31 protein-coding genes are annotated in these 42,475 nt (G+C 47.3%); 10 read left to right on the plus strand and 21 right to left on the minus strand.

Annotated features, from left to right (window positions below; genetic code table 11):
- Positions 1-459: 459 nt before the first annotated feature.
- The 8 genes from B5F25_RS13460 to B5F25_RS13495 form a co-directional block, all read right to left on the minus strand.
- Positions 460-1,083, minus strand: a complete 624-nt coding sequence (locus B5F25_RS13460) for a lysine exporter LysO family protein (protein ID WP_022038608.1) — start codon at positions 1,081-1,083, stop codon at positions 460-462.
- Entirely contained in the window at positions 1,073-1,360 is a 288-nt protein-coding gene (locus B5F25_RS13465; RefSeq protein WP_022038609.1) for a LysO family transporter, read from the minus strand. Before B5F25_RS13465 ends, B5F25_RS13460 begins: the two co-directional genes overlap by 11 nt.
- A 392-nt stretch (positions 1,361-1,752) precedes the next feature.
- Positions 1,753-2,658: an AraC family transcriptional regulator gene (locus B5F25_RS13470; RefSeq protein ID WP_087250127.1), complete on the minus strand. Its 906-nt coding sequence runs from the start codon at positions 2,656-2,658 to the stop codon at positions 1,753-1,755.
- 94 nt (positions 2,659-2,752) lie between these two features.
- Positions 2,753-3,907, minus strand: a complete 1,155-nt coding sequence (fucO, locus tag B5F25_RS13475) for a lactaldehyde reductase (RefSeq protein ID WP_013618545.1) — start codon at positions 3,905-3,907, stop codon at positions 2,753-2,755.
- Positions 3,908-4,004: 97 nt separating this feature from the next.
- Positions 4,005-4,814, minus strand: a complete 810-nt coding sequence (gene rhaD, locus B5F25_RS13480) for a rhamnulose-1-phosphate aldolase (RefSeq protein ID WP_013618544.1) — start codon at positions 4,812-4,814, stop codon at positions 4,005-4,007.
- A gap of 115 nt (positions 4,815-4,929) precedes the next feature.
- Positions 4,930-5,964, minus strand: a complete 1,035-nt coding sequence (gene rhaT, locus B5F25_RS13485; RefSeq protein WP_013618543.1) for an L-rhamnose/proton symporter RhaT — start codon at positions 5,962-5,964, stop codon at positions 4,930-4,932.
- A 207-nt stretch (positions 5,965-6,171) separates the two neighbouring features.
- Positions 6,172-7,431, minus strand: a complete 1,260-nt coding sequence (locus B5F25_RS13490) for an L-rhamnose isomerase (RefSeq protein ID WP_204429965.1) — start codon at positions 7,429-7,431, stop codon at positions 6,172-6,174.
- 198 nt (positions 7,432-7,629) lie between these two features.
- Entirely contained in the window at positions 7,630-9,090 is a 1,461-nt protein-coding gene (locus B5F25_RS13495) for a rhamnulokinase family protein (protein WP_087250151.1), read from the minus strand.
- A 130-nt stretch (positions 9,091-9,220) separates the two neighbouring features.
- Here B5F25_RS13495 and B5F25_RS13500 point away from each other — a divergent pair, with 130 nt between their 5' ends.
- Entirely contained in the window at positions 9,221-9,898 is a 678-nt protein-coding gene (locus tag B5F25_RS13500) for a hypothetical protein (RefSeq protein WP_241148412.1), read from the plus strand.
- 208 nt (positions 9,899-10,106) lie between these two features.
- Here B5F25_RS13500 and B5F25_RS13505 read toward each other — a convergent pair whose 3' ends face one another.
- Both B5F25_RS13505 and B5F25_RS13510 read right to left on the minus strand, forming a co-directional pair.
- Positions 10,107-10,475, minus strand: coding sequence for a thioesterase family protein (locus B5F25_RS13505; RefSeq protein ID WP_022040096.1), 369 nt, complete (start codon positions 10,473-10,475; stop codon positions 10,107-10,109).
- A 286-nt stretch (positions 10,476-10,761) separates the two neighbouring features.
- Entirely contained in the window at positions 10,762-11,964 is a 1,203-nt protein-coding gene (locus B5F25_RS13510) for a mechanosensitive ion channel domain-containing protein (RefSeq protein ID WP_022040097.1), read from the minus strand.
- Between the two features lie 226 nt (positions 11,965-12,190).
- Here B5F25_RS13510 and B5F25_RS13515 point away from each other — a divergent pair, with 226 nt between their 5' ends.
- The 5 genes from B5F25_RS13515 (at position 12,191) to B5F25_RS13535 (ending at position 17,016) form a co-directional block, all read left to right on the plus strand.
- The gene (locus B5F25_RS13515; protein ID WP_087210280.1) at positions 12,191-12,721 is read left to right on the plus strand and encodes a TlpA disulfide reductase family protein; all 531 of its coding nucleotides are present in this window, start codon (positions 12,191-12,193) and stop codon (positions 12,719-12,721) included.
- 151 nt (positions 12,722-12,872) lie between these two features.
- Positions 12,873-13,760: an electron transfer flavoprotein subunit beta/FixA family protein gene (locus tag B5F25_RS13520; RefSeq protein WP_087250130.1), complete on the plus strand. Its 888-nt coding sequence runs from the start codon at positions 12,873-12,875 to the stop codon at positions 13,758-13,760.
- A gap of 4 nt (positions 13,761-13,764) precedes the next feature.
- Positions 13,765-14,784, plus strand: a complete 1,020-nt coding sequence (locus B5F25_RS13525; protein WP_087250132.1) for an electron transfer flavoprotein subunit alpha/FixB family protein — start codon at positions 13,765-13,767, stop codon at positions 14,782-14,784.
- A gap of 62 nt (positions 14,785-14,846) precedes the next feature.
- Positions 14,847-15,218 (plus strand): four helix bundle protein, encoded by a 372-nt coding sequence (locus B5F25_RS13530; protein ID WP_022040101.1) that lies wholly within the window; start codon positions 14,847-14,849, stop codon positions 15,216-15,218.
- 88 nt (positions 15,219-15,306) lie between these two features.
- Entirely contained in the window at positions 15,307-17,016 is a 1,710-nt protein-coding gene (locus B5F25_RS13535) for an acyl-CoA dehydrogenase family protein (RefSeq protein WP_087250134.1), read from the plus strand.
- Positions 17,017-17,155: 139 nt separating this feature from the next.
- Here the strand turns inward: B5F25_RS13535 and B5F25_RS13540 are convergent, their stop codons facing one another.
- The 8 genes from B5F25_RS13540 to B5F25_RS13575 all read right to left on the minus strand — a co-directional run bounded on the left by B5F25_RS13540 (position 17,156) and on the right by B5F25_RS13575 (position 35,274).
- Positions 17,156-19,723, minus strand: a complete 2,568-nt coding sequence (locus B5F25_RS13540; protein ID WP_087250136.1) for a glycosyl hydrolase 115 family protein — start codon at positions 19,721-19,723, stop codon at positions 17,156-17,158.
- Positions 19,724-19,993: 270 nt separating this feature from the next.
- A complete protein-coding gene (locus B5F25_RS13545; protein ID WP_087210294.1) occupies positions 19,994-21,322 on the minus strand; it encodes an AAA family ATPase in 1,329 nt (442 codons plus the stop codon).
- A gap of 621 nt (positions 21,323-21,943) precedes the next feature.
- Complete coding sequence (locus B5F25_RS13550; RefSeq protein ID WP_087250137.1) at positions 21,944-24,229, minus strand: endo-1,4-beta-xylanase; 2,286 nt, start codon at positions 24,227-24,229, stop codon at positions 21,944-21,946.
- Between the two features lie 27 nt (positions 24,230-24,256).
- A complete protein-coding gene (locus B5F25_RS13555) occupies positions 24,257-25,288 on the minus strand; it encodes a DUF5627 domain-containing protein (protein ID WP_087250139.1) in 1,032 nt (343 codons plus the stop codon).
- Positions 25,289-25,454: 166 nt separating this feature from the next.
- Positions 25,455-27,230, minus strand: a complete 1,776-nt coding sequence (locus B5F25_RS13560) for a RagB/SusD family nutrient uptake outer membrane protein (protein WP_087250141.1) — start codon at positions 27,228-27,230, stop codon at positions 25,455-25,457.
- 21 nt (positions 27,231-27,251) lie between these two features.
- Positions 27,252-30,131 carry a SusC/RagA family TonB-linked outer membrane protein gene (locus tag B5F25_RS13565; protein ID WP_087250142.1) on the minus strand — a complete coding sequence of 960 codons (2,880 nt, stop codon included), beginning with the start codon at positions 30,129-30,131 and terminating at the stop codon, positions 27,252-27,254.
- Positions 30,132-30,174: 43 nt separating this feature from the next.
- Entirely contained in the window at positions 30,175-32,115 is a 1,941-nt protein-coding gene (locus B5F25_RS13570) for a RagB/SusD family nutrient uptake outer membrane protein (protein ID WP_087250144.1), read from the minus strand.
- 12 nt (positions 32,116-32,127) lie between these two features.
- Positions 32,128-35,274: a TonB-dependent receptor gene (locus tag B5F25_RS13575; protein ID WP_241148413.1), complete on the minus strand. Its 3,147-nt coding sequence runs from the start codon at positions 35,272-35,274 to the stop codon at positions 32,128-32,130.
- Between the two features lie 397 nt (positions 35,275-35,671).
- Between B5F25_RS13575 and B5F25_RS21835 the strand changes: the two genes are divergently transcribed.
- The gene (locus tag B5F25_RS21835) at positions 35,672-35,989 is read left to right on the plus strand and encodes a hypothetical protein (protein WP_162614420.1); all 318 of its coding nucleotides are present in this window, start codon (positions 35,672-35,674) and stop codon (positions 35,987-35,989) included.
- A gap of 144 nt (positions 35,990-36,133) precedes the next feature.
- A complete protein-coding gene (locus tag B5F25_RS13585; protein ID WP_162608599.1) occupies positions 36,134-36,355 on the plus strand; it encodes a hypothetical protein in 222 nt (73 codons plus the stop codon).
- Positions 36,356-36,627: 272 nt separating this feature from the next.
- Here B5F25_RS13585 and B5F25_RS13590 read toward each other — a convergent pair whose 3' ends face one another.
- From B5F25_RS13590 to B5F25_RS22500, 3 genes are read right to left on the minus strand one after another with little or no spacing between them, the layout of a single operon-like run.
- Positions 36,628-37,737: an alpha/beta hydrolase-fold protein gene (locus tag B5F25_RS13590; protein WP_087250149.1), complete on the minus strand. Its 1,110-nt coding sequence runs from the start codon at positions 37,735-37,737 to the stop codon at positions 36,628-36,630.
- Complete coding sequence (locus B5F25_RS22495; RefSeq protein WP_022038614.1) at positions 37,734-38,891, minus strand: alpha/beta hydrolase-fold protein; 1,158 nt, start codon at positions 38,889-38,891, stop codon at positions 37,734-37,736. The genes B5F25_RS13590 and B5F25_RS22495 overlap by 4 nt, the downstream gene beginning before the upstream one ends.
- A 9-nt stretch (positions 38,892-38,900) precedes the next feature.
- Complete coding sequence (locus B5F25_RS22500; RefSeq protein WP_087407168.1) at positions 38,901-39,917, minus strand: glycoside hydrolase family 43 protein; 1,017 nt, start codon at positions 39,915-39,917, stop codon at positions 38,901-38,903.
- Between the two features lie 361 nt (positions 39,918-40,278).
- On the opposite strand from B5F25_RS22500, the gene B5F25_RS13605 reads away from it, so the two are divergent.
- Both B5F25_RS13605 and B5F25_RS13610 read left to right on the plus strand, forming a co-directional pair.
- A complete protein-coding gene (locus B5F25_RS13605) occupies positions 40,279-41,502 on the plus strand; it encodes an S-adenosylmethionine:tRNA ribosyltransferase-isomerase (protein ID WP_087213215.1) in 1,224 nt (407 codons plus the stop codon).
- A gap of 580 nt (positions 41,503-42,082) precedes the next feature.
- A complete protein-coding gene (locus B5F25_RS13610; RefSeq protein WP_022038618.1) occupies positions 42,083-42,373 on the plus strand; it encodes a hypothetical protein in 291 nt (96 codons plus the stop codon).
- Positions 42,374-42,475: the final 102 nt, after the last annotated feature.

The following is a 42,475-nucleotide window of genomic DNA, read 5'->3' on the forward strand; positions in this document are numbered from 1 at the left end:
CAAAGGTACGCCTTTTTACCGAAACTGCAAGAAACTGGAGAACTTTTTTTGAAACTTTTTTCATGTGAAATATGCAAAATGCTGATATTCACAGATATACAGGAAAATATTTACACCTAAAAAGAACTTCGTAAGAATAACAATACTCCTTATTATATATAACAACAGAAAACCGAAGGCAAGGATACAAAAAAGCACCTATATGAACGGGGGCATGGAAGATATATCCGTTGACCCGTACATATAAGTGCGTATAAAAAGAGAACGATACTTCTCGCAGTATTTATTTGCACATTTCGCATATGTCACCGTATATAAAGACAATGTGCACATCATCTTTTTTACGAAAATGACGCATAAATTCCAGAAACAAAAAACAAGAGCTATGTCTGTCTATGCCTATCTATGCCCCATAAAGATGCACAAATCCATACCGTGCCTGGTATAAAATCCTTTACTTTATCGACAAAAGAAAGATATGAGTAAAGGAACACTCATTTCCAGAATTATTCCATGCAAAATAGCTAATGGCACTAAATTTTTCCCCGAGTACCGATACACCAACGGCAACATTACATCCATTGAATTGATGCCTGCAGCCGAAATAGGTGCCAACCTACCAAAAACCCGTGTAAAGAAGGGGGCTCCCAACAACGAAATCATTTCCCGAATGATATTTGCCAATAAAGCCAATGTACCTAATTCCGCTGCAACCTGCACTCCCACCGATGCACTCTTAATTTCGGTTATCAGTACCGATGAGAGAGAATAATAGGCAAAGCCGCTTCCCACCGCCATGCAATCGGCAGTACCCCAATGCGTCAGAAAAAAACTGGCAAAAAAAGAAAAAAGCAAAGTCCCTGCAATAGTAGACAAAGGGACAAGCAACATCTTGAAATTCAATGCATGAAGCATCTCTTTCAAATTCTTATTAGAACCAATACCAATGCCAACTTGAAGAATCAGGGCATAAAGAATCAACATCGTGGTATTCCCTTTCACCCATTCTGAAGGAACCCAATGATGAGCCCCTAACATACCACCCAGCGTAAAGACACAAATAATAAGCAAACTATTCTTCATCGTTCCTCCTTTCTTTCTTAAATAGAAAACGGTATGCGAAATACCCTCCTACCAGACTACCCATCGTTCCCAATACAGCGAGAAAAGCCGCCTGATAACCAAACTTATCCAAATTTGAAACCAACTCATCGTTCGACCCGATGGAGATGCCGAATACAAATAACATCAATAACACGGTATAGGAAACGGTCTTCTCTACTTGATGCAAAAAAGTCACCCGACGAAACACATAACCGATTCCTATCCCTATAAACAACAGGAACAAAACCGTAAACATAACTAACACATTAAGCTTTAGAAATAAAACAGAGCAATACATTCCCTTATATCACCCCAAGAGCCTGTTTAGAAACGTTTTTGAATCTCTACAAAAAGTATTCTTGACTTGATGTATGAAGGATGTATTGGCTGAAAAAAGGATATTCATTGTTATAAAAACAACCGGAATGGAAAGTACAGAACGTACCTTCCCTACTTGTCGACCATTTAGATAAAGCCCGTAAACCAATGCACAACAAACCTCCTGTGCGTCTTCTCTTGCAGACACGCACACATACATGGAGTAATATGTTGTAATAAAACCTTCATAGCCTTTCTATCATTTAACGGGCTGCAAAGATAAGCATTTTTACCGAAATGCAGAATATATATACAGGAAATATTCCGATACTATTTTAAATCTCTACCGAATGCCCTGTATTTCAATGGTGTAATCCCTGCATGTTTCTTAAACAAATTCGAAAAATGCTCGGTAGATGTATATCCCAACATAAAGCAGATTTCCTTCACCGAATGCGTACTTCCGACCAACAATTGCTTGGCTTTCCGCATTTTCAGTTCCTGAAAATATTTTGCCGGAGCATATCCCGTATAATCTTTAAACGCCTTGCGAAACCACGAATAGCTGAGATTCAACCGTGCCGCCAACTGTTCCGGATCTATCTCCCGACAAAGATTTTCGTTCATGATAATTTTGGCCTGTTCCATCTTCTCGGACACATTATCTTTTTCAAACACATTATTCCGGGATACGGAAAGCACCAACCCAATCATATGCAATACAATCCCTGCCAAATATTGTTGTGACGCCGTCTTATCCTCCTCAGCTACCTCCAATGCACGCGAAAACAACATGGCCAGCTCCTCATTCAGTCCGATGTCGAGCACCTGGTTATCTTTTGTCAAAAAAGAATTCCTGACAAGCTGGTCGGCCATTGTCCCTTCAAATCCAATGTAATATTCATTCCATCCCGTTGCCGTATCCGGCTTGTATGTATGCCATTGTCCGGGAAAAAGAACAATCAGATGCCCTTTTCCCACCTGCCGGTCAGGAGTATCATCGGATGCAAAAGAACCTTGCCCTTTCGTAATGTAAAGCAACTGATATTCACGCAGGACACGTCCTTTTTGCGCATTAAAGAAATAGCCGGAAGGATGATTCCGCACCGGATAAGGAGAATTAGGACGAATCGATTGATAACCTACCGTATTGATTGAAAGCCCGAAGCTCCGGTCTTTATCATTTACGATAAGATATTTCAGTTCCATGCCTGTATCATTGTATAATTTTGCCATACGTGTGGATTTTACGGATTATGGCAAATATACAAATTAAAAAGGAGACCACAACGGGCCTCCTCCATTTTATACAAATTATACAAAAAAGACATCAATATGCCTTGCGATACAGGGCTTCGATGTCTTCTATCGAAGTGGGACGCGGATTGCCTCCGGTGCAGACATCGTTGAAGGCATCGATTGCCAACTGGTGCAGGTCTTCCTCGCGCACACCGATTTCGTGCAGCTTCTGCGGGATGTTGATGCTGAGCGAGAGGGCACGCACCGCCTCGATGGCTGCTTTCACCCCTTCTGCCTCGGTCATGCCTTCCGTATCCACTCCCATTGCCTTGGCGATATGGATATACTTGGGAGCCGCCGGCGATTCGGCATTATACTCCATCACATAAGGCAAGAGCAATGCGTTTGCCACGCCGTGAGGTGTGTCATAATGCGCACCCAGCGGATGAGCCATCGAGTGTACGATGCCCAGCCCTACGTTGCTGAACCCCATACCGGCGATATATTGTGCCTGCGACATTGCTTCACGCGCCACCGGGTCGTTGCCATTATCTACCGCAGCCTTCAGGTTCCCGGCAATCATTTCGATAGCCTTCAGTTCGAACATATCCGACATCAGCCACGCACCCGGCGTAATGTAGCTTTCGATGGCGTGGGTCAGGGCATCCATACCCGTAGCGGCGGTCAAGCCTTTGGGCATGGAATACATCAATTCGGGGTCGACAATCGCTACACACGGGATGTCATTCGGGTCGACACATACCATTTTCTTTTGAGCCTGCTCGTCGATGATGACATAGTTGATGGTCACTTCGGCTCCCGTACCTGCCGTAGTAGGCAATGCAAAAGTCGGAACCGCTTTATGGCGGGTATCGGCAACCCCTTCCAACGAACGCACATCGGCAAATTCGGGATTATTCACCACGATACCGATGCCTTTGGCGGTATCAATCGCCGAGCCTCCGCCCAATGCTACGATGAAATCGGCTCCCGAAGCTTTATAAGCCTCCACGCCGTGCTGCACGTTGGCGATGGTGGGATTTGCCTTCACGTCGCTATACACTTCGTAAGGGATGTTGTTCTTGTCGAACACTTCAATCACTTTATCTGCTACGTGAAAACGAATCAAATCGTTGTCGGTCACGAAAAACGCTTTCTTGAAACCTCTGCGCTGCGCTTCCGTGCCAATGCTTTCGCGGCATCCCGCACCGAAATACGAGGTTTCGTTCAAAATCATTCTGTACATAGTTCTGTTTTGTTTAAAGGTTATTTTTATCTCACCACAGATTACACAGATTAGAAAATTAATTATTTAATCTGCGTAATCTGTGGTGAAAAACTCATCATTTCGGCAAATTGAAAGCCACTGACATTTCCTTCATCTGCTCCTGGCTCATGCCTTCGGGTTCGAAGCCCATGTTCTTCGCCGCGATGTAAATCAATGCCGATTTGTTGAGCACATCCACCTGGTCGAATGCCGCCATGATGTCGGTATCTACGGCAAACACGCCGTGCTTTTCCCACATCACCACATCGTAGTCATCCAGTTCCTTGATGGTCGCCTCAGCCAGTTCTACCGAGCTGGGCAATTTGTAGGGAACCATTCCCAAGCCGCGCGGACAAAATGCCTTCGTCTCCGGGATCATGCTCCACAAGAGGTTGGAAGCGACATCCTTCTGCATAAACTTCTGGTTATGGGTCAACGCCACCAGTTCGATGGGGTGAGTGTGGAGCGATGCCTTGTAGTTCATACCCTTCGAAAGCAGGTAGTTGTGCACACTCAGGTGCGAAGGCAACTCAGAAGTAGGCATCACCGGCTGGTCGGCGATGATGACATAGCTGGCACAATCGTCCAGAATGCGGATAACCGAGCCGTTTGCCATCGGGTCGCGTGCCAGGTCGCGCATCCGTTTCTGCGTGCCTTTGCAATAGAAATAACATCCCTTCAATTGGGGAAGTACCGCACCGATTTGTTTCACTTCGCTGATAGCGGGCATCGTGCGGATGGCATCGTCCACGTATTCGGTGATGTTGATGGTGATGTTTCCGCCGTTGCGTTCAGCCCAGCCTTTCTGCCACAGATAGCCTGCGACTTCTGCTACTTTACCAATCTCGGCAGCCAGTGCCGGACGGTTGTTCAATATTGATTCCATATCGTTTTAAGTTTATAAGTTCTTTCGTTTTTAAGTTTATGAGTTCTTCACCACAGATTACACAGATTAAATAATTAATTTTCTAATCCGTGTAATCTGTGGTGAAAAAAGAAGCTTACCCCAGCAACTGAGGCAGGAACGATGACACGATGAGCACCGCCAGACCGATGACCAATACCGTAATGGTTTTCGGCGAGCAGCCTTTCCATTCCTTCAGGATGATGCCCCACACGTTCGAGAACACCACGTTGAGCGCCATCAGGATGCAGAAGGCGAAAGTCATCAGCACGGGCGACGAAGTGAGGAAGCCCTTGCCGAGTGCCAGCCCGAAGAACTGGCTATACCACAACACGCCAGCCAGGGCACAGAAGACGAGGTTATTCGTCCATACATTGCCTTTACGATAGTCTCCCCACGTGCGGTTCTTCCCGTTCTGGAAGAAACAATACACGGCATTCGTCACAAAACCGCCCAGCGTGACGAGGAACGTTGCCGGAAGCGTCTTGAACATATCCGCCGACTCCTCGAAGTGGATAGACGAGCCGAACTCCAGCCCCACATTGAAGCAACCGCTCATAAACCCTGCCAGCAGGGCGATGGCGATGCCTTTCGGGAAATTGAAGTCCTTCACCGCCGCCTTTTTCTCCTCTTCGCTCAGGCTCTGCGACTTCATGTTGCCCGCCACGCCGATGATGGCAATGCCCACAAGCGTCACCACTACACCGATAATGACCGAAGCCGTCAGCTTCTCCAGATGATGCGCCTCGGGATAGAAAACGTTCAGTATCACCGGAGCCAGAATGGTGCCCAGACCGGCGCACGTGCCCAGCGAGATGCTTTGTCCCAGCGCCACGCCAAGGTAGCGCATCGAAAGCCCGAAAGTCAGTCCGCCCACGCCCCACAGCACACCGAAAAGGATGGTCATTGCCACATCCAGCCCGCTTGCACCGGCAAACAACTCAAAAAGGCTGTGTCCCGCAGGAACAGCCAGCAACGCACCCAGCAGCGGGAAAACCAGCCAGGCAAACACGCCCTGAACCAGCCAGTACGACTCCCAGCTCCAGTCTTTTATCCGATTAATCGGCACGTAACAGCTCGACTGGCAGAACGCACCGATAGCAATAATCAATAGTCCGATTACTATATCCATTATCTGAATCGTTTTTTAGAATAATATATGAATATCCGCATTTTCCCCAAACCGGCGGATATTCATAAATAATATCAATCAGGAGTTAAAAGGAAGTTATCGCTTCGCTCAGGGAGTTAGAAGCCAATACCTTTGTATCGCTTTCATCCACAAAGCTATTGGCATTTAACTCCTTTTTACCTTCTTCTAACTTCTCCCGGGCAAGGATTAACCGCGTTTCGATGTCACGTCTGCCTCGTATTTTTCTACCTCGGCAATGAATTCTTCGCCTACCGGCACGTTGTTCTTCAGGCAGAACATGTCCCATACGGCGTTCCAAGGCAACGCTTTGGCTTCTTCCAGCAGGGCGAGGCGTTCGAACAGCTGGCCGTTTGCTTCGTACTGGCGGAGCTGCGCAAGCGGTTCGAGAAGCGCGCGGAGCATGCATTTCTGTGCCGCACGGCTACCCACAACGTACGCGCCGATGCGGTTGATGCTGGCATCGAAGTAATCGAGGCCGTAGTGCACGCGGTCGAGCGCGCCGCAACGCACGATTTCCTGGAAGAGTTCCAGTGTCGGGTCGTCCATAATGGTCACGTGGTCCGAGTCCCAACGGATAGGACGGCTCACGTGCAACATCAGTTCGGGCACGTAGAGCAGGAGCGACGAAACCTTGTCGGCAACGCTCTCGGTCGGGTGGAAGTGACCGGTATCCAACGTAATCATCTTGTTGTGCGATACGCCATAGCCGATGTAGAAGTCGTTCGAGCCTACGGTATAGCTTTCCAGCCCGATACCGAACACTTTCGATTCGATGCAGTCTTTCATGTTCTTGTATTCGGTAGCGAAAATCTGGTCGAGCGAATCCTTCAGCAGTTCGCGGTATTTCATGCGGTTCACGGTGATGTCCTTACTTCCGTCGTGCACCCATACGTTCATGATACAGGGGTCGCCCTGTGCCTCGCCCATGGCTTCCGCCACGGCACGGCAACGCTTGGTGTGCTCAATCCAGAACTGGCGGATGCTTTCGTCGGGATTAGCCAATGTCAGGCTTCCGCTTTTCGGGTGCGAGAAAGAAGTAGAGTTGAAGTCGAGCTTCATGTTGTGTTCTTTTCCCCAGTCCATCCAGCTTTGGAAATGACGTGGCTCTACCTGGTCGCGGTCTACGGGTTCACCCTGGAAGTCACCGTAGATTTCGTGCAGGTTCAAGCGGTGAGTACCGGGAATGTACGAAGCGGCTTTCAGGATATCCTGGCGCAGCTCGTCGATGTTGCGTGCACGTCCGGGATAATTTCCGGTGGTCTGGATACCTCCGGTCAGCGAGCCTGCTCCGGTTTCGAATCCGATGACATCGTCTGCCTGCCAGCAGTGCAGCGACAGGTGGAAGTCCTGCATGGTTTCCATTACTTTTTCCACGTCTACGCCTACAGCCGCATAGCGTTCTTTCGCGATTTCATACGCTTTGTTTACGAGTTCTTCTTTCATAATAGTATTGTTTTTTATGTTAATGAATAAGTTTTATTGAATAGAAGGAATTATTTGGGGAAGTTAAAGGGAGTAAAAAGGAGTTATGCCTTCGGCAGGAGTTAAATGCCAATAGTTCTGCTATGGCTTCCATTAGTAAAAGTATTGGCTTCTAACTCCTTTTAACTCCCTGAAATAACTCCCCTTTAACTCCTATTTATATTATTGTGTCACCGTCTTAAACTGCAAATAAGCGGCGTCCCATACCTCTTTGTGCTGGGGCTGGAAGGTCTTGAGCGGAATCGCCTGGCTCACGAAGCGGCGCATCAGCTGGATGTCGGTAGCTTTTCCGGCAGCCAGCGCCTGAATCATGATATTGCCCACGGCAGTAGCTTCCGACGGGCCCGCAACCACGGGGATGCCGATGGCATTTGCCGTCCACTGGTTGAGCAGCTCGTTGCGGCTTCCTCCGCCGATGACGTGCAACACTTCTATCGGATTGGGCGAAAGCGTCTGAAGGTTTTCCAGCACCTGGCGGTAGCGCAAGGCAAGGCTCTCGAAGATGCAGCGCACGATTTGCCCGCGCGTCTCGATGGCAGGCTGCTTGTGTGCCGTGCAATACGCCTTGATGGCTTCTTCCATATCCGCAGGGTTGGCGAAGACAGGGTCATCGGGCGCAATCAGGTTGCGGAACGGTTCGCTGGCATTCGCCTCGGCTATCAGTTCGGGATACGAAGTCTCGCCCCATCCGGCACGGCAACGCTCCAAGAGCCACATGCCGCAGATATTCTTCAGCAGACGGATGGTACCGTTCACTCCGCCTTCGTTCGTAAAGTTCAAAGCTTCGGTATCGGCGTTGATGACCGGCGCATCGGTCTCCACCCCCATCAGCGACCACGTGCCGCTGCTCAGGTAAGCGAAGTTCTTGTTTTGCGCAGGAACCGCAGCCACCGCCGATGCCGTATCGTGTCCGGCTACGGCAATCACGGGCACGGCTCCCAGCCCGGTGATGCGCTGCACCTCTTCGGTAAGCGTGCCCACGGTCTCGCCCGGATAGACAAAGCGGCCGAAGTTGTCTTCGTCCAGCATCAGGCTTTTCAGCAGCTCGGGCTCCAGGCGGCGCGTCTTCGCGTTCACCAGCTGGGCGGTAGAGGCAATGGTATATTCGCACACCATCTCGCCCGTGAGCATATAGCTCAGCGCGTCGGGGATAAAGAGGAGCTTGTCTGCCGCTTCCAGCGCACTGTCCTTGTGGCGGAGCATCGTGTCGAGCTGGAATATGGAATTGAAGTTCATCACCTGAATGCCGGTCAACTCATACACCCGGCTGCGCGGCACCCGTTCGAAATACTTCCCGGGAGCGCCCTCGGTATGCGGGTCGCGGTACGAATAAGGCTGGCGCAGCAGGCTTCCGTCCTTGCCCACGCACACGAAATCCACGCCCCACGTATCGATGCCGATCGAAGTGATTTCGATGTCCTCACGCGCCGCAGCCCGTTTCAGCCCCTCCAGAATGTTCCGGTAAAGTTCGTAGATATCCCAGTAGAAGTGTCCCCCCGTCTCGATGATATGATTGGGAAAACGGTTCATTTCTTCTGTTACCAGTCCTTCCTGAGTGAAAGAGCCTATTATCGTACGCCCGCTGGTAGCCCCGAGGTCGACGGCGAAAAAGCATTTTGTCATAGCCTGTTCCGAGTTTAATGTTACCAAATTTTCTTTTGCTGCAAAGATAAGCGAATCAATCATACGCTATCATGCGCATTTTGACCGAAAATATAAATGATTTGACATGCTTTTCAGCAGGAAAACCAAGATGAAGGGAAGAGTTTTCTCCACATCCTACACACAAAATCCGGCAGGTTTTGGACAAGACGCCAATATTACCTATCTTTACCGCCACATTTATTTATTATCCTCTGATATGGAAAACGAACTGCAGAAAAAGACTTATGAACGGATAACGGGCGAACTATCTCGTTTCCTGCCACTGGGCTATCTTGCCATGGTCATCATCGGCATGATTTTCAACTATTTCAGATATGAAGCTTTCGGACTGAACATCTTCCAATACGCTTCGGTCTTCGATTTCTTAATTTCCCCATTCGAAGACATGCACATCCTGCTTTTCATCTTCGGCTCAATGCTGTTGGTTCTCTTTACCATAAAAATGGACAAGCTTTGGAAAAAACATTTTCCAAAGTCCTATAAGAAATGGAGTTTTAAATGGACCGAAAGAAGCTGGTATAAGCCCGCCAGCTATATCTTTGTCATTACCGCCTATATATTTTATGGAGCCTATTTTTATGGCGTATACACTTACAATGCCGTACCCCAGAAAAAAGACATTACCGTCCGGTATCAAAATAACGAGACATTAACCGGCAAACAAATAGGAAAAGTGGGCAACGCCCTGTTCCTTTTATGCGGAGAAAAAGTGAAAATCATCCCCGCCACCGCTTATAAAGAATTGAGCTACCCTTTGGAAAAGTAAAACGAACCAGTCAAAAAACCAATAATATAACTGCGCTCCGTGTACGATTACAAATCGTCACGCTACACGATTAGTAATTGTATTGCTGTACGATTTGTAATTGTACACAAAACGCAATTATACTTCTTTCCATTCATGAATAAGTCATGTGGATTATAAGCCTATTGCAACCCAATTTACAGGCTGCTTCAGGAACAGGAATAAACATTCAGAGTTTGCTCATAAACCGTTCACGGTCTACGATGTAGCGGATGTGGGTGGCTTCGCCTACCACGCCTTTCGTATCGGAAGCCGTCACCTTGAAAGCCAGTTTCCGTCCTTCCACATTCTCCAGTACCGCCGTGGCGGACACTTCCTCGCCCAGCGCCGAAGGTTTCACATGGGTGGTTTCGATAAAAGCGCCCACCGTAGTGCTGCCTTCGGGAAGCTCGGGCTGTACAGCCTTCATCGCCGCATTTTCCATCAATGCTACCAAGGCGGGCGTAGCAAACACTTCCATATCGCCCGATCCTAACGCCAGGGCGGTATTCGCCTGCGTCACTTTTACTTTACTTGTATAAACCAATCCTTTTTCCATATTTGTTGTTTTTTATTTTTTAGGAGTTATCATTTCGTTTAGGAGTTAAGGAGTTAAAAGGAGTTATCACTCCGCTTCGCTCCGTTAGGAGTTAAAGCCAATAGTTTTGTTGGTGAAAGCATTAGTGAAAGTATTGGCTTGACTTCTTAACTCCTTGACTCCTTAACTTCTTAACTCCTTAACTTCTTAACTTCTTAACTCCTTAACTCCTTAACTTCTTAACTTCTTAACTCCTTAACTCCTTAACTCCTTAACTTCTTAACTCCCTATAACTCCCTATAACTCCTTAACTCCTTATAACCTCCATGAATCCCGCCAAATCGTTTCCCGACGGATGCTGGTACACACGTAAGCCAAACCGGGGCAGCACGGCAATGAAATGATTGAAGACCTCGTTCTGAATGCCTTCATAGGCAAGCCACTCCGTTGTCTGCGTGAAACAATAGAACTCCAACGGAAGCCCCTCGGGAGTGGGCTGCATCTGGCGCACCATAATCATCATATCCTGATGAATGCGGGGATGCGCATGGAGGTATTCCAGCGCATATCTCCGGAACACTTCCAGGTTCACCACCGGTTCTGCCCCTTCTTCGGGCATGCCGATCCACCCTTTTTCTGCAAAAGCCTCCATTTCATCACCGGTGCAGAAGCGGATGGTGGTCATATCGATATTGAGCGAACGCTTGATGCGCCTTCCTCCCGTCTCCCACATCCCGCGCCAGTTCTGGAACGAATCGCTCACCAAGGCATACGGGGGAATGGTGGTGATGGTCTTGTCGAAGTTCTGCACCTTCACCGTGGTGAGCGACACTTCTTTCACAAACCCGTCGGCACCGTATTTCGCCATCGTGACCCAGTCGCCCGGACGCAGCATGTCGTTCGCCGAGAGCTGTACGCCAGCCACCAGCCCGAGGATGCTGTCTTTGAATATCAGCATCAGCACTGCCGCCGAAGCACCCAGTCCGGCAAGTATGGTAGCGGCATTCTGGTCGATGAGGATGCTGATTATCAGAATCAGGCCTACACAAAAAGCAAGAATGCTCACCATCTGGTAAATTCCTTTCAGCGGGCGGTAGCGCAAGGTCTCGTGCTCGTTCGAAATTTCATAAAGCGACTTCAAGAATGCGTTGACCAGCATCAGCGTTGTGACCACCAGGTAAATGAGGCATGCTTTCAACAGGATGGTAAGCACGTAGGGATAGCCATCGAAAGCGAAAGGCAGCAGCAGGTAAAAGATGATAGGCGGAATCATCCGGGAGAAACTGTGCAGCATGTCATCGTTGAACAGGTAATCGTCCCATTTCGCCTTCGTCTTTGCCGTCAGCTTGCGCACCGCCGGAATCAGCGCATGACGGAATAACTTCGTCACGATGTACGAAACCAGCAATATAGCCAATATCAATATCACACGTGTCGTCCAGTCCAGATTCGACTTGTCGATGCCCATTTCCATCAAGACACGGGCGATTTCTTCATCTATATGTTCCATATAAGTTTTTAAGTTTTTGAGTTTTTAAGTTTTTGAGTTTTTAAGTTTCTTCTTGTCACGCCGGATTACAAATCCAGCGTAACAAGCAAGAAGCTGGCGTATTCGGGCGTATGCGATACGCCCCTACATGGGCTTCTGTAAGTTTTTGCTTTTAACGAGGCAAATATACGAAGCTTTTTTCATATATTTATCCACGAAAAGACGTATAACCTGTTAAGATTCGCTTATGACACACATTTATTACTGCATTTTATGGGGAATCTGCCTCATCCTGGCCGGCTGTATCCGCGATGATGCGGCATACGGCGAGGCGGGCATTGTGGCGGGCGACACGCTGCCTGAATTTCAGGTAGAATTGGACAACGGCTCCATGCTTGCCACTTCCGACCTTCAAGGCAAGGTGTCGGTACTGGTATTCTTCCATACCGGATGCCCTGATTGCCAACAGGAGCTTCCGGTCATCCAGCAACTGTACGACTTGTACCGGGCCAACGATTCAGTCGCCATCTATTGCATCAGCCGTGAAGAGGCGGCGGAGGAAATCGAAGCTTATTGGCAAGCCCATGGCCTGACCCTCCCCTATTCGGCACAAGAAAGCCGGAGCGTGTACAACCTGTTTTCGGGGCAAGGCATCCCGCGGGTGTACGTATCCGACAAGAGCCTGCAAGTCTACAGCACGTATTCGGACGACCCGATAGCCGGACTGGATGAGCTTACGGAAGACGTGGAGGCATTAAGGATGAAAAACAAAGAATGAACATCCGCATTTGCCCAAACCGGTAGGGGATAATTGGAATATTCTATTAAATTAATCGTTAATAGTGAACAGTTCATGGTGAAAAAACGAATGGTTTCATTAACTTTGCCGGCAACTAATTAAATTACTAATACCAAAATAAATAATCAAAATGAGTTTGAAAATTGTAGTTTTGGCAAAACAAGTACCCGACACGCGTTGCGTAGGGAAAGATGCCATGAATGCCGACGGCACCATCAACCGTGCGGCGCTTCCGGCGATATTCAACCCGGAAGACCTGAATGCCCTTGAACAGGCACTCCGACTGAAAGACACGCATCCCGGTTCTACCGTCACCATCCTGACCATGGGCCCCGGACGTGCAGCCGAAATCATCCGTGAAGGCTTATACAGAGGAGCCGATAACGGATACTTATTGACCGACCGTGCTTTTGCCGGTGCCGACACGCTTGCCACTTCGTATGCCCTTGCCACTGCTATCCGCAAGATTGGCGAGTATGACCTTATCATCGGCGGACGCCAAGCCATCGACGGTGATACGGCACAGGTAGGTCCGCAAGTAGCCGAGAAATTAGGCTTGCCTCAGGTGACTTATGTAGAAGAAATCGAAGAAGTGACCGACAAGGCTATCCGTGTGAAACGCCACATCGACGGAGGCGTGGAAACCGTAGAAGGTCCGCTTCCTATCGTATTGACCGTAAACGGAAGCGCAGCGCCTTGCCGCCCGCGTAACGCCAAACTGGTGATGAAATACAAACGTGCCTTAGGCGGACAGGAGAAAGCAGCCCTGACCAAAGATGGAGCAGCCCTTCCCTATGCAGACCAATACGAGAAACATCCTTACCTGAACATTACCGAATGGAGCGTAGCCGACGTGAACGGTGACACGAAGCAATGCGGCCTGTCGGGCTCACCCACGAAGGTAAAGAAAATTGAGAACATCATCTTCCAGGCAAAGGAAAGCAAGACCCTGACGGGAAGCGACGCGGATGTAGAAAACCTGATTGTTGAACTGTTGGCTAACCATACTATCGGATAAGACTATGAATAATGTATTTGTATATTGTGAGATGGACGGCACGCATGTTGCCGACGTCAGCCTCGAACTGTTAACGAAAGGCCGTAAACTGGCGAACGAATTAGGATGCCAACTGGAAGCCATCTGTGCGGGAAGCGGACTTGACAGTGTAGAAAAGCAAATGCTCCCCTACGGCGCAGACCGTGTGCACGTATTCGACGCTCCAGGATTGTACCCTTATACTTCCCTGCCCCATACCTCTATCTTGGTGAACCTTTTCAAAGAAGAAAAGCCTCAAATCTGCCTGATGGGCGCTACGGTCATCGGACGTGACTTGGGCCCGCGCGTATCTTCTGCCCTGACCAGCGGACTGACCGCCGACTGTACCCAGCTGGAGATAGGCGACCACGAAGACAAGAAGAATGGTGTCACCTATAAGAACCTGTTGTACCAAATCCGTCCGGCATTCGGAGGAAACATCGTTGCCACCATCGTTAACCCCGAACACCGTCCGCAGATGGCTACGGTGCGTGAAGGTGTGATGAAGAAAGAAATCCTCGACGAGAACTATCAGGGTGAAGTCATCCGACACGATGTAGCGAAGTATGTCCCCGAAACCGACTATGTGGTAAAGGTTATCGACCGCCACGTGGAAAAGGCGAAACACAACCTGAAAGGCTCGCCCATCGTTGTGGCCGGAGGATACGGCATGGGAAGCAAGGAAGGCTTCGACATGCTTTTCGAGCTGGCTAAAGAACTGCACGCCGAAGTGGGTGCCAGCCGTGCCGCCGTAGACGCAGGCTTCTGCGACCACGACCGCCAGATAGGCCAGACCGGTGTAACGGTTCACCCGAAACTCTACATTGCCTGCGGCATCTCGGGACAAATCCAGCACATCGCCGGCATGCAGGACGCAGGCATCATCATCTCGGTGAACAGCGATCCGAACGCGCCGATCAACACAATTGCTGATTATGTGATTAACGGGACGGTGGAAGAGGTCATTCCGAAGATGATTAAGTATTATAAGAAAAATAGTAAATAATGGAAGGAGTTAAAAGGAGTTAGAGGGAGTTAGAAGGAGTTAGAAGCCAATAGTTTTTACTTATGACACAAAGTTTTACCGACATCTTAGCATGGCAGAAGGCGCACCGGTTCGTTCTGGATGTCTATCGGGCGACAAGCAAGTTTCCCGCTCACGAACAATTTGGGCTTAGCTCACAATTCCACCGTGCCGCCATGTCTATTCCTGCCAATATAGCAGAAGGTTACAAAAGATTAGGTAAGGCAGACAAACTCCGTTTCCTCAATATCGCACAAGGCAGCTTGGAAGAATGCCGATATTATATCCTTTTAGCTAAAGACCTCAATTATATTACTGAAAATACCTATTACGAATTAATACGGAGCATAGAAGAAACTAGTTTTTTGCTGAACGCCTACTGCAAAGGCATCCGCGACAAACAATGGGAGAGATAAGGCAAAGAAGAGGCAATCCAAACATTTGTCCTCTAACTCCTTCTAACTCCCTCTAACTCCTTCTAACTCCTAAAAACAAAGAAAAACTATGCCAAACTATTATACCGAACATCCGGAACTCAAATTTCATTTGAACAACCCGATGATGGAGCGTATCTGTCAGTTGAAAGAACGCGATTATAGAGACAAAGACCAGTATGACTATGCGCCGCAAGACTATGCCGACGCGATGGACTCATACGACAAAGTGTTGGAAATCACCGGAGAAATCACCGGAGAAGTGATTGCAGCCAATGCCGAAGGCGTAGACCTGGAAGGTCCGCACCATGCCAACGGACGTGTGGAATATGCTTCGGGCACGAAGCAGAACCTTGACGCCATGGTGAAAGCAGGACTGAACGGAATGACCATGCCGCGCCGTTTCGGAGGACTGAATTTCCCGATTACTCCGTACACCATGTGTGCTGAAATCGTAGCTCAGGCTGATGCGGGTTTTGGAAACATCTGGTCATTGCAAGACTGTATCGAAACCCTCTACGAATTCGGAAACGAAGACCAGCACAGCCGTTTCATCCCACGCATCTGTGCCGGCGAAACCATGTCGATGGACCTGACCGAACCCGATGCCGGTAGTGACCTGCAAAGCGTCATGCTGAAAGCTACTTACGATGAAGCCAACCAATGCTGGCGCCTGAACGGTGTGAAGCGTTTCATCACCAACGGAGACGCCAACCTGCACCTGGTATTGGCTCGCTCGGAAGAAGGCACACACGACGGACGCGGGCTCTCGATGTTCATCTACGACAAGAACGACGGAGGCGTGGACGTTCGCCGCATCGAAAACAAATTGGGTATCCACGGCTCGCCCACTTGCGAATTGGTCTACAAGAACGCGAAAGCCGAACTTTGCGGCGACCGCAAACTGGGACTTATCAAATACGTAATGGCGTTGATGAACGGTGCCCGCCTGGGTATCGCCGCCCAATCGGTAGGATTGAGCCAGGCTGCATACAACGAAGGGCTTGCCTACGCCAAAGACCGTAAACAGTTCGGCAAGGCTATCATCGAATTCCCTGCCGTATACGATATGCTTGCCACGATGAAAGCGAAACTCGACGCAGGACGTGCCTTGCTTTACCAGACTTCGCGCTATGTAGACATCTACAAAGCATTGGACGACATCGCCCGCGAGCGTAAGTTGACTCCCGAAGAACGCCAGGAGCAAAAACGTTACGCCAAACTGGCAGATAGCTTCACCCCGCTGGCAAAAGGTATGAACTCGGAATACGCCAACCAGAACGCTTACGACTGTATCCAGATACACGGAGGTTCGGGCTTTATGATGGAATATGCCTGCCAGCGCATCTACCGCGACGCACGTATCACCAGCATCTACGAAGGAACAACCCAGCTTCAGACCGTAGCCGCTATCCGTTACGTGACCAACGGTTCGTATGCCGCTACCTTGCACGAGTACGAAGCCATCCCTTGCGCACCCGAATACCAAGGCTATATGGACCGCCTGAAAGCCATGACCGAAAAGCTGGAAGCCTGCACCGCCAAGGTGAAAGAAGCACAGAATCAAGAACTGCTCGACTTTACCTCACGCCGCCTGTATGAAATGGCAGCCCTCTGCGTGATGAGCCACCTGCTCTTGCAAGACGCGAACAAGGCTCCCGAACTTTTCGCCAAATCACTCGACGTATATGTAAATTATGCCGAAGCCGAAGTGGAAAAGCACTATAGCTTTATCCAGAACTTCCAGGCAGAAGAATTGGAAAACTACCGGAAAGCCTAAAAGCAGATGCATAAAACCAAGAAACACAGATTTTCGCGGATGAACGCAGATTAAACAGATAAATTACTGATAATCTGCGGAAATCCGCGGAAATCTGTGTTTTCTTAAACCGGCAGACGCAAAAGCCTGCCGCTATCTATTACTTACGCCGGCAAGGCGATTCGTTACCGAAAAGATATGCGGGTTGATAACCTCCGTAATCTACTACGATTTTTTCAAGCACAATACCCGGGTCTAACGGACGGAAGTTCAGCGTATAAGTCCCGTCTGCCGATACAGGGAGTTTCAAGCGAACCTGTTTTTCTACTACACGGCGTGCAATGGTGGGATAGTATACCGTATAAATATTTTCAGGATCTTCATTCAGGTCACGGTTGAAATTGACGGTTTCCTCTTGCCCGCCTTCAAAACCAATGCTATACTTATGTCCTTCCGGAGTATGGAAAGCCAGGGTAGACTTCACAATGACATGTACTGTAACCGAATCTGCTTTTTCAGGTATATTCAGTTTGTAAGACAATGACGCGCCGTTTGCCGGAACTGTGTAAGGCATCAGCGACATGCCACTCAGTGTGCGTCCCATATAAGGGATTACGGTCCATTTAGCCTCACCGGCATCCGTACAGGCAAAATAATGTTCGGCTTCCATTGCCACATACCCGTCTTTTCCTGTAAACAGATAACCTCCTGTAGCAGCTTCCGGATTTCCGATTCGGTGGATTTCAGGCAATTTGTCGGCTGGGAAGTTATCGTTCCAGCTAGTATATCCGATATGCTTCTGAATCATCATGCCGTTCCACTTTCCTCCCGACATAACATGGTTATAGTCATCACACAGCTGCTTGTCGCGTGCAAAAGCCTTTTCCACTTTATCCGCCCATGCGTTGGCTTCAGGATTTCCTTCGGCATACAGTTTCAGGTTCATAGCCTGAGCATAATACATCTCGTGCAGGTTTGCCATTGCCTGTACCGGGAACAGAATGAGTTGTTTGTAAGCATCACGGTATTCAGGCTTCAGGCTTATGTATTGACGAAGGGCTTCAGCTTCCAATTGTGCATAGTCGCCTACCACCTGACGCCATTCACCAGTTTCCAGGTTGTATACCGTATGATCCAGCATTTCGGCTGTGCTCCGTCCGTTGTACTTACAGCAGAGGTTGAGGATACGTGCCGCCTCTTCTGCCTGCGTGTCCCCGAATGCCTGCCTGCAAAAGTCATAAGTATGTTGCAGCAAAGTCCCGGCATTGTATGCCTGTGGATTCCATGCCATGTCAAGGAAAAGCGTAATGGGATACTCCATCGGTTTGAGGTCGCCCACGTTAAGCACCCAAAGCTTGTCGACACCATATTCATAAGTCAGTTGCAACTGTTCCCACATATTCTGTATGGGGGTAGCATTTATCCATTTCGAATTACGTGGCGCACCTACATAGTCTACGTGATAATACATGCCCCAGCCACCGGGATGCTTACGTTCTTCAGCATTCGGCAAGCGACGCACATTGCCCCAGTTATCGTCACACAGCAACATGATGACATCTTCGGGGACACGCAATCCGCGGTCGTAATACTCCAACACCTCTTTATAGAGCGCCCATACCTGTGGCGTTTCCTCGGCTGGCCGTCCGGTGACATCTTTGATTATCCGACGTTGGTTCTTGAAAATCGTTTCCATCAATCGCTTGTTGCGTTCAAACTGCGGCACATATTCATGGTCTTTTCCTTCTTCACCTCCCATGGCTGCATCACCGTCACCCCGCATACCGATGGTTACCACATCTTCAGTATCTTTCATGCGTTCGATGCCTTCGCGGAAGAAACGGTTCAATCCCTCGGGATTGGTTTCATAATTCCAAGCTCCATATTTTTCCCGGTTACGGGCATACTCCTGATGGTTACGTGCCATCGGTTCGTGGTGCGAAGTACCCATGATGATTCCCATCTCATCAGCCGTCTTGCTGTTTTCCGGATCATCGGCATAGAAAGCCCATCCCCACATGGCAGGCCACATAAAGTTCCCTTTCAGTCGCAGAATCAATTCGAATACGCGGGCATAGAAACGATGGTCGCCATAATTGGTACCATACGTATTTTTCACCCAGGTGGTAAGACAGGGAGCCTCATCGTTCAGGAAGATACCACGGTAAGTCACGGCAGGTTCACCATCGGTATACACACCGGCTTGGGCATAGACTTCTGTCTGACGAGTAACAGGCACATCCATCCACCAGTACCAGGGCGATACACCCATCTGTCTGGAAAGTTCGTAGATACCGTAAACGGTTCCGCGCCGGTCACTTCCGGCAATGACCAATGCCTGTTCTACCCCTTCCAGCGGCTGGTCTACAGTCTGAATGACATATTTTTCGTTTTTCCCTTCCAGGTCTTTCCTGTTCAGCTTGCCTGCTTTAAACAGTTGTTTGATAAAAGGCGATTCGATGCTTCCCACCAGGATGTACCTCCCGTCCGAAGGCGTGTTTACGGTTTCGGCTTTCTTGCCAGTCACACGCAAGAAGTCTTCCTGCAAATTTTTAACAGCAATCAGAATGGCACTGTTCTCGTTCTTGTCGACCAGTATGGTACAAGGCTGTCCATTGCCGACAACAGGAAAAGCACCTTCTGTTTTCTTGAATGTAATAAACGGTTCCGCCGCATAAGCGTAAAGAACGCCAAGCAAAAGCCCCAAAAGGGCACTTAGTTTTTTCATAAGGATTCAAGTTTTATGTTTTCAATTTTAAGTAACCAAGTAAGTGTGCAAGATGAAATGATATTATCAGAAACACAGTTTCTGAGCTGACACATTATATAAACTAATTCTCAACATCTACTTATTTGCAAAGATAGCACAAACGGAGGGTTTCTCCATTAACAAACGTATCAGATTCATTTCTCCACGTACCAGCACATTCACCCAGGTGCCAAAATCGTTTACAAAAGTAACACAAACAACTCCCGGCTGCCTTTGGCTTCTTATACACTATTCAGCCAATAGCCGATTAATGCTACCCACTAAGTAAAAAGGTAAGTTTATCAGCCTGAAGTTTTTACCTCCTACAGTCTTCACCTCGTCTATCGAATAAGGTTGCGACCATACACGCACTGCCACCGTCTGTGAAGACCGTTCCATAAACGAATGCAAAGAACGCAGATGTGCATTGTGCCCTGTTTTCACTTCTATAGGATATAGCCGCGACTGCTGTACCCACACAAAATCCACTTCTGCCGACGAATCGTTTCCTCGCATCCAGAAATTTCGCTTTTGGCTCACTTTATCAGTCAGCGTAAGCAGTTCTTGCGCCACAACATGTTCGGCAATCCTTCCCCGCCACGCATCCTGCAGGTCTTTAGCATCTAAGACTTCTTTCTGCACTTGTGCCGCATAATTCACCAAACCGGTATCCAGCCATATCAACTTAGGTGTCCGCTTGGTTTCCGACAAAGCCGGCACCTCTGTCGATGTGGTAGGATAAACCAATTCCAGCAACATGGCTTTTTCCAGCAGCCGGAAAGCTTCACCCACTTCACGTGCCTGGTAAGAAGACGAGGCAAATCCTCCCAATGTAATGGGCTGTGCAGCTTTTCCCCATCCCTCTTCCAAGATAAACCGCACCACCTCTTTCAGCAACTTACCTTTGGTATATTTCTCCACATCATCGCGGTAGCCTTGCAACAATGTTTCATATACGTCACTCAGCGCCAGCAAGTCCCTCCGCTCCGCATAAAGCTGGACAGCTTCAGGCATACCACCAATCAGTGTATAGCGGTTAAACAATTGCATCAGCCTGCCGTGAAAAGGCACCGTAGCTTGCGGATGCTCCAACACCGGTAGCAAAGCCTCTTCACCTATAGCACCCAGGAACTCTCGAAACGAACAAGGACGTAAAGCCATGTATTGCACCCTGCCTACCGGAAACGAAACGTTGACCTCTACCAGATTCTCTAGCAAAGAACCTGCCGCCACTACATGCAGTTCTGGCAACTCTTCATAAAAATAACGCAGCAAGCCTATAGCTTTAGGAGAATTCTGAATCTCATCGATAAACAACAGCGTACTGCCCGGCTTACGAGATAAACCGCAATGTGCAAACAGCAACGGCATCAAATCCTTCAGCGGCATTTCCATCTCAAACAAAGCAGCAGCTTCCCGTTTCTCCAGATTAAGCGACAAATAATTATCAAAAGTTTTGCCAAACTCATTTATTACGGTCGTTTTCCCTACTTGACGTGCCCCTCTCAATACAAGCGGTTTGCGATGCGTATCGGTTTTCCACTGTTCCAAATGTTGTAATATCGTCCGTTTAAACATAACTATACTAAACAATTAATCCTAATCAGTTTATATAATCTGCCTGTTCAGAAACTGTGTTTCTAAATCTCATTCCATTTTGTATATTTACTCAAACAAATTGGTTTACAGCTACAAAGATAAAGAAATGTCGCAAAACGGAGGCAAAACTTATATGTTTTTGTTGTAAAACGGAGGCAAAATCCTCTTGTTTTTGTCGCAAAACGGAGGCAAAACAAGAAAATGAAGAATGCAAAATGATTATCCTATATCCGAAAGAGGATTATCTTATATTGAAAAAATAAATTGAATTCCGCAAACATCCCATGTAGGGGCGTATCGCATACGCCCGAATGCGTCCACTTATCCATGTGAATATCTTCTGAGGCTGTCTCAAAATAAAAAACGACAATTAAAAAGTAATGTCATTCTGAGTACTCATTTCCTGCGGAAGCCCATTCGATTATAACGGGAATTGTTATCTTGGACATTTTTATAAACCAATATTGTTCTACTATAAAAAGCAGCGGAATTATCCTTTAACAGGTAATTCCGCTGCCGAGAGAACCGAATCAATTAAATTATACTATCACGGCTATGAAAAAAGATTCACACATATACTTTTCCGTTCCATGCAAAGTATCATTCATTGCTTACAGAAGCAGAAGGTTCAGCAATTACTTCGCCAGCCAAACCATTAGCGAAACCGCCATAAGCAGGTTTGCGGCTATAGTTCAAGTCCCAAAGTCCTACAGGTTCACCACCTCTCCAGCCAGATTCAGCCGGGCTGTCCGTTATGCACCATTGCGTAATGCCGTAACGTTGCGCTGCCGGAATAATCTCGAAATATTTTTCGATGATGAACTGGTAGAACTCTGCCATCTTCAGTTGTTGGTCGAAGGTTACATTTTCAGTCTTGATGCCTTCGCCGAAGGCTTTTTCTACAATGCCCATATCCAATTCTGAAATCTTGATGAGCTTGCCGGTTGCTGCCATCAGTTGGAACATATTCACGATAGCATCTTCCTGGGCTTTCTGGTCTGCCTCGTTCAGGATGTAGCTGACGTGCATCTGCGTACCGATACCGTCAATCTTGGCTCCGTTAGCTTCCCATACTTCTATCCAGTGGATAAGGCTCTTCAGCTTCTGGTTGCCGTCCCACCACGATTCCAGGTTGTAGTCGTTGATGAAGAGTTTCAGGTCTGCCGGGTTGCCTCCATATTCGGCAAAATATTTTTCGGCCGCCTTGGTCACGATAGGCACATAGTCTTCGTTGCCCAGGTAGTCTTGCCAGTAGAAGTTGGTTTCCGGGTCACCGTTGGTTGCCGACTGCAGGTCGTACCAGCCGTCACCGTCTGCGTCTGCTCCCGATACGGTTTCGTTTGCGGCTTCCCAAGTGGTGACATAGCCGCCGCAAGCTTCCATCATGCCTTTAATCCAGTTATCCATGGCCCAAGTCAGGGTGTCTTTCTTTTCTTCGGGGGTCATTTCGATGGTTTGTCCACCGCCACCGCCTTCAGGATTCAGGTAACATAACGTGATGTTATCAATATTAATAGTTCCCGCGTAATTACCGATACTGAATAAGAACCGGTCTGCACAGTCTGCACCTCCTCCGTTTACAGTGATTTCGGCATTATATTCTGTCCATTCCGTAGAGATAGGAATAGCGGGGAAGTCACCTGCGCCTGCGTAATCAGATTTGCGTTGCAAGCCTGCGGTAATGCTGCCTTCTACCGAACCTTTAATCATCATGTTCAGCCGGTAAGTACCGCCCTGTACCAATGGAGCTGCGAAGTCCCATGCCACTTGGACATCCCAGGCATTAGCGGAAGCTGTCGGGTTAACGATTTCGAATGAGTAGTCACTTTCATAACCACCTCCTTGTGCCGACTGTCCACGGGTAGCCGAGCCTCCCCAGCCTCCCCAACTTCCGATACCGTTCTCAAAATCAGAAGAGGTAATGACACTTTCATCGTAAGCAGGCTCGCTTCCACCTTCGCTATATCCTTCTCCATCTTCCGAAATAGTTTCAAAGTTACCCGGTGTCCATCCGGTCCATCCGGTAATGGTCCCGTCTTCGAAATCGCCGTTCGGAATCAAGCTTTCGGTAGCACTTCCTCCGGTCAGCGATATATTGTCGATGTAAATGTTGATGGCTGCCGTACCGAAATTGAATGCAATCTTGTCCACCGTTGCGCCGGTAGGTGTAAAGGTGAAGTTAATCTGTTGCCATTCGGTGCCGACATTGAATCCGCCGGGATATTCCTGGTTGCCTCCGTCCGAACATTGCAGGTAGATTTGTGTGTCGTTGTAAGCTGCCGAAGCCCGTGCCATAAAGCTAAGCGTATAAGTCGTGCCGCTTTGCAACGGGGTAGGGAGCTGGTACCAGGTTTGCGCATCCCAAATATTGGCCGATGCTGTGGCATTCTTCAGTATCATGCAGTAGCCTCCGTTTCCAGCTTCGCCCGGAATGACAATCGGGGCAATCAAACTGTTTAAGTACGTGTTGTTCTGTTGTGAATGCCACGCAAGGGTATGTCCGTAAATGGTCATGCCTGCTTGGCGGGCGGCATCTACAAAGCTGGTTACGGTAGAGAAGTTCATTGTCCCATCATTGCTGACGATAGAGGCGTATTTCATTTCATTTCCTGCCGTCATTTCATCGAAGTTGGAACAAGCCATGCTGTATACTAAGTCTCCTTGGGTATACTCGCCTGCGGCTAATGCAATACCCAACTTGAAGTTCGGGTTTTCGGTGCGGTTTACATAGTTTTTCAGCACGTCATATTGTTTCAAGTATTCATACTGGACGAGGCTTTCCGGCATCGAACCTGCGTCATACGGCAGCATGCTGTCGTCCGTACAAGCGGACAACGCGCCTATGGCAAGTGCTCCCAGCAAAAATTTATTTGTATAGTGTTTCATGATTCTTACGGTTTAAAGTAATTTCTTTTATTCTGCGTACACTGTAGAGAACTCTTCGTAAGCCACGCCACGGGTTTGAACGACTAATGTATCTTTCGTGTTGTATTGCTTGGCTCCGAAGTCAATGTTATAATCCAGGTAGAGTGCATTGCGGTCTTTGTTACCCCAACTTTGTTTTTCTCCGTCTACTACAAATTTACCCGTTCCGCTTGCCGTGAATCCTTCCGTTCCTGAAGTAATGGTACATTCGTCGTTGTCGTTGAAGGTTAACAACAGGTCACAAGTCACGGTTTCGTCTCCTATGGTTGTTGATACAGGGAAAATAGCCGTATGCAGGTTACGGGTCGTTACATCGCATTCTTCGTCATCTTCCACATAATACTCATGGCGCACATTGGTCGTAGTGTTGCCACCTTCCGTTATCTGGTCAATACCTCTACGTAAGTAAGTAGCATGATACTTATTGATGTATTTCACGCAATACAATACATAGTTTTTCGGAGCCGTGTCCCACATATCCGCATTGGTCCATGCTGCATTGGGGGTGTTAGGTACTCCCAATAAGATAGAGTCTGCATTCACCACGTGGGTCATGCGCAGCGGAATGACATAAGTGTTTTCTGTAGAGGCAGGGTCTTCGAAGAACTCATTGTTGAAGGTTACCTCTACGGCCCCCATCAGGTTTTCAAACTCGTTCAGCGTAATCTGTTCCGATGACAAGGTATAATAGTTTGAGGGCATCGGGCGTACGGGAGTCACGCCATCGGCAAAGTACAGGTTGTCGCATAGCTCATTGTCTACCATGATATCAATGACAGTCGACCCGCTTCCGGCGTATGCCCCGCCCATGGTCGCATAAATCTTGCATTTGTGGGCGTTGTCGAGCGAGGTGTCATACGTATCTTCTCCCATTACCAAGGTGCGTACCGGAGTCTGGTGCGCAAAGTAAACGGCAGAGTTATCATAGTTCGGGAATTCCGCATCGCCGTTTTCACACGAAGTGATACCCATTGCGGTGATTCCTGCCAACAGTATAGAATATAAATTTGCTTTTCTCATATTGATTCTGTTTTTATCTTTAATAGTTGGTTGTAAGCAAAAAGAAATAAAGAAGCTTCACCCGGTTCACCCGGCTTAACAGGCAAAGTCTGTGAAGAGACTTTACCTGCTGAGGCTTGTTTTTCAACAAACCGAAATCTTCTTTACGGTCTTATTACGTTCGTTATTATTGCCATCCTTGATTCTGTACAAAGCCGAAGTTCAATACATCGTTGTATGGAATCGGGCCGTAAACCATGTACGACTGGTAGCTTCTTTCTTCCACCTGGATCGGTGTATAAGTCAGCGTACCATTGGCAGCCCGGGTGATGTTTACTCCTTGAGCTGCTTCTGTCAGGTTGGCATTCCAACGGCGCAAATCGTAGAAGCGGATGTTTTCAAAGCAAAGTTCCAAACGGCGCTCGTTACGGATCAGTTCACGCATCCGGTCTTGGCTGTTTGCACATTCTTCCAGATAGGGGTCACCGTTGTCTGTACCTACACCGGCACGGCTGCGGAGAGCTTTAATTACATCGTAAGCACTAAATCCAAATGAGCCTTGTCCTTTCGGTCCCCAAGCTTCGTTGGCAGCCTCCGCATAATCCAAGAAGATTTCCGTATAGCGGATACGGGCTGTATAATGACGCTGTAGGGTGTTGTAGTTCGGATCCAGGTTACAATCGAAGCGTAAATGTTTGCGCAGGTAGTAACCGGTACGAGTAGAGTGTCCCGATTCCCGGTTGATTGCATCGTTGTTTGTTCCATACGACCCGGTAGTGATGGTTGCGCTTCCCGCTGTACTTCCATTGGTGATGATGTAAGTTGCCAAACGTGGATCTCTGTTCTCATACGGATTGTTTGCATCGTATCCCGAGTTACTGTTATCAATGGGATAGCCGTTTGCCATTGGGAAAGCGTCTACCAGGTTTTGCGTAGGATTGACACGTCCATTACCATACAAGCTCGGCGGAAAATTATCTCCTTCCAGCGTATTACTATCACTGTAACTGGTTCTCCAAAGTATTTCAGGCGGAACTTCTCCACTACCTAAGCCTGCAATTTCAGATGTATTGGTATACCAAGTAAATCCATCCGCATCTAAACCAGCAGGTCCATCAATACGACTTAATAATTTACCTGCACTATTGGCTGCTTCTTCCCATGTAATACCCGAACCATCACTGAAAGCCGGACTAGCCGCCATAAGAGTTGCTTGCGCACGAACAGCTTCCATGATACGTCCACTCAAACGACCAGCCATAAACACACCGTTTACACGATCATAATGAGACACTGTGACCCCCATGCTAGCATATTTAGACGGTATTTCATCTGCAGTGTGTACTTTATAGTCTAAAGCAAGCAATTCAATAGCATCATCACAATCTTGTAACAATTGTTCCATACATTCAGCATAGGTGTTACGAGGTTGGCTAAAATCGGATCCGATGCCTTCCGAAGCTAATTTGATTGGCACACCTAATAATACTCCGTCAGGACTTATTCCACCATGAGCACGCAATAAGTAATACATAAAGATTGCCCGTAAGCCTAAAGCCTCACCTCGATAATGATCAATAAACATAGTTTGGATATTTTCATCAAGAGCAAAGGTGACATTATCTAAATGTTCTAAAAACAGATTAATGTATTGAATGGCATTAAAACAGCTTTTCCATTGCGAGGTCGGGTCATTTTGCGAAGTCCAAGCCCCAGTAGCCATGGCACGCCAAGTATTACTGTTATCATTCGATACAGCATCGTCTGTTGCCACATCACTGGTTGGCGAAGTATTATATGGTAATAAAATATATGCATTACCTAATACGCCAAGAGCATAGCTTGGATCATTTTCCATAGCATCGATATCCCGGTTGTTCTCGATGGCAGGTTCGAGCAAGTCATCGCAAGCTACGGCGGCGAACAACGGGAGCAGGACTAAAAGTTTAAATATATGTTTCATACTTCTTGTTTCGTTTATGGATTAGAAAGTAACCTTAACACCTAAATTGTAGAAACGGGTCTGTGGGGCAGAGCCGATATTTCTTTCCAGTAGTTCACGTTCGGGAGCAATGGTCAGCAGGTTCGAACCGCTTACGTAGATTGACGCTTCTTTCAAAAAGGTCTTTTGCAGCAGGCGTTTCGGGAAGTCGTAAGTCAGTTGTACTTTCGCCAGGTCGAACCGGTTGGTCTTGTAGAGCCAGAACGTAGAGTTGCGGAAGTTGTTGTTTCCGTCTAAGGTAGTCAGACGCGGATAGGTAGCCGTTGCGGCTGTTTCCGGTGTCCAGCGTCCGCGGACTACTTCCGAATACTTGCCTTCGCCATATACCCAATAATAGGAATCGCTCTTAAAGGCATGACCGCCGAAACCGCCTGTACCCAAAGCAAAGAGGGTAAAGTTTTTCCATTTGGCAGTGAAGTTAATGCCCAAAGTAAACGGAGAACCGTACCAGCCGCCACGTCCTAAGTAAATTTCATCATTGGTATCAATTACACCGTCACCGTTCTGGTCTTTGTACTTCAAGTCACCCGGACGTACTGTTCCACCAAAATTCTGAGTCGGCGAATTAGCTATATCCTCTTCATTCTGGAAAAAACCTTCGCATTCCAGTCCCCATACACCATCAACAGCTTTACCGGTACGGTTCTGGTATGCATAAGCGTAATTTTCGTCCCGTTGGGTAGCTTCTGTCTTGTAATAAGTTCCGGTTACGCCTAACGAGAGGTCAGCTTCGCCTACTTTCTTATTGAAATTTACTGCAAAGTCGAATCCTACACGCTTGTTGTTATTGAAGTTTACATACGGAATAAACGAAGCTTCAGGATAATAAGTCGAGAAATAGCTTGGGAAAATGGTACTCGGTTGAACAGGCAGACCTTCTGTCGAATTAACAAAGAAGTTGGCATCTGCCGTTATTAACCGATTCCATAATGAAGTACGGAGACTGACTGTCAACTCTTTTCGTTTGATAAAGCTTAATTCATCGTTTGATCCACGTAATGAATTTGTTGAATGCAAATTAGTCGTTTCTTGCCATCCCCACCAAGCACCATTGGATTGGTTGTAGTTACCTACATACATATAATAGTTAGCCAAGTCTATGTCTTGGTGCAAAATACTTCCCGATACGCCTAACATCAATTCATCTACTACCGAAGAGTTTTTCAAGAAATCTTCCTGATGCAGTTTCCAGGCAAGGGTCAGTGCCGGCGAGAAAGCATTGCGGTGTCCTTCTGCCAGTTTGGCTGAATGTACAGCAGCTCCGCTAAACTCGGCATAATACTTACCCATATAGTTGTAGCCTACCTGAATGCCTAAGTTGGCATTGCTGGTACGGTGGTAAACCGTCGAATTGGTCTGTTGATAGCCGTTCACCAGCAGCATGGCAGACAGGTTGTGCGCCTTGTTGATGGTGGTGTGGTAGTCAAAGTGAGCAGACATAGAGATAGTCTGGTTGTCTGTACTGCCACTGATGGTTTGCACACCGGTCTTTTCATCCGTTCCTTCATAACCTAAACTGGTAATGACTCCTGTGCCGTTATAGTCCGACCACGTCGGGGTATAGATGCGGTAGGTATTATTGAACGAGGTGTTGTAGCTGGTGGCATAGTCTACCGCAAACTGGAAGTGGAACGAAAGTCCTTTCAACAGTCTATGCAGGTCGAAGTCAATACCCGTGTCGAACTGGAACTGGCGGCTGGTGTATTTGTTGTAACCGGCAGCATAGTAGTCGGCAAAGATATTGCGTTGGTCAATCTGGCTTCCAGCAAGGAACATCCCGTCGAAGATGTTGCTGTTTACACCCATCAGTTCCAATGCGGAGAGGGCATTGGGGTCAATGTAACTCAGCGGAACCAGCGGTGCGAAACGGTTGGGACGCATGCTGGCTGCTTCCGTCCAGTAGTCGTAGGTTTCTCCTTCTTCTGTCTCGTAAGTGGTACGCCCCGAACGTATGTCGTAGAACGTAGCATTGGCATTGGCATACGCCTTGATGTCATCGTTGATGGTGACGTCTACGTTACCGCGGATATTCAATCGGCTGGTGTAATTCTTGGCGGCTTCACCGAAGTTGAAAATGTCATTCTGCCGGTAATAACCTACGTTGGAGTAGAAACGCGCCCGTTTGTTACCGCCCGAAAATTCAGCGGTCACATCGCTGCGGTTGTACGTCTTCTTCAGGTAATCCGACGAATAATAGTCCAAACTCGGATAACGGTACGGATTGGTACCCGACCCGTAGTTGTAGATATCCTCGGCACTGTATAGCGGATCCAGTCCGTCGTTGGCACGCGCCTCGTTATACAAGGTCATGTATTCTGCCGAACCCAAATACTTGGGATATCCTTTCGGTACATAAAATCCCGTATTGGCACGTACATCTATCTGCAATTTTTCTTGGTATTTGCCACGTTTGGTGGTGATGTAAATCACGCCTTTCGCTGCCCGGCTTCCGTAGAGCACTACAGCCGATGCGCTTTTCAGGAAGGTTATCTGTTCGATTTCGGTCGGCAATACGTTATTGGCATCGCGAGGTACTCCGTCTACCAATACCAAGTAACCGGCATTGTCGCCGTCCATGCCCCATAATGAGTTACCGTTCCAACCGCCGACATAGCCTTGCAGGTTGTCCAAACTATACGTGGCATAGTTTTTGTCGTTCACTTGCTCCATGTTGATTACTGAAACGCCTCCCAACAAATCGTCCTGTGCCACCTTGCGGAACGCTACTTGTACAGACGGGTCTGTGGTCTGAAGCGAGTCAGTCTCATTTGCTTCTGCTGTCTGTGCTCCAATACTTTGGTAAGCAGGAAGCAACCCTAAGGCAGCTGCAAATAAAATGAATCGTGTATATGTTATTTTCATTTGTTTTTTTGTTTAATGTTATACATCTTGCTGCAAGTCACAATTACCAACCCGGATTCTGGTTAAGTCCTTCATACAGGTAAGTATCATCGTTTTTCAGCGGAAACCAATAATGCTTCGATGTGAAGTTGCGGGTCAAGATTACTTCTTCACGCCAGTTACGCACTTCGGCATCTCTCGGGTCGTTTTCGGTGTACCATTCATCGCTTTCCACCCGGTCGAACTCTTGTGAAGTCTTGACGTTGTACGGATATTCGGTCAGCAGCAGCCACCGTTGGAGGTCGCAGAAGCGGAAACCTTCGAAAGACAATTCTACGGCACGTTCACGACGTACTTCATCCATAAAAGTTTCTTTGTTGCTCGTCAAGTCTGCCGGTACATGATCCATGTGGACGCGGTCGCGCAACCGGTTGATAGCGTCTTCGGCTGTCAGGGAACAATTGCCTGCCTTCCCGGTGGCACCGTTGATGGCGGCACAAGCTTCGGCATACATCAGGTAAATGTCTCCTAAGCGCATATAAGGAACATACATTTGTAAACTGTGGTTGTAGTCCATCATCTTGTCATAGGTGTTGACTGTATGAGGCGACAGTTTTTGAATGAAATAACCCGTACGGCTTCCTGTATTATCGTTTCGTACGTTTCCACCTGTATATAGTTGGCTGTATTTGTACTGTGCCATATCGGCACCAACTGAAGCGTTGATATATTCAAAACCATCAAATACAATGTCATGATAGAAACGCGGATCACGGTCACGGAACGGATGGGTCGGGTCGAAACCGCTGCGCGGGTCATCCAACGGATATCCGTTTGCCATGCCATACAGGTTCACGTAATTGGCGGTAGGCATATGGATGATGTTGTCATCAGGAACGATTCCTCCTTTCGGTCCGTAAGTCTTGGCAGCCTGATACGGAGAAATGTTGATGCCAAATGCCGGACCACGGAAGATGGCTTCTACCGACCCAGGAAGTTCCCAGTTTTGTCCGGTTGTATAGAAAATGTCGCTAAAGCAACTGGTAGCGGTAGCAGAACGTTCATGATTGTAGATGTCATCGTATTCAAATTGTGCCAGCGCATATTGAGTCTGACCGCTTTCTACCAAATTCAGCAGTTCACCGAAGGCTTCGGCTGCTTTCTGGCAATAGTCGGTGTTATAGCTGTAGGTCATGGCACCTCCCGTTTGCGCACCATGTTCCATCAGCGGACTGCCTGCCCATAAATAGGTCTTGCCCAAATAGCCCAATGCCATGATTTTGTTGATACGCAAGTCGTTTTGTCCGGCTGTGTGTGAACCGGATGTGGTGCTTTCCCAGTCAATCGGGAGCAAGTTTGCTGCCTGGCGGAAGTCTGCTGCCGCTTTGTCTGCCGCTTCTTGGAAACTTAAACGAGGCAGGGTTAGGCCTTCCGATTCCAGAACTTGGTCGATGTAGGGAAGTCCTCCCAAATACTCCATTAATTCGAAGTGCCACCAAGCACGGAAAAAATACAACTGTCCGGCTATCAGGTCGCGTTCTTCTTGAGTGGCACCTACCATTTGGTCTAAGTTTGCCAGACCCAGGTTGCACTTACGGATGCAGTACCAAGCGTGCGGCCATAAGCGATGGTTCATACGGTCGTTTGAGGTAGGGTCGCAATCACGGTTGGCATCCAGCCAGCAGCCATCTTCTCCCATACCCCCGGCTTGCCATGCCCAAAAGTTACCCAAATCCACTTGATGAGTCATGTGCCAGTCTGCATTGGTGTTCATGATTTCATCGTCTCCCCAGTTGAAGGAAGTTGTCCAATAGCAGTTGGTTTTATCAGGGATGCAGTTGTAAATTTCTTCCACAAAACCTTGAAAATTATTGAAGTTTTGAAAAGCCGCAGTCGCATCAACAGTGGTGTCCGGGTCTTTGTCCAAATAATCCTCGCAAGAAGTGACGCCCAACGCCAAGGTGAACAGGCTGCTATAGAATAAGGTTTTATATCGTTGTTTCATACGTCTCTGTTTTTATAATGTGAACTTGATACCTAAATTGAAACGTTTCATGGTGGGATAAGCACCTTGGTTGCTGGCTCCCGAGAAGTTCGATTCACGGTCGTCCGGCATACGGGTCCATACCCACAGGTTGTTGCCATTGAGGAATACCTTCAGGTTGCGGATGCCTAACTTTTGTACCCAGCCTCCATCGAATGTATAGGCGATTTCTGCATTCTTCAAGCGGATAAACGAACCGTCATACAGGTTTTGCGTACCGGTATTGTAACTCGGCGTGGTTACGAAACGAGGGACGGTTACTTCCGGGTTACTTTCGTCTTTCGACCACCATGTACCGGTATCGTATACGGTGTTTAACTGACCACTGAAACTAGTCAAGGTTACATCACGGGTTACGTTAGTCGCTCCATAGAACTGTACGAAAGCACTGAATCCCTTCCATTCGAAACCGACTGTTGCACTGTAGGTGTTCTGCGGAGTGCTGGAATAGCCATAAGGTGCACTGTCTTGTGCGTCAACCACACCGTCGGCATTGAAGTCAACAATGTAATAGTCGCCCGGCAATTTCTGGTTTTCGTTGGTATCATGCTGGGGGCTACCGTAAATCTGGTCGTAGTTTTGCATAAAGCCGGCATCGATGTGTGCATGCGATTGACCAATGCTGTAACCGGCTTGTTTTTGGTAAGCGGGTTTCAACAACGGATCGTCGCGCCGGATGATTTCATTTTCGGCATGAGTCATATTGAAGTTACCCCACAGGCGCATCTGGTTTTCGAAAACCTTGTTGACACGCAGTTCCAATTCATAACCACGGGTTTTTACTTCACCCAGGTTGGCTGCCGGAGCGTCCATACCGAAATAGAAGGGGACAGCTCGGTCGCCCGAGGTAACGATGATATCGGTACGCTTGTCGCGGAAAACTTCCACCGTACCGGCAAACAGGCCGTTTAAGAATGAATAGTCAATACCGAGATTGAATTTCTTCACCGTTTCCCAGTGGATATCCGGATTACCTACGGTTGCTTCCCGATACCAAGTATAGGGGCTGATGGCTTGGTTCAGTGCCATCGGAGTAGCACCATTTGTTCCTCCACCCATTGCCCATGTACTTAAATACAGCCAACGGTCGGTTACGTTATCGTCACCGATTTCACCATACGAGGCACGGATTTTCAGCATATCCAGCCATTTCTTCGAGAAGTTCATAAATTTCTCTTCCGATATCATCCAGCCAATAGCGCCCGAATTGAAAAAGGCAAAACGGTATTCGGGAGAGAATTTCTCCGAACCGTTATAAGCGCCGTTGTATTCAAAGAAATACTTGTTGGCGTAATTATAGGTGCCGCGGAACGCCCAGTCTTCACGGCGGTTCGGGATGATGCTACCGGTAGCGGTTTCCTGACGGCTGAACAATCCCATGGCAGTTACATTGTGGTCGCCAAATTCGCGTGCCCAGTCCAACTGCACTTGGTAATTCATGTTACGTTGGGTAGCATTGTTGTCTACTTCACCGCCACTGTTCGTCCACATAATCGGATCTTGTGGGTCAAAACCGTTTCCATCGTATTCTGCTGTCCGATAAGAAACAGCACCTGTAGCCGGATCAATCCATTTTTGAATAGGATCATTATATAAGTCGTTTACACCCCGATTGATTTCCACAAACACATTGTCCCACGACACCATGGCACGGGCACGCAGACCTTTGGTAATAAAACTCAAGTCTTGTTCCAACGTAAAGTCGGTATTGATGCGGGTGGTAGTGGTATTCATTGTACCAGCCGTAGCCAAGTTGCGGGCTGAGTTTGAAATGTTCGTATTATCGGGATAGTATCCCCATGTACCATCCGAATATTGCGGCATGAACACATCGGGCGGAGTATTGTAGGCACCTGCCCAGTATTGTGCCACACCCCAGTCGGACGAATTGGTATAACCCCATGGAGTTTTCTTCGCCCCATTTGAACCGGCGATGTTTACTTTCAAAGTGGTGGTTTTTGTCAATGAAAAGTCCAGGTTGCTACGTACGTTGATACGGTTGTAACCGAATCCCGAACTATACCCGCGTCCGTTGTCCTTTACGTCGAACAGGTCACCTTCGTGTAGGAAGTCCGCTCCCACATAGTATCTTACAAATTTGGTACCGCCGCTTACGCTTAGGCTGGCATTGTAAGACATCGTGTAATCTTTAAACAATTCGTCTTGCCAGTCGATGTTGGGGTAACGTTCGATATCAGCAATGCTGGTGCGGTAGCGGTATTTGTTGATTTCCGCTTGCGGCGTAATGAACTCCCAAGAAGCAGGACTGACAGCCAATTCATGCTCTACGGCGATGTTGCGCATCATCAGAGCGTCATACGAATCGAGCTTGTTCGGCAATTTCGAGGGTACTTTCATGGTAGCTTGTGCCGACACGTCGATTTGTGCCTTACCTTCCTGTCCGCGTTTGGTCGTAATCAAGATAACACCGTTCGCACCTTTCACACCGTAAACGGCGGTAGCCGATGCGTCTTTCAATACCGAAATAGATTCTACGGAGTTAATGTCAACCGAACTCATCGGACGTTCGATACCGTCTACCAATACCAGCGGCGAACTGTTGTTCCACGAACTGGAGCCACGGATAACTATCTGCGGCTCTTCTTCACCCGGCAGACCCGAGCTGGCAGTAGTAATCACACCTGGCAGGTTACCGGTCAAAGCGGCACCGATATCAGACACACCACCGGCACGTTGCAGCACTTCGCCTTTGGTCTGGGTGATGGCACCCACTACGGATTCTTTCTTTTGCTGGCCGTAACCTACGACTACGACTTCATCCAGCATTTCGGAGTCCTCACGCAGCCGGATTACAATCATGTTGCGGCCTTTCACTTCCACGTCTTGTGACAGGAAGCCTATGTAAGAAACGGTCAGCGTGACGTTCTTTTCAGGTAGCTCTAAGGTGAAATTACCGTCAAAGTCGGCTACCGTACCTACGCTGGTGTTTCCTTTCAGTGCGATTGTCGCTCCGATTAACGGCTCATCGTTGTTGTCGAGCACCTTTCCCGAAACGACAAACTTTCCCTGTGCAGTCGCTGTCAGACTGCAGCATAACAATAAGAAGAACAAGATTCCTCTTACCTGCAAAACTTTCCTCCATTCTGGGGAATGTTTCATCAAGAACTGTTGTCTTATGTTTTTCATCATGTTAGTAAAATAAAATGTTTTTCAAATGTTTCTCTGCTTACACCTCTCTTACCTTATATATAAGAAGAAAGATGGAAGATTAAACGGTAACAATTACCGTATCAGCATCAAAATAATCCATGGTAAAACAACAGCCTTGAAAGCTTTAAATGAATTGTGCTTTTCATAAACTTAATAATGTTTAGTTAATAATAATTATATATTCTCACAATTGCAAATGTAGAAAATCTGTCTGAAAATGATTATTCTCTATGTTACATATATTATCACGTATGTTACATCGACTAGCCCGAACGTTACATTTTTTATCAGAAACCGTACATTTATGTTGTAAAGCATGTATCAGAGTTCATTAAAAGAGAAGAAAATGGAAAAATTTAAGGAGGTTAAAGGAGTTAGAGGAGGTGAAGGAGTTAAAGGAGTTAAAGAAGTTAAAGGAGTTAAAGAAGTTAAAGGAGTTAGAGGAGATGAAGGAGTTAGAGGAGGTGAAGGAGTTAAAGAAGTTAAAGGAGTTAGAGGAGTTAAAGGAGTTAGAGGAGTTAAAGGAGTTAGAGGAGTTAAAGGAGTTAGAGGAGTTAAAGGAGTTAGAGGAGTTAGAGGAGTTAAAGGAGTTAAAGAAGTTAGAGGAGTTAAAGAAGTTAAAGGAGTTAAAGGAGAACAAAATTGGTTTGCGAAAAATTCTTGATGTATTGTCATCTAAGGGAACGAACGTGAAGGATCTCGCATACATCCACGTGGGCGCATCCGAGATGCTTCACTTCATTCAGCATGACAAATGTTTTTTCGCATTTTATTTCTGATTGAGAAGCTGTTTTGAATTTATCGTGCGATGATTTGGGATGAGTTTTTGAGGCATTTCCGCTTCTGTGATGAGGAAGATAGCGGGCTATCTGACGAAGAACAGGAGCGGAAAGGACCAAAAAATCGCCCAAAGCACACACGAAAACGGATACATCAAGCCAAGAAAAACTTTTTGGAGAAATTCAAAACAGCTTCTGACTATAAAGAAGTTGAAAGTGAATGTCCGCAAACAGGCAATTTGGCAAAATGAGGACATTCATAAAGTTGAAAACGCAGTAGTACTGCATTCGCAGATGAAGTATATATTCAAACGCAGATGAAGTATATATTCAACTGCGGATGAAGATATATTCAAACGCGGATGAAGTATATATTCATTTTTCAGGGGTATATACCGGCTGCTGGCAGGCATGCACAAACACACAAAGCCTGTCATTCAAAACAGCCAATATGAATGTCCGCATTTTGCCTAATGCGGACATTCATTAAACTTTTGTGGAAATTCAAAACAGCTTCTTAGTATCACTTAAACAACAATGGTGCAAAGCGATAAAGACTTTCACGCCAAACCGGCCATGTATGCCCACCCGGCGTTTCGAAATATGTATACCGAATGCCTATCTCATCGAAACGCTTCAACATAGCCTGACAATTCTGATAAGCAATGTCTTCTTTTCCGCCCATCGAAAACCAGAACTGCTTAAAGCCCTTGTTAAACTCATCCTTATGTGCTTTCAATTTCTCATAATATTTTTCGGTTTCATGTGCCGGCATACCGTGGCGCGACTGTACCCACCAGCCTGAACTGAATACGCCTATATAAGAAAAACACTCCGGATGGGTAATGCATGCATTCAAAGTCTGGATACCTCCCATTGACAAACCTGCCAACGCCCGGCTATCTTTGCCAGCCTTTACCCGGTACGTTTTTTCCACAAACGGAATGCAGGCGTTGAACAGTTCCGAATTAAAATCTTTGGTATTACCGTCCAGCATAACGATAATCATCGGAACAGCCTCGCCTCTGGCTATCAGATTATCCAGAATAATATCCGTCAATCCCTGTTGCGACCAGCCACGTTCATCCTCTCCTCCGCCATGTTGCAAATAAAGCACCGGATAGGATACAGAAGACTTTTCATAGCAAGGAGGTGTATAAACAAACATCCTTCGCCATGCATTTGCCGTTTTCGAGAAATACCGCTTCATCCGAATCTCGCCATGAGGTACATCTGCTAAAGAAAAACGAGTGTCACCTTCAGGATAAGGAATCTCTATACCGCTGGTCATCATACTACATCCATAGAAAGACTCGCTTGCAGGGTCTGCCACCGGCACTCCATCAATTACCAGAAAATAATAATGGAAACCCGGACCTAAAGGTTCTGTTGTACAGGTCCACTCCCCGTTTTCGTCCCGCACCATATCATATTTCTTTCCTAAATCTATCTGCACACTCTTTGCATGCGGTGCCTTGACTTTAAAAGAAGCACGATGGTCGGCTGAGATACGAGGATACTGAGAGGCACGTACACTCAACACTGAACGTTCGCCCCCTGAGACGCTCCTGTCTTGGGCAGATAAGGTCATTGCAACTGCCAGCAACAAAGATACAAGTAAAGTTTTCATCATTTGTCAGACTTAAAGATTAAAGGCAAAAATTCATTCAGGCATCTGCGCCATGTCAACCATTCGTGATGCGTTCCGGGAGATTCATAATACGTATTTTTAATACCTATGGCACTCAGTTTCTCACTCAGCTCCCTGCTGCCCATATTTTCTTCCGAACCCATCCCGATGAACAATGTATGTACCTTGCGGTTGAAAGCATCGGCATCGGCAAACACTCCATTATATACCTTACGCATATCTGCTTCCGGAGGCAAAAAAATGGCACCGCTGAAAGCTCCGATATAAGCAAACTTGTCCAAATGTGCCAAAGTGGTCTGGAAAGTCTGGTGTCCTCCCCACGACAAGCCCGCCATGGCACGGTTATCACGGTCGGTCAATGTACGGAAAGTCTTGTCGATGTAAGGAATAATATCTTCCAGCAAAATCGGAGTGAATGATGCCCCGAATTCTTCACGCGACTCTCCTGGTCTGGCTCCATGTATATAACCACAATTTCCATAATCCATTACCACTATCATCGGCACACATTTTCCAGCAGCTATCTGATTATCGAGGATATCAGCCATTTTCCCCTGCCGGCTCCAGCCACGTTCGTCCTCGCCCATTCCATGCTGCAGGTACAATACCGGATAACGGCGGGAAGCATCTGTCTCATAATTTGCCGGAGTATAGACAAAGCATCTGCGCTCTTTCTGTTCGACGGAAGAATAATAATGGCATTCGCGTACCTGCCCATGAGGGACAGACTGGTCATACGTATAATAAGCAGCTGCCTCGGGCGATTCGGGGATTTCGATGCCGCTTGCCATCTTGCCACACCCGAAAAAAGTCTCACTTGCCGGGTCATTGACGGCTACTCCGTCTACCAACAAGAAATAATAGTGGAAACCTACTACCAGCGGGTCTGTGGTCACACTCCACACTCCATCCGGATTTTTCGTCATCGGCCATTTTTTCCCACAGATATCCACCTGGACATTTCGGGCTTCAGGAGCATCCAGACGGAAAGTAGCCCTTGATGAGGCATCTACACACGGATAGTCCGCTTCAGGGATATTCGTTTGTGCCGGTGTACCTTCCGGCAAAGTTTGAGCTGTTACTGCCGACCATGCCCCAATGCATGCCAGCATAATCGATAATTTCTTCATATTCATATCTTCCAATCATTTAGAAAGGTTGCTTACTCCTTTTTTAGTCTGTTCCACCACTCTTATGGTGCCGTCCGAATTGTAGAACAACTCTTCTACACACACACTTCTACGCCCTATGGCACCCTCATGTCCTCCCAGCGTAAGCGTGGCATTGTGATAGAACAGATACCATTTCCCTTTAAACTCAACGATTCCCGGATGAATGGTAAAACTGTTTTCCGCCATTCCGGTCACTTCCCCCTGATAAGTCCACGGACCGGCAACCGAAGGTGCAGTAGCATACGAAACAACTTCCCTGTCAACCCCCATCGAAGCATAAGTAAGATAATAGAGGTCTCCATGCTTATGCAACCACGGTCCTTCCACATATTTCGGCAAATCTACCACTTGAATCTCGCCGTCAAGCTCTGTCATATTCGGTTTCAGCCTGGCAAGGAAACATGTGCCGTTTCCCCAGCACATCCATGCCTGACCCTCTCCGTCAATCAAAACAGTAGGGTCGATATCATTCCACCAGCCGCGTGCCCCATTGGAAGTCATGGTATCACATACCAGAGGTTTGCCGATAGCATCTTTGAAAGGACCGGTAGGCGAATCACCTACGGCTACCCCTATTGCCTTTCCTACATAAGGCTCTCCTCCCTGCACGGTGGTATAATAATAGAATTTACCATTTTTTTCTATCACCTGAGAAGCCCATGCCTCACCTACCGCCCAACTGAAATCGGTAGGTTTCAATACCGAACCATAATCGGTCCATGTCTGCATATCCGTCGTAGAATAGCACAGCCACTCTGTGATGTTAAATTCCTTTCCACCCGAAGCGGTATCCTGCCCTTCATAATACTCATCATGCCCTACATACAGGAAAAGAGTATCGTTATACACCATCGGAGCAGGGTCTGCCGTAAACTTATCCGTTATCAACGGATTACCCATGTTCTGAAAAACAGGAAATCCTTCCTGGGTCTTTTGCTGCGCACAACCGGCAAGCAACAAAATTCCTACTGCTACCAATAATTTTCTCATAAGCATCTCTATTTTTTAATTGAATATCCACAAACATCCCATGCAGGGGCGTACCGCATATGCCCGGATGCGTCCACTTATCCACGCGGCTGCCTTCGGACTGCAACGTCCTGCAACACTTTTTTCGTGAAACAAACATACAAAAAAACCGAACAGATACGGTATTTTCCGGACGTGGATTTTTATCATTCTTAAAATAATCCTCCCAAAAAGAAGATTTCTCCTCCTTTGCGCCCCGATACAGAAGCAAATATACCACCTTCCGTGCGCAGATATATCCAGCCGCCGGCAAGAATACTTGCGTATGCAGATGAGAATAATTACCTTTGCACACAATTTCCAATTACAAAGATATAACATAATAATGGAAGATACCAAACACATCCACATCAGCGACTACAACTATCCGCTCCCCGAAGAACGCATCGCTAAGTTTCCGCTTCCGGTGCGCGACCAATCGAAACTGCTGGTGTACCGCAACGGGAATATCAATGAAACCCGATTCACCTCCTTACCCGACTACATCGAACCGGGCATGCTGATGGTATTCAACAATACCAAAGTCATTCAGGCACGGCTGCACTTCCGGAAAGAGACCGGTGCCTTGATAGAAATATTTTGTCTGGAACCCATCCAGCCTAACGATTATGCACTGAACTTCCAGCAAACCGGACATGTAGCATGGCTTTGCATGATAGGCAATCTGAAAAAATGGAAAGAAGGTGTCTTGTCGCGGCAGATGACGGTAAAAGGACAAACCGTCATCCTGACTGCTTCACGCGGCGAAGCACGGGGCACCAGCCATTGGATAGACTTTAAGTGGAATAACCCCAATGTAACATTTGCCGACATTCTGGAAGTATTCGGCGAACTGCCCATTCCTCCTTATTTAAATAGGGAAACCCAGGAAAGCGACAAAGTGACCTATCAGACGGTATATTCAAAGGTAAAAGGTTCGGTAGCTGCACCTACGGCAGGACTACATTTCACCCAACGGGTACTGGATGCCCTGAAAGCCAAAGGAGTCGACCTCGAAGAAGTGACGCTTCATGTGGGAGCCGGTACCTTCAAGCCTGTAAAAAGCGAAGAAATATCGGGACACGAAATGCATACCGAATATATTTCGGTATCAAGGCACACCATCGGACAGCTCATTGCACACCAAGGGAAAGCCATAGCCGTAGGTACCACATCGGTACGTACACTGGAGAGTCTATATTATATAGGTGTAACCCTCCACCAGCATCCGGACGCAAATGATGCCGACTTGCATGTAAAACAATGGCAACCTTACGAAACGCATCCTACCCTTACTCCGGTAGAAGCATTGCAATGCATCCTCGACTATATGGACCGGCACGGACTGGAGGCACTTCACACCAGCACCCAGATTATCATCGCTCCGGGCTACGAATATAAAATAGTGAAACGTATGGTAACCAACTTTCACCAGCCCCAAAGCACATTGCTGCTCTTGGTCTCGGCATTCGTGAAAGGCGATTGGCACCGCATTTATGATTATGCCCTGTCACACGATTTCCGGTTTCTAAGTTATGGCGATTCGTCTTTGCTTATAAACGAATAACAGGCATGCCAGTTATTCCGGCATTACCTGCCAAGTTGACAGTTTGTTTCAATCCGGCAACAAAAGGCACATTTATTTTTTGACGCAAGTCAAGAAATAGACATTTTACCCTATTTTCATCCCACTATCCGCGCTTCTTTTGAACAGAAGGCATTACATTTGTGTTGTAAAACATAGATCACAACATAAAACAGATTAACTAAACAGAAAGGATAACATTATGAAAAGGGTAAAAAGTTTGTTGAAAGAAATCAAGAAGAATCTGGAATGGAGTGCAAATGCCATCTATGGACAAAGCGACCGTTTCCGGTTCTGATGAAAAATGAATTGAAAGTAAAAGTGCTTATAAAAACGGGTAACCATTCAATGGGTTTACCCGTTTTTTTTGTACGATAACAACATATCCCCGATTGTTTTCTTCCCGGTATCCGTACTGCCATTATCGGAAGACACATGTATTTCACGGTTAAACTAAGCCCCAAAAGACAAACCAAAAGACAAACACGAAAAATATTTTTACTGGCTGCTTGGACAAAAGCGTTAATTGTGTATCTTTGTTTCGTGAACTAATCGCAAAACAATGAAAAGAAGATACACCTCTCTCTGTCAATTCATTTTCTTTGTGCTTTTGCAGGAAGGCAAAAGTAATCTTCCTTATCGTCTTTATTTGTTGGTTTGCGGAGAACAGTTTACCACGTTGCACTATTTCAAAAAGCTATTTGCCGGATGCGATACAAACACGTATCAGCATTATTGCTCGATGTATGAAAAAAGCAATCATGTGCCGTTGCAGTTGCCTAAAGGATATTGTGTGAAACTGACAGACGATAAGAACAGGTTAACAGGAGAGTTGGTTAAGAAGCTGTTTTGAATTTATCGTGCGATGATTTGGGATGAGTTTTTGAGGCATTTCCGCTTCTGTGATGAGGAAGATAGCGGGCTATCTGACGAAGAACAGGAGCGAAAAGGACCA

The sequence above is a fragment of the Bacteroides sp. An19 genome (assembly GCF_002160215.1).
GTDB lineage: Bacteria > Bacteroidota > Bacteroidia > Bacteroidales > Bacteroidaceae > Phocaeicola > Phocaeicola intestinalis.

Bases quoted from the DNA above. Each gene is read 5' to 3' on its own strand.
- B5F25_RS13495 (WP_087250151.1), bottom strand. From the start codon at position 9,090: ATGACAAAATGCTTTTTCGCCGTCGACCTCGGGGCTACCAGCGGGCGT.
- B5F25_RS13590 (WP_087250149.1), bottom strand. From the start codon at position 37,737: ATGATGAAAACTTTACTTGTATCTTTGTTGCTGGCAGTTGCAATGACC.
- B5F25_RS13545 (WP_087210294.1), bottom strand. From the start codon at position 21,322: ATGTTTAAACGGACGATATTACAACATTTGGAACAGTGGAAAACCGAT.
- B5F25_RS22495 (WP_022038614.1), bottom strand. From the start codon at position 38,891: ATGAATATGAAGAAATTATCGATTATGCTGGCATGCATTGGGGCATGG.
- B5F25_RS13530 (WP_022040101.1), top strand. From the start codon at position 14,847: ATGACACAAAGTTTTACCGACATCTTAGCATGGCAGAAGGCGCACCGG.
- B5F25_RS13570 (WP_087250144.1), bottom strand. From the start codon at position 32,115: ATGAAACAACGATATAAAACCTTATTCTATAGCAGCCTGTTCACCTTG.
- B5F25_RS13560 (WP_087250141.1), bottom strand. From the start codon at position 27,230: ATGAAACATATATTTAAACTTTTAGTCCTGCTCCCGTTGTTCGCCGCC.
- fucO (WP_013618545.1), bottom strand. From the start codon at position 3,907: ATGTACAGAATGATTTTGAACGAAACCTCGTATTTCGGTGCGGGATGC.
- B5F25_RS13470 (WP_087250127.1), bottom strand. From the start codon at position 2,658: ATGGCAAAATTATACAATGATACAGGCATGGAACTGAAATATCTTATC.
- B5F25_RS13540 (WP_087250136.1), bottom strand. From the start codon at position 19,723: ATGAAAAAACTAAGTGCCCTTTTGGGGCTTTTGCTTGGCGTTCTTTAC.
- B5F25_RS13525 (WP_087250132.1), top strand. From the start codon at position 13,765: ATGAATAATGTATTTGTATATTGTGAGATGGACGGCACGCATGTTGCC.
- B5F25_RS13510 (WP_022040097.1), bottom strand. From the start codon at position 11,964: ATGGAACATATAGATGAAGAAATCGCCCGTGTCTTGATGGAAATGGGC.
- B5F25_RS13505 (WP_022040096.1), bottom strand. From the start codon at position 10,475: ATGGAAAAAGGATTGGTTTATACAAGTAAAGTAAAAGTGACGCAGGCG.
- rhaD (WP_013618544.1), bottom strand. From the start codon at position 4,814: ATGGAATCAATATTGAACAACCGTCCGGCACTGGCTGCCGAGATTGGT.
- B5F25_RS13610 (WP_022038618.1), top strand. From the start codon at position 42,083: ATGAAAAGAAGATACACCTCTCTCTGTCAATTCATTTTCTTTGTGCTT.
- B5F25_RS21835 (WP_162614420.1), top strand. From the start codon at position 35,672: ATGGAAAAATTTAAGGAGGTTAAAGGAGTTAGAGGAGGTGAAGGAGTT.
- B5F25_RS13465 (WP_022038609.1), bottom strand. From the start codon at position 1,360: ATGTTTACGGTTTTGTTCCTGTTGTTTATAGGGATAGGAATCGGTTAT.
- B5F25_RS13585 (WP_162608599.1), top strand. From the start codon at position 36,134: ATGATTTGGGATGAGTTTTTGAGGCATTTCCGCTTCTGTGATGAGGAA.
- B5F25_RS13460 (WP_022038608.1), bottom strand. From the start codon at position 1,083: ATGAAGAATAGTTTGCTTATTATTTGTGTCTTTACGCTGGGTGGTATG.
- rhaT (WP_013618543.1), bottom strand. From the start codon at position 5,964: ATGGATATAGTAATCGGACTATTGATTATTGCTATCGGTGCGTTCTGC.
- B5F25_RS13500 (WP_241148412.1), top strand. From the start codon at position 9,221: ATGAAGGGAAGAGTTTTCTCCACATCCTACACACAAAATCCGGCAGGT.
- B5F25_RS13535 (WP_087250134.1), top strand. From the start codon at position 15,307: ATGCCAAACTATTATACCGAACATCCGGAACTCAAATTTCATTTGAAC.
- B5F25_RS13555 (WP_087250139.1), bottom strand. From the start codon at position 25,288: ATGAGAAAAGCAAATTTATATTCTATACTGTTGGCAGGAATCACCGCA.
- B5F25_RS13520 (WP_087250130.1), top strand. From the start codon at position 12,873: ATGAGTTTGAAAATTGTAGTTTTGGCAAAACAAGTACCCGACACGCGT.
- B5F25_RS13565 (WP_087250142.1), bottom strand. From the start codon at position 30,131: ATGAAAATAACATATACACGATTCATTTTATTTGCAGCTGCCTTAGGG.
- B5F25_RS13550 (WP_087250137.1), bottom strand. From the start codon at position 24,229: ATGAAACACTATACAAATAAATTTTTGCTGGGAGCACTTGCCATAGGC.
- B5F25_RS22500 (WP_087407168.1), bottom strand. From the start codon at position 39,917: ATGAGAAAATTATTGGTAGCAGTAGGAATTTTGTTGCTTGCCGGTTGT.
- B5F25_RS13575 (WP_241148413.1), bottom strand. From the start codon at position 35,274: ATGAAACATTCCCCAGAATGGAGGAAAGTTTTGCAGGTAAGAGGAATC.
- B5F25_RS13515 (WP_087210280.1), top strand. From the start codon at position 12,191: ATGACACACATTTATTACTGCATTTTATGGGGAATCTGCCTCATCCTG.